This is a genomic window from Nonomuraea sp. NPDC049784, from assembly GCF_040659615.1.
Classification (GTDB): domain Bacteria; phylum Actinomycetota; class Actinomycetes; order Streptosporangiales; family Streptosporangiaceae; genus Nonomuraea.
In genome coordinates, this window is record NZ_JBFAMX010000018.1 from 1 (window position 1) to 54,943 (window position 54,943).

General features: G+C 69.2%; 48 protein-coding genes and 2 pseudogenes. 28 read left to right on the forward strand and 22 right to left on the reverse strand.

What is annotated here, in order from left to right:
- Positions 1 to 367, forward strand: a pseudogene (locus AB0J09_RS07310) (RNA polymerase subunit sigma-24); the annotation flags it as partial.
- 19 nt (positions 368 to 386) lie between these two features.
- Here the strand turns inward: AB0J09_RS07310 and AB0J09_RS07315 are convergent.
- Both AB0J09_RS07315 and AB0J09_RS07320 read right to left on the reverse strand, forming a co-directional pair.
- Positions 387 to 1,904 (reverse strand): protein kinase, encoded by a 1,518-nt coding sequence (locus tag AB0J09_RS07315; RefSeq protein WP_360686577.1) that lies wholly within the window; start codon positions 1,902 to 1,904, stop codon positions 387 to 389.
- Complete coding sequence (locus AB0J09_RS07320; protein ID WP_360686580.1) at positions 1,894 to 3,237, reverse strand: DUF4407 domain-containing protein; 1,344 nt, start codon at positions 3,235 to 3,237, stop codon at positions 1,894 to 1,896. The genes AB0J09_RS07315 and AB0J09_RS07320 overlap by 11 nt, the downstream gene beginning before the upstream one ends.
- A gap of 269 nt (positions 3,238 to 3,506) precedes the next feature.
- On the opposite strand from AB0J09_RS07320, the gene AB0J09_RS07325 reads away from it, so the two are divergent.
- The 3 genes from AB0J09_RS07325 to AB0J09_RS07335 are packed head-to-tail and all read left to right on the forward strand — an operon-like array spanning position 3,507 to position 7,847.
- Positions 3,507 to 4,937 carry a hypothetical protein gene (locus AB0J09_RS07325; RefSeq protein ID WP_360686583.1) on the forward strand — a complete coding sequence of 477 codons (1,431 nt, stop codon included), beginning with the start codon at positions 3,507 to 3,509 and terminating at the stop codon, positions 4,935 to 4,937.
- The gene (locus AB0J09_RS07330) at positions 4,924 to 5,925 is read left to right on the forward strand and encodes a hypothetical protein (protein WP_360686586.1); all 1,002 of its coding nucleotides are present in this window, start codon (positions 4,924 to 4,926) and stop codon (positions 5,923 to 5,925) included. The genes AB0J09_RS07325 and AB0J09_RS07330 overlap by 14 nt, the downstream gene beginning before the upstream one ends.
- A complete protein-coding gene (locus AB0J09_RS07335) occupies positions 5,913 to 7,847 on the forward strand; it encodes a hypothetical protein (protein ID WP_360686589.1) in 1,935 nt (644 codons plus the stop codon). Before AB0J09_RS07330 ends, AB0J09_RS07335 begins: the two co-directional genes overlap by 13 nt.
- A 35-nt stretch (positions 7,848 to 7,882) precedes the next feature.
- Here AB0J09_RS07335 and AB0J09_RS07340 read toward each other — a convergent pair whose 3' ends face one another.
- Genes AB0J09_RS07340 through AB0J09_RS07355 form a run of 4 tightly spaced genes read right to left on the reverse strand, consistent with a single transcriptional unit; the run spans position 7,883 to position 13,037 of the window.
- On the reverse strand, positions 7,883 to 9,913 hold the full coding sequence (locus tag AB0J09_RS07340) for a sugar-binding domain-containing protein (RefSeq protein ID WP_360686592.1): 2,031 nt from the start codon (positions 9,911 to 9,913) through the stop codon (positions 7,883 to 7,885).
- A gap of 27 nt (positions 9,914 to 9,940) precedes the next feature.
- Positions 9,941 to 10,783 carry a carbohydrate ABC transporter permease gene (locus AB0J09_RS07345; protein WP_360686595.1) on the reverse strand — a complete coding sequence of 281 codons (843 nt, stop codon included), beginning with the start codon at positions 10,781 to 10,783 and terminating at the stop codon, positions 9,941 to 9,943.
- Positions 10,780 to 11,685 carry a sugar ABC transporter permease gene (locus AB0J09_RS07350; RefSeq protein WP_360686598.1) on the reverse strand — a complete coding sequence of 302 codons (906 nt, stop codon included), beginning with the start codon at positions 11,683 to 11,685 and terminating at the stop codon, positions 10,780 to 10,782. Before AB0J09_RS07350 ends, AB0J09_RS07345 begins: the two co-directional genes overlap by 4 nt.
- Entirely contained in the window at positions 11,682 to 13,037 is a 1,356-nt protein-coding gene (locus AB0J09_RS07355; protein WP_360686601.1) for an extracellular solute-binding protein, read from the reverse strand. The genes AB0J09_RS07350 and AB0J09_RS07355 overlap by 4 nt, the downstream gene beginning before the upstream one ends.
- 131 nt (positions 13,038 to 13,168) lie before the next feature.
- Between AB0J09_RS07355 and AB0J09_RS07360 the strand changes: the two genes are divergently transcribed.
- Complete coding sequence (locus AB0J09_RS07360) at positions 13,169 to 14,185, forward strand: LacI family DNA-binding transcriptional regulator (protein WP_360686603.1); 1,017 nt, start codon at positions 13,169 to 13,171, stop codon at positions 14,183 to 14,185.
- Here AB0J09_RS07360 and AB0J09_RS07365 read toward each other — a convergent pair.
- Complete coding sequence (locus tag AB0J09_RS07365; RefSeq protein WP_360686606.1) at positions 14,182 to 15,348, reverse strand: cellulose-binding domain-containing protein; 1,167 nt, start codon at positions 15,346 to 15,348, stop codon at positions 14,182 to 14,184. The two genes, AB0J09_RS07360 and AB0J09_RS07365, sit on opposite strands and share 4 nt — an antisense overlap.
- A 420-nt stretch (positions 15,349 to 15,768) precedes the next feature.
- Between AB0J09_RS07365 and AB0J09_RS07370 the strand changes: the two genes are divergently transcribed.
- Together AB0J09_RS07370 and AB0J09_RS07375 are read left to right on the forward strand one after the other, a co-directional pair.
- On the forward strand, positions 15,769 to 16,758 hold the full coding sequence (locus AB0J09_RS07370) for a sigma-70 family RNA polymerase sigma factor (protein WP_360686609.1): 990 nt from the start codon (positions 15,769 to 15,771) through the stop codon (positions 16,756 to 16,758).
- 274 nt (positions 16,759 to 17,032) lie between these two features.
- Entirely contained in the window at positions 17,033 to 18,208 is a 1,176-nt protein-coding gene (locus AB0J09_RS07375; RefSeq protein ID WP_360686612.1) for an MFS transporter, read from the forward strand.
- Positions 18,209 to 18,312: 104 nt separating this feature from the next.
- Here AB0J09_RS07375 and AB0J09_RS07380 read toward each other — a convergent pair whose 3' ends face one another.
- From AB0J09_RS07380 to AB0J09_RS07390, 3 genes are all read right to left on the reverse strand, one after another.
- Positions 18,313 to 18,573: a hypothetical protein gene (locus tag AB0J09_RS07380; protein ID WP_360686615.1), complete on the reverse strand. Its 261-nt coding sequence runs from the start codon at positions 18,571 to 18,573 to the stop codon at positions 18,313 to 18,315.
- A 75-nt stretch (positions 18,574 to 18,648) separates the two neighbouring features.
- Positions 18,649 to 19,452 carry an SAM-dependent methyltransferase gene (locus AB0J09_RS07385; protein ID WP_360686618.1) on the reverse strand — a complete coding sequence of 268 codons (804 nt, stop codon included), beginning with the start codon at positions 19,450 to 19,452 and terminating at the stop codon, positions 18,649 to 18,651.
- Positions 19,453 to 19,537: 85 nt separating this feature from the next.
- Positions 19,538 to 19,765, reverse strand: a complete 228-nt coding sequence (locus AB0J09_RS07390; protein WP_360686621.1) for a hypothetical protein — start codon at positions 19,763 to 19,765, stop codon at positions 19,538 to 19,540.
- 347 nt (positions 19,766 to 20,112) lie between these two features.
- Here AB0J09_RS07390 and AB0J09_RS07395 point away from each other — a divergent pair, with 347 nt between their 5' ends.
- A complete protein-coding gene (locus AB0J09_RS07395; RefSeq protein WP_360686624.1) occupies positions 20,113 to 20,517 on the forward strand; it encodes an MmcQ/YjbR family DNA-binding protein in 405 nt (134 codons plus the stop codon).
- Between the two features lie 101 nt (positions 20,518 to 20,618).
- Here AB0J09_RS07395 and AB0J09_RS07400 read toward each other — a convergent pair whose 3' ends face one another.
- Together AB0J09_RS07400 and AB0J09_RS07405 are read right to left on the reverse strand one after the other, a co-directional pair.
- Complete coding sequence (locus AB0J09_RS07400) at positions 20,619 to 22,454, reverse strand: glycoside hydrolase family 97 catalytic domain-containing protein (RefSeq protein WP_360686627.1); 1,836 nt, start codon at positions 22,452 to 22,454, stop codon at positions 20,619 to 20,621.
- 69 nt (positions 22,455 to 22,523) lie between these two features.
- Positions 22,524 to 23,132, reverse strand: coding sequence for a dihydrofolate reductase family protein (locus AB0J09_RS07405; RefSeq protein WP_360686630.1), 609 nt, complete (start codon positions 23,130 to 23,132; stop codon positions 22,524 to 22,526).
- A gap of 490 nt (positions 23,133 to 23,622) precedes the next feature.
- Between AB0J09_RS07405 and AB0J09_RS07410 the strand changes: the two genes are divergently transcribed.
- Genes AB0J09_RS07410 through AB0J09_RS07425 form a run of 4 tightly spaced genes read left to right on the forward strand, consistent with a single transcriptional unit; the run spans position 23,623 to position 26,881 of the window.
- Positions 23,623 to 24,180 (forward strand): ATP-binding protein, encoded by a 558-nt coding sequence (locus tag AB0J09_RS07410; protein WP_360686633.1) that lies wholly within the window; start codon positions 23,623 to 23,625, stop codon positions 24,178 to 24,180.
- On the forward strand, positions 24,126 to 24,890 hold the full coding sequence (locus AB0J09_RS07415; protein ID WP_360686636.1) for an alpha/beta hydrolase: 765 nt from the start codon (positions 24,126 to 24,128) through the stop codon (positions 24,888 to 24,890). Before AB0J09_RS07410 ends, AB0J09_RS07415 begins: the two co-directional genes overlap by 55 nt.
- A gap of 30 nt (positions 24,891 to 24,920) precedes the next feature.
- Positions 24,921 to 26,186: a cytochrome P450 gene (locus tag AB0J09_RS07420; RefSeq protein WP_360686711.1), complete on the forward strand. Its 1,266-nt coding sequence runs from the start codon at positions 24,921 to 24,923 to the stop codon at positions 26,184 to 26,186.
- Entirely contained in the window at positions 26,183 to 26,881 is a 699-nt protein-coding gene (locus AB0J09_RS07425; RefSeq protein ID WP_360686639.1) for a helix-turn-helix domain-containing protein, read from the forward strand. The genes AB0J09_RS07420 and AB0J09_RS07425 overlap by 4 nt, the downstream gene beginning before the upstream one ends.
- Before the next feature lie 132 nt (positions 26,882 to 27,013).
- Here the strand turns inward: AB0J09_RS07425 and AB0J09_RS07430 are convergent, their stop codons facing one another.
- Positions 27,014 to 27,598 carry a DUF4232 domain-containing protein gene (locus tag AB0J09_RS07430; protein ID WP_360686642.1) on the reverse strand — a complete coding sequence of 195 codons (585 nt, stop codon included), beginning with the start codon at positions 27,596 to 27,598 and terminating at the stop codon, positions 27,014 to 27,016.
- A 269-nt stretch (positions 27,599 to 27,867) separates the two neighbouring features.
- Here AB0J09_RS07430 and AB0J09_RS07435 point away from each other — a divergent pair, with 269 nt between their 5' ends.
- From AB0J09_RS07435 to AB0J09_RS07445, 3 genes are all read left to right on the forward strand, one after another.
- Positions 27,868 to 28,554 carry a hypothetical protein gene (locus AB0J09_RS07435; protein WP_360686645.1) on the forward strand — a complete coding sequence of 229 codons (687 nt, stop codon included), beginning with the start codon at positions 27,868 to 27,870 and terminating at the stop codon, positions 28,552 to 28,554.
- Between the two features lie 179 nt (positions 28,555 to 28,733).
- On the forward strand, positions 28,734 to 29,738 hold the full coding sequence (locus AB0J09_RS07440; RefSeq protein WP_360686648.1) for an NADP-dependent oxidoreductase: 1,005 nt from the start codon (positions 28,734 to 28,736) through the stop codon (positions 29,736 to 29,738).
- Between the two features lie 22 nt (positions 29,739 to 29,760).
- On the forward strand, positions 29,761 to 30,186 hold the full coding sequence (locus AB0J09_RS07445; RefSeq protein ID WP_360686650.1) for a MerR family transcriptional regulator: 426 nt from the start codon (positions 29,761 to 29,763) through the stop codon (positions 30,184 to 30,186).
- Positions 30,187 to 30,388: 202 nt separating this feature from the next.
- Here AB0J09_RS07445 and AB0J09_RS07450 read toward each other — a convergent pair whose 3' ends face one another.
- Both AB0J09_RS07450 and AB0J09_RS07455 read right to left on the reverse strand, forming a co-directional pair.
- Positions 30,389 to 32,068 carry an ABC-F family ATP-binding cassette domain-containing protein gene (locus AB0J09_RS07450; protein WP_360686653.1) on the reverse strand — a complete coding sequence of 560 codons (1,680 nt, stop codon included), beginning with the start codon at positions 32,066 to 32,068 and terminating at the stop codon, positions 30,389 to 30,391.
- A complete protein-coding gene (locus tag AB0J09_RS07455; protein ID WP_360686655.1) occupies positions 32,061 to 33,686 on the reverse strand; it encodes an ABC-F family ATP-binding cassette domain-containing protein in 1,626 nt (541 codons plus the stop codon). The genes AB0J09_RS07450 and AB0J09_RS07455 overlap by 8 nt, the downstream gene beginning before the upstream one ends.
- A gap of 1,019 nt (positions 33,687 to 34,705) precedes the next feature.
- Between AB0J09_RS07455 and AB0J09_RS07460 the strand changes: the two genes are divergently transcribed.
- The 10 genes and pseudogenes from AB0J09_RS07460 (at position 34,706) to AB0J09_RS07505 (ending at position 43,433) form a co-directional block, all read left to right on the forward strand.
- Positions 34,706 to 35,119 carry an RNA-binding S4 domain-containing protein gene (locus AB0J09_RS07460; protein ID WP_360686658.1) on the forward strand — a complete coding sequence of 138 codons (414 nt, stop codon included), beginning with the start codon at positions 34,706 to 34,708 and terminating at the stop codon, positions 35,117 to 35,119.
- A 722-nt stretch (positions 35,120 to 35,841) separates the two neighbouring features.
- Positions 35,842 to 36,504 (forward strand): hypothetical protein, encoded by a 663-nt coding sequence (locus AB0J09_RS07465; RefSeq protein WP_360686661.1) that lies wholly within the window; start codon positions 35,842 to 35,844, stop codon positions 36,502 to 36,504.
- A gap of 445 nt (positions 36,505 to 36,949) precedes the next feature.
- Positions 36,950 to 37,627, forward strand: a complete 678-nt coding sequence (locus AB0J09_RS07470; protein ID WP_360686664.1) for a PASTA domain-containing protein — start codon at positions 36,950 to 36,952, stop codon at positions 37,625 to 37,627.
- A gap of 571 nt (positions 37,628 to 38,198) precedes the next feature.
- Positions 38,199 to 38,381 (forward strand): hypothetical protein, encoded by a 183-nt coding sequence (locus AB0J09_RS07475; protein ID WP_360686667.1) that lies wholly within the window; start codon positions 38,199 to 38,201, stop codon positions 38,379 to 38,381.
- A 90-nt stretch (positions 38,382 to 38,471) separates the two neighbouring features.
- A complete protein-coding gene (locus AB0J09_RS07480; protein WP_360686670.1) occupies positions 38,472 to 39,629 on the forward strand; it encodes an RNA ligase RtcB family protein in 1,158 nt (385 codons plus the stop codon).
- Positions 39,626 to 40,360, forward strand: coding sequence for a peptide chain release factor H (gene prfH, locus AB0J09_RS07485; RefSeq protein WP_360686673.1), 735 nt, complete (start codon positions 39,626 to 39,628; stop codon positions 40,358 to 40,360). Before AB0J09_RS07480 ends, prfH begins: the two co-directional genes overlap by 4 nt.
- Positions 40,353 to 40,676, forward strand: coding sequence for a hypothetical protein (locus AB0J09_RS07490; protein ID WP_360686676.1), 324 nt, complete (start codon positions 40,353 to 40,355; stop codon positions 40,674 to 40,676). The genes prfH and AB0J09_RS07490 overlap by 8 nt, the downstream gene beginning before the upstream one ends.
- An 814-nt stretch (positions 40,677 to 41,490) precedes the next feature.
- Positions 41,491 to 41,745: pseudogene (locus tag AB0J09_RS07495) on the forward strand (alpha/beta fold hydrolase); the annotation flags it as partial.
- Between the two features lie 18 nt (positions 41,746 to 41,763).
- Positions 41,764 to 42,363, forward strand: coding sequence for an alpha/beta hydrolase (locus AB0J09_RS07500; RefSeq protein WP_360686714.1), 600 nt, complete (start codon positions 41,764 to 41,766; stop codon positions 42,361 to 42,363).
- 254 nt (positions 42,364 to 42,617) lie between these two features.
- Positions 42,618 to 43,433 carry an endonuclease/exonuclease/phosphatase family protein gene (locus AB0J09_RS07505; protein ID WP_360686679.1) on the forward strand — a complete coding sequence of 272 codons (816 nt, stop codon included), beginning with the start codon at positions 42,618 to 42,620 and terminating at the stop codon, positions 43,431 to 43,433.
- Between the two features lie 172 nt (positions 43,434 to 43,605).
- Here AB0J09_RS07505 and AB0J09_RS07510 read toward each other — a convergent pair whose 3' ends face one another.
- From AB0J09_RS07510 to AB0J09_RS07540, 7 genes are all read right to left on the reverse strand, one after another.
- Positions 43,606 to 44,733: an enolase C-terminal domain-like protein gene (locus AB0J09_RS07510; RefSeq protein ID WP_360686682.1), complete on the reverse strand. Its 1,128-nt coding sequence runs from the start codon at positions 44,731 to 44,733 to the stop codon at positions 43,606 to 43,608.
- A 5-nt stretch (positions 44,734 to 44,738) separates the two neighbouring features.
- Entirely contained in the window at positions 44,739 to 45,710 is a 972-nt protein-coding gene (locus AB0J09_RS07515) for a D-2-hydroxyacid dehydrogenase (RefSeq protein WP_360686685.1), read from the reverse strand.
- Complete coding sequence (locus AB0J09_RS07520; protein WP_360686687.1) at positions 45,707 to 46,693, reverse strand: hydroxyacid dehydrogenase; 987 nt, start codon at positions 46,691 to 46,693, stop codon at positions 45,707 to 45,709. The genes AB0J09_RS07515 and AB0J09_RS07520 overlap by 4 nt, the downstream gene beginning before the upstream one ends.
- The gene (locus tag AB0J09_RS07525; RefSeq protein WP_360686690.1) at positions 46,693 to 47,847 is read right to left on the reverse strand and encodes a hypothetical protein; all 1,155 of its coding nucleotides are present in this window, start codon (positions 47,845 to 47,847) and stop codon (positions 46,693 to 46,695) included. The genes AB0J09_RS07520 and AB0J09_RS07525 overlap by 1 nt, the downstream gene beginning before the upstream one ends.
- A gap of 8 nt (positions 47,848 to 47,855) precedes the next feature.
- The gene (locus tag AB0J09_RS07530) at positions 47,856 to 48,710 is read right to left on the reverse strand and encodes a carbohydrate ABC transporter permease (protein ID WP_360686693.1); all 855 of its coding nucleotides are present in this window, start codon (positions 48,708 to 48,710) and stop codon (positions 47,856 to 47,858) included.
- Complete coding sequence (locus AB0J09_RS07535; protein ID WP_360686696.1) at positions 48,710 to 49,714, reverse strand: sugar ABC transporter permease; 1,005 nt, start codon at positions 49,712 to 49,714, stop codon at positions 48,710 to 48,712. Before AB0J09_RS07535 ends, AB0J09_RS07530 begins: the two co-directional genes overlap by 1 nt.
- A 61-nt stretch (positions 49,715 to 49,775) precedes the next feature.
- On the reverse strand, positions 49,776 to 51,230 hold the full coding sequence (locus AB0J09_RS07540) for an extracellular solute-binding protein (protein WP_360686699.1): 1,455 nt from the start codon (positions 51,228 to 51,230) through the stop codon (positions 49,776 to 49,778).
- A gap of 293 nt (positions 51,231 to 51,523) precedes the next feature.
- Here AB0J09_RS07540 and AB0J09_RS07545 point away from each other — a divergent pair, with 293 nt between their 5' ends.
- The 3 genes from AB0J09_RS07545 to AB0J09_RS07555 all read left to right on the forward strand — a co-directional run.
- Positions 51,524 to 52,300, forward strand: a complete 777-nt coding sequence (locus tag AB0J09_RS07545) for a sugar phosphate isomerase/epimerase (protein WP_360686702.1) — start codon at positions 51,524 to 51,526, stop codon at positions 52,298 to 52,300.
- Positions 52,301 to 52,330: 30 nt separating this feature from the next.
- The gene (locus tag AB0J09_RS07550; protein WP_360686705.1) at positions 52,331 to 53,359 is read left to right on the forward strand and encodes a LacI family DNA-binding transcriptional regulator; all 1,029 of its coding nucleotides are present in this window, start codon (positions 52,331 to 52,333) and stop codon (positions 53,357 to 53,359) included.
- 86 nt (positions 53,360 to 53,445) lie between these two features.
- Positions 53,446 to 54,943 (forward strand): DUF2264 domain-containing protein (locus AB0J09_RS07555; RefSeq protein ID WP_360686708.1); only part of this gene is annotated, 1,498 nt, incomplete at its 3' end.

A 54,943-nucleotide genomic window follows, 5' to 3' on the forward strand; every position in this document is an offset into this window, starting at 1 on the left:
CGGCCTGCAGGCCGCGATCGCCGCCGCCCACGCGTCGGCGCCCTCCGTCGAGGCGACCGACTGGGACCGGATCGTGGTGCTCTACGAGGCGCTCGGCCGGGTCGCGCCCTCGCCGGTGGTCGAGCTCAACCGGGCCGTCGCCGTGGCCATGGCCTCGGGCCCGGCGCAAGCCCTGGCCATCGTGGACGAGCTGATCGCCTCGAACCGGCTCCCCGGTTCGCATTTGGTTCCGACCGTACGCGGCGAGCTGCTGGCCCGGCTCGGACGGCGACCGGAGGCGCGCGCCGAGCTGGAGCTGGCGGCCCGGCTGTGCACCAACCAGCGCGAACGCTCAGTGCTGCTGCGCAAGGCGGCCACACTGGGCTGACTTATGTCGTCGTGCCCGCCTATCCTCCGGCGGCTGGTTTCCGTTCAACGGCCTCCCGAGTCGCGGACGGCAGCAGGGGCAGCAGCCGGTCGCGGTCGGAAGGCGGGCAATGCGCGAGCAGCCCGGCGATCGTGGCGGACGGAAGGCGGCTCAGCGCCTGACCGGCCGGGCCCTTCGGCATCGCGGCGACCGCAAGGCCGGCCTGCCGGAGGTCGACGGCGGCCATCGCTTCGATGGCCGCCGCGGAATGCCGATCGTGCATGTGACCGAGCACGTCTCCGCGGTGGCGGGAGTCCATCGCCAGTACGACCCCGGCCACGAGGTCCGGGTCTCGTACCTGGTCCAGCAGCCGGCCCACGCGGACAGGGAGCAACATGCCCAGGATCGTCGCACTCTTCGCCGCTTGGCGGCACATCTCCTCGACTGCGTCGGTCGTGAACAACTGCCAGTGCTGGGAGAGGAGTTTCGCCGCCTCGCCGGCGGGCAGCTCGAGGATCTTCGAGCCTCTTTCCGCGGCGGCGGCACCGGCGAGCGCCCGACGCACTCGTTGCGCCGCCACGCCACCATCCGGGCCCGCGCCGTTCCCGCCTCGGCCGCGGCTCCGGTTTCCTCCGGAGACGCCGCCGCCCATCCCTCCGGCCCTATTCGCCCCATTCGTCCGCGGAGGCGGAGGCGGGGGCGGGGGCGAAGGAGGTCCCGTGGTGGGGCCTCGCGATGTCCCACGGGGCCCCGCCCCGGGGTTGCCCCTGGCGACCCGTTCCAGTTCCCGCGCCAGTTCACCGGCCTTCATCCGGTTGTCCGGGCTCCTGACCAGCAGCCGGTTGATCGTCGATTGGAGACTGCTCGTGCGGGTCATGGGGTGCGCGGGTAAAGCGAGGATGGCGTTTCTGGTGGCTTGGTCGGAACTCCCGTGGAAGGGCGGACGTCCCTCCAGGGCCGTGTAGAGGGTGGCGCCGAGCGACCAGAGATCGGACGCCTCGCTTGCCGGGTCGCCTTGTAGCCGCTCAGGGGCTGTGAAGTCCGGGGTGCCGACCACCTGACCGAGCATGGTGATGCGCTCGTGGCCCTCGATGGCGGCGATGCCGAAGTCCACCAGGACGACCTGCCCGGCAGCGGTGATCAGGATGTTGTCCGGTTTCACATCGCGGTGGAACACCCCTACCGCATGGGCGGCGACGAGCGCGTCGAGCGCCTGGGCGCCGATCCGCGCCACGGCGGGCTCGGACAGGATTTCCCTCTTGATGAGCGCGCTGAGCGCGTCGCCCCGCACGTAGTCCATCACGATCCACGGGCCGTCCGGGACGTCGAGCACGTCGAGGACCCGGACGATGCCCGGGTGGTCGATCCGAGCCAGCGCCCGCGCCTCCACTTTCGCCCGTTTCTTCAGTTCTGCCAGGCGCCCGACGTCCGCGCGTACCTGCTTGAGCGCCACCACGCGGTCGAGCTTGCAGTCCCGGCCGCGCCAGACCCGTCCCATGCCGCCGGCGCCCAGTTGCGCCTCGATGACGAACCGGCCGGCGATGCGATCACCAATCATCGTTCAGTCCGGCGTGCTCAGCGCGCCGTCCGTCGCCGGTCCCGACCGGCCGGGAAGCACGGTTGTCGCGGAGATTACGAAGTGCATCGTCCTCGAAGCTCCTGCGCTCGAGGCGCTCCGTGCGCGGGGGCGAGGACGGCGTGCCGGATTGGTGGAAAACTTCGGTACGGGGTTCGTCCGCGATGTACGGCCGGGTCGTGCCGTCCCCCCAGTCGTTCCGCCGCGACCGTCTGTCCCCCTTGTAGATGTCGTCCATGGCCTTCTCGATCTCCACCCTGTCCAAAGCGGCCACGATCGTGTCGTAACTACCAGGCCGCTGCATCAGCTTGACGAGGACCGGCAGACACTCGATGAGCAGGATGAACAGGAACAGCAAGAGCCTGGCCATGTTGAGGGTCGCGTTGTCCTGCGACACCCTGCCGAGCGCCTCCAGCCGCAGCATCAGGCCGTCGGACCCCTGGATCTCCGAGGCGAAGCCGTCCCGGAGCCCCGCCTGCTGCTTGGTCAGCTTGTCCAGCTCCGCCTGTACGCCGCGCAGGTCCTGCTCCGCCTGGGCCAGCCTGCTCGCCTTTCCGGCCTCTTGGGTGACGCTGAGTTGTTTCTTGCGCTGCTCGATCTGCTGGTTGATCTCATTCACCCGCTCGCCGGCGGCCCTGTACGCCTCCTCCGCCGCCTTCGCAAGAGGCCCGGACCCCTTCTTCGCGCATTTGGGCGGCCCGACGTACAGCTGGCACTGCCATTCCTGGTAGAACTTGTCCCGCTGCTTCACCGCCTGATCGCGCGACTTGTTCAGTTCCTGGATCCGGGGGTCGGCCGCCGGATCGAGAGCGGTCTCCCCGCGAGAGGCGACCACAGCTTGCAGAGCCTCCGCGGACTTCTGCAGCGCGGCTATGCGCCGGCCGGTCTCGCCACCCTGCTGCGTGCGGGTGAACGCGTCGGCCTTCTCCTGCTGGATGTCGACGATCTCGGCATCGATCTCGGGCTTGAAGATCTGCAGGACCAGCGGCGTGGAGATGACGGCGCCCAGCAGCAACGCGAGGAGCACCCGAGGCAGGGCGAGCCAGAAGCGCCGTCCACCTTGCACCGGCAGGGACGTGACGAGCCACCGGTCCAGACTCAGGATCGCCACGCCCCAGACGAGGCCGATCAGGACGGCGACCGGCAGGAACACCTTGAGCGCCGAGGCGAGCGCGAATGTCATGGAGATGGCCGCGATGCAGGCCGTGGTCAGGAGGGCGCCACCCAGGCCGTGAAACCTGGCGCGCTCCCCCTTGTGCTTCTCGAGCACATCCGAACGGGCACCCGACAGGACGATCAACCATCTACCGACCACGCGCGGCTCCGGGGAGAAGGGACAAGGCGCTGTACGCCCTACCCCGTGAGTAATCCACTGACTACCATAAACAACCGGCAATCTTGATTTATCACAAACTATGTCAGGCACCCCGCCACTAACAGCTTTCACAAGGAGCAAAGAGCAATCACAAACCACCAGAAATCGGACAAAGTATTGATAATCATCCTTTATCGCCACATGTCCCGCCAATTAGTGTCAAACAGGGCATTGTAACGAATAAAAGTTCGAATCTGGCGGGAGATTTTTTGAACCATTTCGCAGAGGGCGGGTTGCGTGGCGATCTCACCGATCTGATCGCCTCGTTCAGGGAACGGCTGGCCGTCGTTGAGATCGACGCCGCCGGGATACGGATCTTCGAGGTCCGCGTCGACGAGGTCGGCACGCCGTACCACACGCGCAGAGCCGCCGCCAAGTGGTCCACCTTGACCGCCTCTGGCGATGAGGTCTTCGACGCGGTGCTCCGGGTCGCCGGCGATCTGATCTCCGCCGACGAGGAGGACCCGGTGATGGTGGTGCGCTCCGCCGACGGGCCCGAACAGGAGGCGGCCTTACGCGCGCTGCGACAATGGCGCCCATCGGCCCAGGTCGTCGAGGCGCCCGGGGTCAAGGTCGGGGAGCTGCTCGCCGAGTTGATCGCCGGCGCGCCCCTGCGTCAGGCGTACGACCTGATCGTGGCCCGCGAGCGCTCGGACGGCGGCTGGCTCGAACTCGTGGGACAGCGGCTCTTCGGCTCCGGGGCGAAGCCCGGGGACGAGGCCCAGGTGACCGTCACCTGCACCGCGCCGACAGGCATGTTGCTCGCGGTCTCCGCCTGGTCAGGCCTGCTCCAGCCATCGGAGCTGGTGTCGGTGGACCACGCGCCGCTGCCGCCCGGACGACATGTGCTGCGGGCGGTGCTGGAGCGGCCCGGCGTCGTGCGCTTCCCCGAGGTCCCCGGCCTCCAGCCGGACACGCGTCCGTGGGCCGAAGTGATGGCCGTACTGCCGGACCGGCTGGAACCCGCGCCCCGGCCCGCGCACCTGGTGTGCGCCATAGAGACGGCGGGGACCATGGAGGAGTTCGAGGCCCGCTGCCACTGGGCCGGCTACGTGATCGACCTTCTCGCCGAGCGCGGTCTCGGCCTCCAGCAGCTCGAGGTGTCCGTCGTGGGTTACGGCACCCACGTGTTCGGCGCCAGGCACGCGGACCGTACCCGGCCGACATTGGCCGTCTGGTCCGCCTCCACGGCGCAGGCACGGGCCGCCCTGGAGTCCCTGCAGCCAACCGCGCCGACCTACCCGAACGCCGCCCAGCTCGAGGACGTGCTCGGGGAGGTGCACGCCCGGCTGCTCTCCCGGCAGGGCAACCCACAGACGGCGCTGCTCACCATCGGGGCTCGGCCGCCGCATCCCCCGCGGTCCGGCCTCGACCGCGTGCCCCCCTGCCCCGCGCGGTACGACTGGCTGGCGCTGCTGCACGAGCTGGAAGAGCGCCTCGGCCTGAGGAGCGCGGCCATCTGCGACAGTACGCCCGCACTCTCGTCTCCCTGGCGTCGGCTCGGCTCGGCCGCGCTGTTCCAGGTGGATGCGGTGAACGCGGAAGAACTCGTCGTCCGGCTCGGCCTGGTGAAAGAGCCTGGCGCCGCGCTTTCCCTTCCCTTCGTCTCCCAGAATGAGGACATCGGTGGTCGACACTGACTCCGCCCCCGGCGGTCCTGAGCGCGGTCGCGACCCCGACATCGCGATGTGGGGGGCTTCGGGCAGCGGCAAGACCGCCTTCCTGGCGGCGCTGAGCATCGCACTGAACAAGGCCCCCGACGCGGGCTGGCGGCTCATCGGGGAGAACCCGGTGTCCCGGACAGAACTCGCGAAGTTGCGCAACACGCTGCTGCAGGCGCGCACGTTCCCGGCCCCGACCGAGGCGCTGACCCACTACAGCTGGATGGTCATCGGCCCGGCGGAGGCGCCGCGCAGACGATGGTGGTGGCCGTGGGCCACGCATGTGGCGAAGGCGCCGAAGGTCAAGCTCGACTTCCTGGACCTGCGCGGCGACCTGTACGCCGAGTCCGAGACGAACATCGACAAAAAGGCGCTGGTCGACAGCCTGGTCGAGAGCCGCGGGCTGATTTACATGTTCGACCCGGACCGGGAGGCCCGGGTGGGCGACGCCTTCAAACACCTGGACGCCGCGCTGCACGAGGTCGCCGGGCGGATGCTCGTCGGGGACGAGTACGAGGACGGCAAACTGCCCCACTACATCGCGGTCTGCATCACCAAGTACGACGACCCCAAGGTGCTGAGGATCGCGATGGAAGACGGGTACACGGAACGGGATCCCACCGATGAGCTGCGGATCCCCCGTGTGCCCGAGGATCGGGTCCGCGATTTCTTCCGGCTGCTGTGCCGGGAGGCCCAGGACCACAACGCGGAGATGATCCTCGACCTGATCGAGGCGTTCTTCCATGAGGACCGCATCAGGTACTTCGTAACGTCTTCGGTGGGCCTGTTTATCGATGAGGATTACGGCCGTTTCGACCCTGACGACTTCCTGAACGTCATCGACAACGCGAACGGCGGGCTGACGATCCGGGGGGCCATCCGCCCCCTGAACGTGATGGAGCCCGTGATCTGGCTCGGCCGCATGCTCCGGCCCGGCATGATGAGGAGCAGACGATGGGAGGACTGACCGCCCACTGGGCGATCCTCGGCAAGACCCCGGAGAGCCTGGACGACTACAGTGTGATCGGCTGCAGCACGGGCGCGATCAGCAACGCCGACTTCGGCATGTGGCTCAAGGCGTTCACCTCCGGCACCATGGAGCCCAAGGCCCTCCCCCGGGTGGCGACCAACTACTTCGCCACCGGCCCGGACGGCGAGCCCTGGCTGGGGCTGTCCCTGCAGACCGAGCCGGAATCCCAGGACGGCTTCCAACGCCCGTACGCGATGACGTACTACGTCTGCGCACGCTGGGCGGACCTCGTTTCCGAGCCGTCCAGGGTGTCGTACCGGGCTCTGTACGAGGCGCTGCAGGAGGGGGACTTCTCCGGCGACCGGCCCTTCCCGCTCTCCCTCGCGGCGTACGACGAGCGTCAGCTCGCCGGTGAGGTGAACGGCACGGCACGGCGGGCGGCGGCGCTCCTGCTCACCGGGCGGCCCGTCTGCGTGGTGCGGGCCGGTCATCTGTCCATGGACCGGCGGCTGGATTTCCTCGACGCCGTGGCGGGGCTGCTTCCGTACGGGTTCCGCCACACGCTCGCGGTCTCGACATGGACCAACAGCGCCTCCCGGCACCGGATCCGCCTGTCCTTCGCCGAGGTGTCGCCCACCCACGGGACGTGGGAGCTGCCCTGGGAGGCCGGTGAGCCGGCGGAGTCGTACCCGCCCCAGGCACAGTTCTATGAGAAGGAGCTGGAGCGCTATCAGGGTGAGGACCTTTGCGAGCTGATGAGGTGGCTCGCCACCTTGGCGGAGCCGCGCGACTTCGACAACCTGTCCCACCGCGCCGCGGCGTCCAGACTGCTCCGCGGCCGCACTTCCGCCCGGCTCCCGGCCGCGCCCGACCAGCACACCGCCGTCGTACGCCCGCCGAAACCCTCGGTGGAGCAGCTGCTGCACCAGTGCCGTGAGAGCATCGCGAACGCCGAGGAGCAGCGGCTCAGCGGCCTCAACACGCAGCTGGCGCAGCGGGCTCGCGAACGGGTCCCGGACCGGGACCGTAAGACCTACCGGGTGTTCATCAGGGCGAACCCCATCCGCCCGCCCGAAAGGCTGGCCGATTCGGCCGTAGTGCGGAACTTCTTCGAGATTCTGCTGCAGCTGCTGTACGCGTCGCCGATGCACGCGGCCGACGTAGAGGAGATGCTGGTCGATCTGGGCGGCTCGCGCCGATCGGAGCCCGACCTCCCGCCGGCGCTGCTCGCCGCGCTGAGCCGGCTCCTGCCGCGGAGCGCTCCCTCAGGCCGGTTGCTCATCGCGAACCTGCAGGGCCCCCAGCAGCTGCACAAGATCCTGGACGGCATGTCGGAGGACGAGTTGTTCCACGTCGCCGTCCGGTCCCGCAACCGCAAGGTGCTGGACATCGTCGTCTCCGAGGCGGACCGCCGCGCGGTCCCCACTGATCCACGGGCCATGGAGGCCGTCAAGTACGGGCTGACGCAACACCGCTACCTCATCGAGGCGATCAGCTCCATCTGCGCCGCCGAGGAGAGCCTCCTCTACTACCAGGATGTGCTCTGGGTGAGCCATCGCCGGCTGCTCACCTCGGCCGACATCGAAGAGATCCTCGCGGGCCTGGACCGCCCTCCCCAGACGTTCCTGCTCGCGATGGTGGCCGTGAGCGCAGCCGGAACGGCCCCGACCATGCTGCACACACTGGCGGACAGCGCGGTGCGCGGACTGGGCCTGACCGGAACGTCCGTCGCCAACAGCGTCAAGGCCGGCCTCGACCGCATGACCGCCCCCGAGGATGACGGCGAGGGCCGGAAGCCGTGGTACCGCCGGCGTCCCGGCCTGAGCAGGCTGAAGCCGGTTTCCACCCTCGGGAAGGTCCTCACCGTCATCTCGATCGTCATCCTCCTCGCGGCCCTCTCCTTGCGCCTGTGGCTCTGACCCCCCAGCACGGTCAGCGGTAGAGCGCGTCCGGGTCAGGCGGTCGGGTCGTCCCCGATGACCGGGGCGGTGTGGGTGTCCACGTCCACGGCCGAGCGGGCGACGACGGTGCCACCGCTGACCAGGGCGATGTGCAGCCGCCCGCTCGTCCAGCCGTCCGGCAGCGCGGCGCCGACCTCGGCGGGGCCGCTGAGCACGAACGGCTTGGCCTCGATCCACGGTCCCTCCGCGCCGAAAGCGCCGGGGGCGGTGGGAGCCGGGCCGAAGACCGGGGTCCACGCGGTGTGCAGATGGCCGTTGACCGGCTCGGCGCCGTGGTGCGAGACGTGGACGGGCACGGTGACCTCACGCGACTCGCTCAGCAGGTCGCGGCCGGGCGCGACGGGGACGACGTCCAGCACGAGCGTGGTCTCGGCGTTCACGTCGGCGGGGTCCACGCCGGCCAGGTCCTTGGCGCGGCGCTCGAAGTCGAGCAGGCCCGCGGACTCGTGCTCGATGTCGTACAGCTCGGTGTAGACGTAGCCGGCCAGGCGGTCGTGCCAGCGCAGCTCCTGGGTCTGCCAGCGCAGGTGCCAGGCCCGCTCGACGCTGGTGAAGCCGCCGCCGTACTCGCTGTTGAGGTTGGGCAGCCCGCGCAGCGGCTGGGACGGGACCCCGGCCAGCTTCTTGCGCACCACGTAGTCCGGGCCGAGCCGCACCGGGAAGTCGTCCTGCTCGCCGTCCAGCAGCGCTGCCACCGTCCTGCCCCAGGAGGCGGCGGACTCGTCGTAGTAGTGCCAGTCGAGCAGGTCGGTCCTGACGTGGGTCCAGCCGGAGTTGTCCACGGCCGGCCTGGTCGGGTCGAGGGCCTTGAGCAGCTCGTACGCCTGCGCCGCCGCCTGCTGCTTGGCCGGGTCGCCCGGAATGTCCCAGTCCAGGCCCCATTCCTCGTTGTACAGGCCCCAGATGACGATCGCGGGCGAGTTGCCGTCACGCTCCACCATCGGTGCGATCTGCTCCTCGAACGCGGTCACCGACTCCGCCGAGAAGCGCCCGGTCGCGGCGGGCTCGGCCCACACCAGCATGCCGAGCACGTCGGCGTGGTGGACGAAGCGGGGGTCCTCCAGCTTGAGGTGCTTGCGTACCAGGTTGTAGCCCGCGGCGGCGGCCAGCTCGATGTCGCGGCGGAGCGCCGCATCGTCGGGGGCGGTGATGCCGGTACAGGGCCAGTAACCCTGGTCGAGCACGCCCCGCACGAACAGGCGGCGGCCGTTGAGATACAGGTCCTCGCCGATCACCTCGACGCGGCGCAGCCCGGTGTAGGCGGCGACCTCGTCGGTGCCGTCGGCCGAGGTCAGGCGGGCGTCCACGTGGTAGAGGTGCGGGTCGTCCGGGGACCAGAGCCGCGGCCCGGCGACGGGGATCACCGCTCGTGCGACGCCCTCCGCGACCGGGACCTCTACCGTCGTGTCCGTCCCGCGCAGGGCCAGGTGGAGCACGGACTCCGACGGCCCCGCCACCCGGGCCTCCACCTCGATGGCGTCCAGCCCTTCAGAGGGGCGCAGCTTCAGCGCGGACACGTACGTGGCGGGCCGGGCCTCCAGCCAGACGCTCTGCCAGATCCCGGATGACGGGGTGAAGCAGACGCCGTCGTAGTCGTCGCGCGGGATGCTGCGCTGCTTGCCGTGCGCGAGCTCCCGCTTGTCCAGCGGCGCGGAGACCCGTACCACGACCTCCTGCGGGCCGTCGCCGCGCAGGGCGTCGGTGATGTCGGCCTCGAACGGCGTGTAGCCGCCCCGGTGCGTGACCACCTCGACGTCGTTGACCCAGACGGTGGCCCCGTGGTGCACGGCCCCGAAGTGCAGCACGGCTCTCTGACCCGCCCACTCGGCGGGGATCGTGATCCGGCGGCGGTACCAGGCCACGGGCAGCCAGTGGGCCTCGATGCCCGACGCGGGGGTCTCCCAGGCGAAGGGCACGGTGATGGTCCTGTTCCAGTCCGGCTCGGTGTCGGCCCGGAAGTCCCACTCGCCGTTCAGGCTCGACCAGGAGTGCGACCGGTCGAAGTGGGGACGGGGGTATTCCATGGTGCTCTCTTCCGTGGGGACGGCGGGTCAGCCCTTGACGCTGCCCGCGAGGATGCCGTTGATGAAGTGGCGCTGCAGCAGTACGAAGATCACCAGCAGCGGCAGCATGGCGATGCTGCCCGCGGCGAGCAGCTCGCCCCACACGGTGGCGAAGTCGGCGCCGATCCGGTTGCCGGTGACGTTCTGCGCGAGGGTGGACAGGACCACCTGCAGGGTCTGGTGCGAGGTGTCGTTGACGGCGACGACCGGCCAGACGAAGTCGTTGTAGATGTTCATGGTGGTCAGCACGGCCAGCGCGGCCAGTCCGGGCCGGATCACTGGGAGCACGACCTTGGCGAAGATGCCGAACTCGCCCGCCCCGTCCACCCGGCCCGCGTCGATGAGCTCGTCCGGGATGGCGGCGATGGTCTGCCGCATCCAGAAGATGCTGAACGCGTCGATGCTGCCCGGCAGGATGAGCGCCTGGTACGTGTTCACCCAGCCGAGCGCGCTCATCTCCAGCAGCAGCGGGATGATCAGCACCAGCGTCGGCAGCATCAGCGTCAGCAGCACCACGCCGAACAGCACGTTCTTGCCGGCGAAGTCGTACTTGGCGAAGGCGTATCCGGCCAGCGGGCAGAAGAACATCGTCATGGCGCCCCTGACCACCAGCACCAGCGCCGTGTTCGCGAACCCGGTGCCGATCGGCACGTCGGCGAACATGGCCCGGTAGTTGTCGAGCGTCAGCGCGCCGATCGACAGGGGGTCGGCGATGATGTCGGCCGCCGGCTTGAGCGAGGAGCTGACCGCCCACCAGATCGGGTACAGGAACACGATCGCGAGCAGCGCCAGGACCGCGTACTGCAGGGGTCCGGGGCGGGTCTGGTTCATGACACCTCGTCTTTCGGCCGGAGCAGCCTGACCGACACCAGCGACAGGCCGAAGACCAGCAGGACCAGCAGGAACGAGTTCGCGGCGCCGGTGCCCAGGTCGGAGGCGGTGATGTGGTCGTACAGGTAGAGGCCCGCGGTGGTGGTGGAGCCGTATGGGCCGCCCTCGGTGACCACGAACGGCTCGGCGAACATCTGGAAGACGGCCAGGGTCTGCACGACCACCAGGAACGCCATGCTCCGCCGCACCAGCGGGACGGTGATCGACCAGAACTGGCGCCACCGGGAGGCGCCGTCGAGCGCGGCGGCCTCGTACACACCTCCTGGGACGGCCTGGAGGCCGGCGAGCAGGATGATGATCGCGAACCCGGTGGTCTTCCACAGGAACAGCAGCGCCAGCGTCGGCTTGGACCACGCCGTGGACGTCAGCCAGCCCACGTCGGGCAGGCCCACCAGGTTGAGCAGGTAGTTGACCAGGCCGTAGTCCTGGTCGAACAGCACGATCCAGACCTGCGCCATGGCGACCAGCGGGGTCACGAACGGCGCGATGAACGCCACCCGGAACAGCCCGCGCAGCCGCAGCTTGGCGTTGGCCAGCAGCACCGCGCCGCCCAGCCCGGCCACGACCTGGATCGGCACGATCAGCAGCCACATGACGGCGCTGTTGCCGAGCGAGGCCCAGAAGTCCGGGCTGGTCAGCAGGTAGAGGTAGTTGTCCGCGCCGACCCAGTGGGCAGCGCCCGCGCCCCGCCAGCGCATGAAGCTGAGCTGGAGCGCGTAGATCAGCGGGTAGATCCCGAACGCGGCGAAGACCAGGAAGAACGGGGCGATGAACAGGTACGGCGACAGCCGCGTGGACCTCACGCGCGGCCGACCGGCCCGGGTGATGCTCGCGAGACTCATGAGCGGTCGATCAGGTTGCGCTGGATCTTCTCGGCCGACTCCGTGATCACCTGGTCGGGGGACATCTTGCCTTCGATCAGGCGCTGCATGTTGTTGCCGAGGTAGTCCACCGACTGGGCCCACCACCAGGGGATGGGCGCGGCGGCCGGGATGGTGCCCGCGGCCTCGACGGCGACCTTCCACAGGTCCTGGCCGCCGAGCGCCTCGATGGGCTGGAAGAGCGGCTTGGCCGGGTCGAGTGCGGGGGTGAAGCTGGGGATCGAGGTGGACAGGCCGCCGGGGTAGACGGCGTTGGGGCCGTACACGGCGGTGTAGCCGGGCTCCTTGAAGCACAGGAACTCGTACAGCAGCCAGGCCAGCTCGGGGTTCTTGGCCTTGGCGGGGATGACGAAGCTGCTGCCGCCCATGGCGCCGCTGCGCGCGCCGCCCGGTGTCCAGGCCGGCAGCGGCGCGGCCCGCCACTTGCTCTTGGTGGCCTTGAGCAGCTGCTGCGGCGCGAACGACCACCAGATCGCCCACGGCACGAACACCTGCTGGCCGCTGTCCAGCGTGTTGACGTCGGCGGGCTCGAGGTAGGGGGCGTGGGTGACCAGGTCGTCCTTGACCGCGCTCTGGATCCAGCCGAAGATCCGCCGGTATTCGGCGGAGTCCAGCCGCAGCTTGCCCTGGGCGTCGGTGAGGCTGGTGCCCTGCTGGTTGGCCAGCATCTCCAGCCAGAGCTGGCTGAGGAACGGGGTCTTCTCCAGGTGGATCGGCTTGGTCTTGGGGTCCTTCTCCTTGACCGTCCTGGCGGCGGCCAGCAGGTCGTCGTAAGTGGCCAGGCTCGCGGGATCCACTCCGGCGCTCTCCAGCACGTCCTCGCGGTACCAGAGCAGCCCAGGGTCCAGGTCCCAGGGAACACCGTAGATCTTGCCGTCCACGGTGTTCACGGAGAGCTTGTATGGCGAGGTCTGGTCCCGGTACGGCGTGATGAGGTCGGTCAGGTCGTACAGGTGCTCGGCCTGCCCGCCGATCTTGGCGTCGTCCCAGAAGCTGCCGTCGGGCACGTCGGTGCCGCTGATCAGCGTGTTGGCCAGCTTCGCGTCGATGTCCACGGCCTGGTGGTTCACCTTGACGCCCGGGTACGCCTCGCGGAACTTGCCGATGGCCGCGTCGAACACCTTGAACAGGTCACCCGACCGGTTCCAGATGGTGATCTCGCCCTTGGCCGACGACGCCGACGCGGCGGGCGCGGCCAGCTTGCTCGGCTGCGTGCTCGGGCCGCCCGGTGCGCACGCCGCCAGCGAACCGGCCGCGGCGATGCCCAGGGCTCCCTTGAGAAAACCGCGCCGGTCTATGTGGGGTGTGGACATCTCTGTCTCCTCGGCCTGGGCTCAAGTGAGGGCTCTGCAACGATGCAGACATAATGCATACTTGTCTGCAACGATGCAAGAGCGGTTTGGGGATCTTCCCAGGCACAGCCTTCGGAGGGTATAGGAGACGCATGGCCGGTCCAACGCTGCGCGACGTCGCCAAGCGGGCGAACGTATCGATTCGCACCGTGTCCAACGTGGTCAACGGTTACGCGCCGGTGTCAGACGAGCTGCGTGCCCGGGTGCAGGCCGTGCTGGACGAGCTCGACTACCGTCCCAACCTCATCGCGCGCAATCTCAAGCAGGGGCGTACCGGGATGATCGCCCTGGTGGTGCCCGAGCTGGACGTACCGTACTTCGCCGAGCTGGCCCGCGAGGTGATCACGGCGGCCCGCGCCCACGGCTACGTGGTGATGGTCGACCAGACCGACGGCGACGGTGACCGGGAGCGCGAGCTGCTCGGGCGGGACTCGCGGGCCACGATGTTCGACGGGCTGCTGCTCAGCCCGCTGACGATCTCCGCCGAGGAGCTGCGCGGGCGCGGCAACCGGATCCCGATCGTGCTGCTTGGCGAGCACATCTTCAACGGCAGTTTCCACCACGTGGCCATCGACAACGTCGCCGCCGCCCGCGAGGCCACCACCCACCTGCTGAACCTGGGCCGCCGCCGGGTGGCCGCCATCGGCGACCAGCCGTACGCGACCGGCGAGACCGCCCAGCTGCGCACCGCCGGCTACCGCCAGGCGCACGCCCGCGCCGGCCTGGAGGTGGACGAGGAGCTCGTCGTCTCCACCTCGCACTTCCACCGGCGTCTGGGCGCCGAGGCCATGGAGCACCTGCTCGCCCTGCCCGAGCCGCCCGACGCGGTGTTCTGCTACAACGACCTGCTCGCCCTGGGCGCGATCAGGGCACTGACCAGGGCGGGCCGCCGCGTCCCCGACGACGTGGCCGTGGTCGGGGTGGACGACATCGAAGAGGGCGAGTACAGCACACCCAGCCTGACCACGATCGCCCCGGACAAGGGGGAGATCGCGCGCAGGGCGGTGAACACGCTGATGGACTCGATCAACGGCTCGCCCGCCGCGCCTTCCGAGATCATCGTGCCGCACCGGCTGATGGTCAGGGAGAGCACCGCGGGCTCGACTTAGCAGGACAGCGGTGACGAGCTGAGTGCCACGTCGTCGTACCAGAGGGTGTCCTGGTCGTTGCCGTAGCTCTCCCAGCCCAGCCGCAGTGTGGCCGGGCGCGGCGCGGTGGTGCGGCGCAGCCACTGGGAGTCGATGTCCTGCGTCGGGGTGCCGTCCACGCGGAGGCCGGCGACCTCCTGGTCGTCCAGATATGTACGCATCGACTGCTTGGAGGTGTCGACCTCGTAGCGGAGGCAGACCCAGCGGTTGACAGGCAGCGCGGCGCTGAGCGCGACCCCAGCCGGGCTCTGCTCGGGCAGGGTGGCGTCGTCGGATTCGCGGTTCCACTGCAGGGCGCCGTTCTGGCCGCCGATGCGCAGGTCGCGGTTGCCGTCGTTGGCGTCAGCCATGGTGATCATGCTGACGTGGGTCGCGGGCAGAGCGGTCGTGTGCCGGACCCACATCCTGGCGTAGACCACCGGGCCGACGTGGGAGACGTCGCGGGTGGTGCCGACGAAGAGGTGATTGCAGTAGTCGCCGCCCCCGTTGACCCGCAGGGACTTGCCGCCGCTGTGCGAGATCGCGGTGTCGATCGCGGCCGTGCCGGTGCCTGCGCAGTTGGGGGTGACGACCTGCCACTCGCCGGACGGGCTGCCTGTCTGGTCCTCGAATCCCGAGCAGACCGTCGCCCCTGAGCAGCCGGGCGGCACGGTCGGGGTGACCGCCGGGGTGACGGTGGGCGTGACGGTGGGGGTCTGGCTCGGGGTTGTGGTGCCGTTGCAGGCCACGTCGTTGAGCGTGAAGTCGGTGGGTGTGGGGTTGGCCGCCGACCAGGTGGCCTGCAGGCCGAACTCGGCGCTGCCACCCGTGGCCAACGCGCCGTTCCACGCCACGTTGGCCGCCGTCACCACCCTGTCGTTCTGCTCCACCTGTGCGTTCCACGCACTCGTCACCCGCTGGTCCCCCGCGTACGTCCACCGCAGCCGCCACCCGCTGAGCGCCGTCCCCAAGTTCGTCACCTTCACCTGCGCGGTGAAGCCTCCCTGCCACGAGTTGACGGTGTAGTCCACCCTGCATCCGGTGTCCGCCGAAGCGGGCACGGTCACGGCGATGCCGCCGATCGCCATGGCGAGACAGGCGACGACGGCCCAGAGCCGGGAACGCAGCGCGAGGGGACGGGACATGACATCGCTCGCCTTCGGGACTCGAGGGCCACGGCATGGGAGCGCTCCCAAGCCGTCTCTTGACGACGATGTTTCGCGGGACCTTACCGAGGTGTCAACGCAGGCCCCTCCCCCGCGCCCATGACCGCGCCTGCCCCACACACCTGACCAGGCAAGCTCACCGCGCGACCCGCCCTGCCCGCGGCTGAATCTTTCATCGCCGCCGGAAGCCCGCCGCGAGCACCGCGACCGTCTTCCGCGAGCAGTTCATCCTGCGCTGCGGCGTCGCACCCCGACTACCGCCGGGCCTTCCGGCCCGGGCGAGATGCCGCACTCACGACGGAACGCCGTGACATGTGACTCACATCACCTATCTGTCTTCGGCGACGGCGACGGATTTTCCAGCGGCGGCCGGTCTTTATATGGACCGAACCCATCACCATGACACCTCCGGGAGAAGCCGCGATGCTGCCGGACGCCGAGTTCTCCGCCCTGACTGAGCCGTTCCGGCCGGAACTGCTCGCGCACTGCTACCGGATCCTCGGCTCGATCCATGACGCCGAGGACCTCGTGCAGGAGACCTACCTGCGCGCGTGGCGCGCGTTCGACCGGTTCGAGGGCCGCTCCTCGGTACGGCAGTGGCTGTACAAGATTGCCACCATGGCCTGCCTGACGGCCCTGGAGACGCGCTCGAGGCGGCCGCTCCCCTCGGGCCTGGGCGCCCCTTCGGACGATCACCGGGTGCCCGTCGCCGCCGGCGAGCCGTCAGTGCAGTGGCTCCAGCCGGCGCCCGACGCGCTGTTCGGCGCCACCGGCGACCCGGCGGCGATCGTGGCCGGGAGGAGCGGGGTGCGGCTGGCCTTCGTTGCCGCGCTCCAGTTCCTGCCCGCCCGGCAGCGGGCCGTGCTGACGTTGCGTGACGTGCTGGCGTTCCGGACGGCCGAGGTCGCCGAGATGCTCGACACGACGGTCACGGCCGTCGACAGCGCGCTCCGCCGCGCCCGCACCCACCTGGCCCAGGTCGGGCCGGTCGAGGACGACCTGGCCGAGCCGGACGAGGAAGCCCTGCGCGCCCTTCTGGACGGCTATGTCGACGCGTTCACCCGTGCCGACGCGGCGGCCCTGGTGAACCTGCTACGGGCCGATGTCGAGCTGGAGATGCCGCCGATTCCGACCTGGTTCACGGGCCAGGGTGCCGTCCTCGAGTTCCTGTCCCACCAGGTCCTACGGCGGGACAGATGGCGGATGACGCCGACCCGGGCCAACGGCCAGCCTGCCGTCGTCATCTACGAACGCCAAGCCGACGGCCGGTACGAGGCGTACGGCGTTCAGGTCCTGACCCTCATCGGGAACCGGATCAGCCGCATCACGGCGTTCATCGATCCGAGCCTGGTGCCGACGTTCGGCCTCGCGCCCGCGCTCGCGAGCTGAACCACTGCGGTCGCCCGTTCGTCTGGCCGGGACGCGTGTCGGACTCGCGCAGCAGTCGTGCCGCGTTCGTCATGCGTTATGGCGGTGAACAGCGGCGGCCTCCGCCCACCGCCACGCCGGGACCAGACGAGCGGCGCCCAGCCACACGTTGGGATTTGCATCCGCCAGGCGCCTGTCTCGGGGACGGTGTGGTCCGATACCTGCCAGTGTCTGCTCCTCCATCACTGCTTGGCTGGTTTCCCGCAGTCCACGCGCTCCTGCCTGAACGGGAACCATGTCAACGACCACGCTCACCCGGCCGCGCTCGCCCCTCATCAACTGGCTCGCGGTCGCGTCGCTCATGCTGGGCATCTTCGCCATCGTCACCAGCGAGATCCTGCCCATCGGCCTGCTGACCGCCATCGGCGCCGACTTCGGCATCTCCGACGGCACCACAGGGCTGACCATGGCACTGCCTGGCATCGTCGCCGCGATCGCCGCCCCCGCCGTCACGGTGGCCACCGCCCGCCTGGACCGCCGCGTGATGCTGTGCGTCCTCATGGCGGTGCTCGCCGCCGCCGATGTGCTGGCGGCCGTCGGGAACTCCTACTGGATCATGCTGATCTCCAGAGTGCTCGTCGGCCTCACCATCGGCGGCTTCTGGTCGATCGGGGCCGGGCTCGCCGGCCGCCTGGTGCCACCGGCGGCCGTCGGCACCGCCACCGCTGTGATCTTCTCCGCCGTGCCGCTGGGCTCCGTGCTCGGTGTACCGGCCGGAACCTTCATCGGGCACATTGCCGGCTGGCGGATCGCCTTCCTCGTCCTGGCCGCGCTGGCCATCCTGGTCCTGGCCGCGTTGCTGGTGCTGCTGCCACCATTGCCCGCCCACCAGGTGACCAGCGCTCGCGTCCTGCTCGACCTGCTTCGCAACCGAGGCGCCAAGATCGCCCTGCTGACCACCTTCCTCATCGTCCTGGCCCACTTCGGCACCTACACCTACGTCACCCCCTTCCTCGAGCACGTCACCGGCCTGCATTCCGCGGCCGTCAGCGTCGTCCTGCTGGCTTATGGCATCGCCGGAATCGCCGGTAACTTCCTCGCCGGCAAGGCCGCCGCCGCAAGCCTGCGGCACACCTTCGCGGCCTGCGGCTGCCTGATCGCGGCCAGTACCCTGCTACTGCCCTTGATCGGCACCACGCCCGTCGGCGCCGTGGTGTTGCTCGTGCTCTGGGGCCTGGCCTATGGCGGCGTGCCCGTCTGCTCGCAAGCCTCCTTCATCAACTCCGCCCCCGACACGCCCGAAGGCGCCACGGTCGTCTTCACCTCCTCGTTCCAGGCGACCTTCGCCCTCGGCGCGTTCCTCGGCGGCCGCGTCGTCGACGCCTTCTCGGTCTCCACCGTGATGATCTGCGGTGGGCTGAGCGCCTTCCTCATGGCGGCGTCCCTATGGTCGCTCACCAGATCCGGCTGATCCCGAGCCCTGTGCTCACCACTGGCCCGGCCTGACTCATAACACCCCGCCCGGCCCGGGCTTCGCGGTCTCCCTGCCGAGAGGCAGCCGGCGATCGGAGGGACTCAGCGAACGATCCGGCCGCGATGGATGACGCGCGCCGACGTGTGCAGGACGGCCGGCTCGGAGCGCGGGTCCGCATCGTAGGCGCGCAGCCAGCCGCCGTCCACAACCGTGGTGGCGCCAGGCAGCGGCTCGCACGCCAGCCTGCCGTCAGCGATCCAGAACTCGGCCCACTCCTCCGAGGGCAGCGCGACACCTCGCACGTGCAGCCGCTCCCGGTGGCGGCCCTTGCCCGCGCGGCTCGTCTCGCTCGCCATGGTCATGCTCTCGTACGGAAAGTTCCCCGGCGGTGACGGAGGAACCCGACCATGTGCAAATGCGCCACCGGCGAGCGAATGCTAGCCCTTGCGGGCGATGCCGCCGTACATGAGCCGGTGACCCACGGTAAGGTCCCTCGGCACCGGCCCGTCCGGCCGCCACAGCGGTAGCGGAACCACGCCCGGCTCCAGCAGCTCGAAGCCGTCGAAGAACCCGGTGATCTCCTCCGGAGTCCGGAACCGCCCAGTGCCGAGCAGCGCCAGGTACTTCTTCTCCGCGTCCCGGGCCTCCTGGCTGGAGTCGCAGAAGTGCGTGATGAACAGATGGCTGCCCGGCGGCACCGCCGCCATGTACGCCTCGACGATCCCCTTGGGGTCTTCGTCGTCGTGCAGGTGGTGCAGGATGCCGACCAGCATCACACCCACCGGCTGGTCGAAGTCGATGAGCTTGCGAACCTCCGGGTCGGCGAGGATCGCCGCCGGGTCACGCAGGTCGGAGGTCACGACCGCGGTGTTCTCGTTCTCCGCCAGCAGCGCCCGCCCGTGGGCCAGCACCATCGGGTCGTTGTCGACGTACACCACCCTCGCCTGCGGGTTCGCCTGCTGCGCCACGTGGTGAGTGTTCTCAACCGTCGGCAGACCCGAGCCGAGGTCGATGAACTGGGTGACACCCTCGGCGCACATGAACCGGACACCTCGGCCGAGGATCTGCCGGTTGTAGGTCGCCACGTCGTAGATCTCGGGGACGACCTTCACGATCTCGGCGACGAAGGCGCGGTCGACCTCGAAGTTGTCCTTCCCCTTCAGGACAACGTCATAAGCCCTGGCGATGCTGGGCCTGGTCGTGTCGATGCTGGCCTTCCATGCGTCAAAGTCATTCCCCACCGGACGGTCCTTTCTCGCGGCTCCGGCCTTCCAGGTACCGATGATCATAGGGCTCAAGAGAGGGCGAAATGCGGCTTTCCACCGCTCAACAGTCTTGACGGTCCCGACAGGGGACGAACCTGGGGCGCTTCACTGGATCAAGGTTGTGGCCGAGCGCTTCCGCTGGCTGGCCACGGGCTTGCAGGCTGCCGAACACGAACACCCGGCGCGAGTGGTGGAAGAGGAGCGGGGTCGTCGTCTCCCGCACGAGCGAGGTCGCCTCGGCGGCGATGGGGCTGTCAGGGATGACGACCCCGGCGATCGTCTCGGACATGGGCGTCTCCCATCGAAATGCTCGTGATCCCTCAAGATCATGGAGGCAGCAGACAATCCGAGGATGGATTACCCTGCACACCGCAGAGCAGAGTCAAGGGCAGATAATTTCGCCACGTTCCAGCTGGATCCACTCCGGTTGGGCGGACTCACATCTGGTCTCAGGGCGGCCTTGTCCCGGGGGTGTGCGCCGTTTCGGTTGAGTTGGCGCTCGGCTCGTTGTATCTCAGGTTTCGGTGTTCCTGATTTCGCGCCGATGCTCTCCGAGCCGTCCCCAGTGGGGCCGGCCATCTCGGAGAGACCACGGCCGAACATGCTCGATGGTGGGGACCGCGAAAGGAGTCCGCTGTGATCACGCTCGACGACATCCGCCGTTTCGCGACCGCGTTGCCCGAGGTGGAGGAGGTCACCCACTTCCGGCTGCCAAGCTTCAAGGTCAGCGGCAAGCCCTTCGCCGGCATGGAGAAGGGGGACGCGACCGCGGTGTTCTCCGTCAGTCAACAGGAGGCGGCGACGGCCGTCGCCGAGGACGCCGGCGCCTACGCGGAGGTCTGGCGCACCGCCTCCACGAAGATCTGGGTCGGTCTGCGGGTCGATCTCGCCAAGGTCTCACACGAGCGCATTCAGGAACTTGTCGAGCACGCCTGGCGGAACAAGGCTCCCAAACGAGTGGTGGCCGCCTACGACGCACTGGCCGGGCCCGACCGATCGGCCCGCCGCGTGCAGAACGAGGAGCCACCTCGCGATCAGTAAGACGACAGACACCGCCGGCTCCGTCTCGATGGCGGCCTACGCCTTCGCCCGGCTGATCAGGGCTCTGGTGCGGCGGGCGGCCCGCCGCACCGGAGGCATCCTCAGCGGGCGCAGGTCGTCAGGCCGGGCCGCCAGCGGCACGCGATGGCGGCGAAACCGCCGTCGGCCCGCGCCTCCACCGCCAGCGTGCCGCCCTGCACCACGTGCGCCTCGCGAACGAGGCCGTCAACGCCGTCCCGCGTCACCTCGACCAGCCACCGCCCCGGCAGGAAGCTCGTCGGCACCTGGAACGTGCGGGCCGCCCCGGAGACACCGGCGCCGATGAACCAGCGATCGCCGCTGCGTCTGGCCATCACCGTGTGGTCGGCGGGCCTCCCGGACAGCAGCCGCGTCTCGTCCCACACGGTGGGCACCTGGTCGAGGAATCGCTCGGCCTCGGGCCGCGCGCGGTAGGCGTCCAGCGACCCGGCCAGGTTCTCCAGCCCCGACTCGAACACCACCGAAAGCGCCAGCTCGTGCGCGTCGGACGTGGGCCTGCCGGACCGCTGGAAGGCCATCGGCGTGTAGTCCATCGAGCCGATCTCGTTCCTGGTGTACGGGAGGGCCGCCAGGTGGCTGGTGGTCAGGTTGGACGACTTCTCCGCGCCGTGCACCCCTTCCATGGTCATCACGTGAGGCCACGTCCGGTTGATCCCCTTGGGCACGGTCGAGCCGTGGAAGTTGACCATGAGGTGGTTGTCGGCCAGGTCCCGCAGCGTCTCGTCGTACCACTGCAGCCGCTCCTGCGCCTCGGAGTCGATGAAGTCGAGCTTGACGCCCTTGACACCCCACTGGCGCAGCAGTCCGAAGCGCTCGACCCGCTTGTCGTGGGTGTCGAAGTCGGAGAAGCGCAGCCACGCCATGATGCCGACCCCGCGAGCCCGGCCGTACTCGACGAGCTGCGGCATCCAGGTGAATTCGGCGGTACGGTCCGTCCAGGCCCGCTCACCGGTGACCGGATCGTCGTACCAGCCGGCGTCGACCAGCACGTACGGCCAGCGGTGCTGCGAGGCGTAGTCGACGAACTCCTTCTGACGCTCCAGGCTCTGCTGCACGCTCCGGCCGCCCGCCAGCCAGCTCCACAGCACCTTGCCCGGCTTGATCCACGAAGTGTCCGCGAGTCGCGAGCTGGGCGCGAGGTCGTCGACGAGGGTGGATTCGGTGACGGTCGCGAGGTCGCCTGTGACCATGACCCGCCAGGGCGTGGTGAGGCCGTCGGCGTAGGGGACCCGTGCGTCCCAGAGGGCGATCCGGTACGTGTCCTGGTCGCGTACCAGGCGGGGGCCGGTGTAGGAGCCGTTCAACGCCGACTCGGCCAGCAGGAGGTAGTTCTGGCCGACCCCGAACAGGGCGGGCATCTGGTACTCGCCCGACGGGACGTCGGCGTACTGGATGAACGGGTTCTCGTAGTCGCGGCGGTGCGCGGCGAGCCAGGCGGTGGGCCCGCCCGGGACGTCGAACCCCGAGGCCTCACCGAGGACGGCGCCGGCGCCGGGCAGCTCGTAGCGGTAGGCGACGCCGTCGCGGGCGGCCCTGACGACCAGATCGAGCTCGGCGTCACCGCGGGCGAAGCGGAAGCGGGTCTCGTTCATCACGGACATGCGCTGGAGGCGCTTGCCCGCCGTGGTGGTGTACCTCTCGACGACGGCGCGGCTGGATCGACCGCTCAGGCGCAGGCCGGTGGTGAGGTCAGCCTGTTCCGTGGTGACGCCGAGCGGGCTGGGGTCGAGCACCGTCGCTCCCGCCCGCGACACAGCCACGGACGGGCGGCCCCGCTCGTCGAGGTGCACGGTGGCGACGGGCCCGCCCGCGGGCGCGGTGATGGTCCAGGTGTCGGCAGAGGTGGTGGGAGTTGTGAGCAGTCCGGCGAGCAACACGCCACTCAGTAGCCAGTTCAACGGGTGCCTCCCAAAGGCTCGGGATGCACCCTAATTAACTTCGTCAAGAATTGAATGGCAACCCCTGGTCTACTGCTCTCCCTGGGACAGGTGGGTCTTGGCGTCGTCGTAGGAGGCGTCACCCGTCGCCTCGGCGGGCCGGTAGACCAGGTACAGCACACCCGTCGTGAACGTCTCGGACTTGATCAGCTCCAGAGGGATGGTGTTCTCCCCCTCGTCGAACAGGCGCTCGCCCTTGCGAACGGCGATCGGGTGCACCAGCAGGTGCAGCTCGTCCAGCAGTCCCGCGGCAAGCAACTGGCGGATCACCGAGACCGAGCCGCTCACGGCGATGCGGCCGCCCTGCTCCTTCTTCAACGCGGTCACGGCCTCGACCAGGTCACCCTGGAGCAGCTCCGAGTTCCGCCAGGTGAACTCCAGGGGCTGGCGCGACACGACGATCTTCCGTGCGTCGCCGAGCGTCTTTGCGAAGCCGACGTCCTCACCGCCCTCGGCCTCCCGCTCCGGCCACGCTCCGGCGAAGCTGTCATAGGTCTTGCGCCCCAGGAGCAGGGTGTCGGCCATCTGGCCACCCACGGCCGCGCCCATCTCGTCGTTGAAGTACGGGAAATGCCACTCCGCCGGCTCCTCAACGACCCCGTCGAGTGAGATGAACAGGCTTGCGGCGATCGTCCTCATGATGGTCCTCCAGGAAGGGGCGGGGCCGGCCGGCCCAGCTGTTCTGATGTGCCTGTAGCCTCGCGGAACATCCTTACGGAACGCTTAAGGTCTCCTTTGGGACGGGCGGCGACGATTGCAGAGGCGGCAGGTGTGCCGCCGGGCGGGCCGCGCCGGCGGAAGCGCTCCTCGATGCCGAGCGATACCGCCATCAACCACAAATGATCCACATTTTCTGCCATTCGCGTTGACAACAGCCTTACTCCGGCCGATGCTTTCCTCGCTGCACGCCCATTTTTTGACCATCACGCCCAATATTTGGGCATCTGGGAGAAGTCCACGCCGTGTTCGCGATTCATCGCCTGAAACCTGAGTTCGGACGCGCCGCAGCCGTTTCAAGGCGCCCCATGGAGGTCGGCGCGGGACCGGGAGCCTCCGACGACAGGGACATTACGCAATGCCCTAGTGGCACGTTGACCTGCCATTTACCGCCAATCGCAGCGAGCGTGCCATGAATGTCGCCACCGACCTCACGAGCCGGCTGCTCTCCCGCTGGTGCGATCTGCCCCGCTCGCCGATCGCGTCATCCATCGCCCGCCGCTGGGTGTCGGCGATGCTCGCCTCCTGGGACGCACCTCTCTCCCCCGCTGATGAGGCGACGATCGCCGAGCTGACCAGCGAGTTGGTCACGAACGCAGTCCAGCACGCGGTCCCGCCCGCTCACGGATCCTCCGACATCAGGATCAACGTGCGAGTGGGGGGCTCCACGATCTGGCTGGCGGTCTGCGACCATGATCCAACCCTCCCCACGCGGCGGGCCCCCGACTTCCTGGCCGAAAGCGGACGCGGGCTGTTCCTGGTGGAGGCGCAGGCCGACCAGTGGGGCGCTGTCCAGCACGAAAACGGCAAGTACGTCTGGTTCAGCCTGGAATGCCTCGACGGCACCCAATGTGCGGGTGAACAGACGCCGACCGCCACGGCATCCGGCCCCACGAACGCTAAGGAGAATCCGTCATGTCCCCCGTCGTCCTTCCCCACAACGTCCTCGGTTCCGGGCCGCACCGCGTAATCGCGTTGCACGGCTGGTTCGGAGACCGCGGCTCCTTCAAGAAGATCCAGCCCTACCTGAACGGCGAGGCCTTTACCTACGCCTTCCCCGACTACCGGGGATACGGCCAGGCTCGCGATCTCACCGGTGAGTACACCCTCACTGAGATCGCCGCCGATGTGACAGCGCTCGCCGACAAGCTGGGGTGGGAGACCTTCTCCCTGGTCGGTCACTCGATGGGCGGGACGGCGATGCAGCGGGTGATGCTGGACGCGCCCGGCCGGGTCCGCAAGCTCGTCGGCATCTCTCCGGTGCCGGCCTCCGGCGTGCCGTTCGACGACGAGGGCTGGGCGCTGTTCTCCGGCTCCGCCGAGGAGCCCGCCAACCGCCGCGCGATCATCGATCTCACCACCGGCAACCGGCTTCCGGGCGCCTGGCTCGATGAGATGGTGGACAACTCGCTGCGGAACTCCACGGTGACCGCTTTCCGGGCCTACTTGGACGCCTGGGCCCGTACCGACTTCCACACCGAGGTGGCCGGCACCAGCACGCCAGTGCTCGTCATCGCCGGCGAACACGACCCCGCGCTCTCCGCCGATGTCATGCGGGGCACGTGGCTGCAGTGGTACCCGAACGCCGAACTGCTGACATTCGCAGACGCCGGCCACTACGCGACGGACGAGACACCGTTGGCCCTGGTTTCCGCCATCGAACGTTTCCTGGCCGTCTGACGATCTGCTGGAGGGTTGCCCGTGATCGACATGAGTACGACGGCCAACGTGTTCGACCCGCGTATCTACGCGCAGGGCATCCCGCACGAGACGTACCGCTGGCTGCGTGATCACGACCCCGTGCGCTGGCAGGAGGAGCACGAGGTCGGTGACTGGCCTGCAGGGCCCGGGTTCTGGGCGGTGACCCGCCACGCGGATGTCGTACGCGTACTGCGCACGCCGACCGAGTTCAGCTCCTGGCTCGGCGCCACCCAGATCCGCGACCCGGACCCCGCCGACCTGTCGTTCATCCGGCGGATGATGCTCAATCTCGATCCGCCGGACCACGGCCGGCTCCGGCGGATCGTCTCCGGCGTGTTCACCGCCAGGCGCCTCGAGCGCTTCACCGCCGGCGTCGCGGCACGGGCACGACTGCTCATCGACGAGGTCGCCGAGCGAGGCGAGTGCGACCTGCCGGCGGACGTGACCGACGACTACCCGATCCACAACCTCGCAGATCTCCTCGGCATCCCACCCGCGGATCGCGGCCAGATCCTGGAGTGGACCAACCGCGTGATCGGCTACCAGGATCCCGACCACGCGACCGCCGTCCGCGGCCCGGACGGCAAGCCGGTCAACCCACGATCCCCGGCCATGCTCACCGACATGTTCGAGTACGCCCACTCACTCGCCGCCTACAAGCGCCGGAATCCGGCAGGCGACGTCATGACCGCGCTCGCCACGGCCGAGGTGGACGGGCAGCGTCTTACCGATCCCGAACTGTCGATGTTCTTCTTTCTCCTGATCATCGCGGGCAACGACACTGTGCGTTCAGCACTACCGGGCGGGCTGCTCGCCCTGCTCGACCATCCCGACCAGCATCGTCGCCTGCTCGACCACCCCGAACTCCTCGACTCGGCCATCGAGGAGATGCTGCGCTGGCATCCCCCCGTCCTCAGCTTCCGCCGCACCGCCGTACACGACACAATCTTGGCCGAGCGGCGCATCGCCGCAGGCGACAAGGTCGTCGTCTTTCACGGAGCCGCCAACTTCGACGAGCGGCGCTTCCCTGACCCGACGCGTTTCGACATCGCACGCCGGCCCAATGACCACGTCTCGTTCGGGGACGGCCCGCACGTGTGCCTCGGCTCCCGTTTCGCCCGGCTGCAGCTCCGCTCGTTCTACCGGGAACTGCTCTGGCGGCTGCCGGACGTCCAACTCGCCGGACCGCCTGTCCGGCTGGTGTCGAACTTCATCGGTGGCATCAAGCACCTGCCCCTGCACTACACCCCCGCACCCAGCCCAGGCATCGAATGACCCCTGATCAGCAAAGCCCGGCCGCCTCCACGGCGGGCTCCAAGACAATCGACACCGGCCTGCGGCTCCTGGAGATCCTCAAGGACCATCCGGACGGGTTGACGATCACCGAGCTCGCCCAGCTGGCCGGGATCCATCGCAACGCCGTGTCCCGCCATCTGGTCGCACTCGGCAACCACCGGCTGGCCGCCCGGATCGGCACCCGCTTCACCCTCGGCCTCGGCATCGTCGAGCTGAACGCCGCCGTCCAGCACAGGCTCCGCAGCGCGGCCTCCTCCGCGCTCCAGATGCTGGCCGACGCCTGCAACGCCACCGCTTTCATCACGGTGCTCGACATCGACGAGAGCCAGGCGGTCGTGCTCACCGTGACCGAGCCGCGCGTCTCACAGATCCACGTCAGCTATCGCCCCGGCACCCGGCATCCCGCGAACCGCGGCGCCTCAGGGATCGCCATCCTGGCCGGCCGCCCGCCCCTCCCCGGGGAGCGCCCAGCGATAACCCAGGCCCGCACCACCGGATACTCGGTCACCGCAGGTGAGCTGCAGCCCGGGGCATGGGGTATCGCCGCCCCGATCATCACGGCAGGGCGCCCCGCCGACGCCAGCGTGGGCGTGGTGACCATCGGAGTGCGGGATGAGAACGAGATCGCCCCACTCGTGCTCAGCGCCGCAACCGAGATCGCGCGACTCCTCTAGCTTCGCATGGTTCACCGTCAGGTCAGTTTCGCGTTCAGGCGTCGGACAGCGCGTGACCGACGACGAGGTGGTACGCGCTGGAGACAGGCAGCCACCGACTCGTCGCCCGACCCAACCAGCAGGCAAGGGTGGTCAAGGGCGCGCTCGCGAGGCGAACGGCCTGACATCGATACGGCCGGTGTCACAGACTGTCGCCCTGAACGGGATCTCCAGGTGGGCTGTCTCGTCCGGTGGAATGATCATCAGTCGTGCCGACACCGGGCATCGTCCCTCGGCTCCGGTCTCCACCATCCCCCAGTGCAGCCGGGCATAAGCGGAGGCTTTCGGCTTCAGCACCACCCGGCCAGGCCGGACGCTTTCCCTGCGCACCCGGGTACGCAGCGCGTCGCCATTGCCATCGATCATGACCAGTCCAGGGAAGCCGTACACCCAGCAGGTCTGGGCGGAGGTGTTGGTCAGCACCAGCGATGCGTACACGTTCCCCGCCCCCGGATCCTCCCGCCCGAGGTGCGCCGTGAGGGCGTCGGTACGGCACCGCTTGGTCGCCGCCCCTTCTCCGCGTGTGGAGAGGCCGGCGTTCGTGGCCATCGCCCCCTGTGCCCCGACCGCGGCGACCGCCCGCGCGGAGGCGTCGCCGGACGCGAAGAGGCTGGACGCGGCCGATGTCAGCAGTACGCCCGCGATCATCGCCGATCCGGCACGCTTGAATCGCTTCATGCTCCGTTGGATGCGCCCTGTGCCCGTTTTGTTGAGTCCTCATTTCGGATTTCCGTTTGATCGCGGAGAGTGATCTTCGTTTGGCTACTCTCCGTGATAGGCACCCACTGCGTACACGTCGCACCGCCGCAACATCCCGCCACACGTCACTTGAAGCGCGCCGGTGGCTGGGCGTCTGGGGTGCCGCGTCCCCTCTCTACGATCATCACCCCCGCCGAGCAGGCAGAACAAGACTGTTTCTTCGCCTGTGCCGTCGCCAAGCTGTAACCGTGAACGCCATAAGTAGCGAGGTCTGGGATCCGTTCGGCACTTTGCACAGCGCCCTATGGATCGGAGGTGGCCAATGGGCCGGAAAATCCACCGTCGCCAGGCTGCTGGCGACCCGGTATGGGCTGACCGCCTACCACTACGACTACCACGACGCGCGTGCGCACAATGACCGTCGAATCGCCCGCCGAGTGCGGCTTGGCGAGCCCATCTCAGACCCTGACCCGGACACCGTCTGGGTGAACACCAGCCCTCAGGAGATGGCCGACGAGATCCTGGCCGGCTTTCCCACGCGGTTCGAGTGGACTTTGGACGACCTGCGCGGCCTGGTATCGGGGCGACCCATCATCGCCGAAGGCTGGGGACTGCGTCCCGAACTGGTAGCTCCCATCATCGACTCACCCCGTCGAATGATCGTCATGGTGCCGAGCGAAGAATTTCGTCGGCGCCAGCTCCGCGAACTGCCCCGTGCCGCCACCATCGATCACCCGGTCAGCGACCCCGATCGAGCACAACGCAACCGACTCGCCCGAGACCGCCTCGTCGCCGACGAGGCCGCCCGCTCCGCTCGCCGCCTGGGCATCCGAGTCCTAGAGGTCGATGGGTCCGACGATGCGGAGGCCGTGGCAGACATCGTGGCCGACCACTTCGGCTCCTATCTGCCGCTTACGAACGTCCACAGACCTTGACCACACGGCCACGGCGTACGCCGCTTCCGCAACGAGGCAGCCTCCGCCGCCCTAGCCGGCGTCAGCCCATCGAGGCCAGCAGCGGCAAGCGCACCCGTCACCGGCCCCGCGTGCTTGCACTTGACGTAAACGTCAAGTTCTACGGTCGTCAGGTCCGCGTCCGATCTCGAGGAGCCGTCATGACCCTCCCCGCCACCCACAGAGAAGTGCATTTGGTCGCCCGTCCGGAAGGACCACTCGGCACTGCGAATTTCCGGATCATCGAGGCACCCATGCCCAAGCCCGGCCCCGGGCAGGTACTCGTGCGCAACCGCCTCATGAGCGTCGTCGCCGTGATGCGCACCCTGATGGAAGGTGATGCCCGCCTGCCGATGCCACCGTACGGGCTGGGTGAGGTCATGTGGGGACCGGCTGTCGGCGAGGTGGTGGCCGCTCCGATGGCGGACCTCCGACCTGGCGACCTCGTCACCCATCGTCACGGCTGGCGCGAATACGCGGCGGTCGACGAGGCCGGGGCGCAGCGGATCGACCCCGAGGTGCTGCCCGACGTGGCCGCGCACCTCTCACAGGGCCCGACGGCCTGGCTTGGCGTGCGAGCGGCCGAGGTGGGACCGGGCGACACGGTGTTCGTCACCGGCGCCGCGGGCGGCGTCGGCTCCCTAGCCGGGCAGTTCGCCCGGCTGCGCGGGGCGACGCGGCTGATCGGCAGTACCGGCTCCGTGCGCAAGGGTCGGTACCTGGTCGAAGAGCTGGGCTACGACGCCGCGGTCATCCGGGGCGCGGGCCCGATCGAGGAGCAGTTGCGGAAAGCGGCCCCCGACGGTGTAGACGCGATCTTCGACAACGTCGGGGGCGAACAGCTGACGGCCGGGCTCGCGGTGGCCCGCCGTAGCGCCCGCGTCGCCCTCGTCGGCACCCTGTCCAGCCAAGTGTCCGGCGGCTTCACAGCACCGGTCGAGATCGACACCGGTCACCTGATCCTTCAGGCGATCACGCTGCGCGGCATATCGGGTCGCGACCAGTCAGACGCGATCCCGCAGGCGATGCGCGAGTTCGGCCGCGGGCTACGCGACGGCACCATCACCTTCCCGCACACCCTGCTGGCGGGCATCGAACAGGCGCCTCGCGCGTTGTGTGAGTTGCTTGAAGGGCGCCATATCGGCGCGGTGCTGGTCGAACTGTGACCCCGACCCGGGAGGACTCGAAATGCGCATCGGCGACGCGGCGGCGGCCGCGGGTCTCACGCCACGTGCCCTACGCTTCTACGAGCAGCAAGGGCTGCTCGCCGCGCGGCGGATGGCTTCGGGGCATCGCGAGTACGGCCCGGACGACGTCGACCGGTTGCGGGCCGTACGCGAACTAACGGACGCAGGGCTGACGATCCGCGACATCCAGGCCTTGGTCCCTGTCCTCGACGTGGCGTTCCCGCCGGAGGGTGAGACGTCCCCGGCAGTACGGCACACGCACGTGGGCGGCTGCCCGGTCGCCGAGGTTGCCGCCAGGCGCCTGGCGAATCTCGACGAGCGTATCGCGCGACTGACCGAGGTACGCGACCGGCTCGACCAGGCGCTCACCCACGAGTTCGGCGGCCTGTTCCGCGGCGGCGGCGTCAGGCCGCACCGGGCGGCCTGACGGCACGGCCTCGACCCATGCCGAGCTCTCCGGAGGAGATCGCCGTACTGCCGTAGCCGCATCGGATCCCTTGTTGCTGCGGCTGCCTTGACGGCTTGACGATTGGCCAACGCCGTTGATCCAGATCTTGCCCGGGTAGGGTAAGTAGGCGCCGATCTTGATGAAGGCCGGGCCGAAGCCGGCGGGTAGAGCACTACGACCTTCACGACAGGAGGATGTGGCGGCTCTGCCAGCGGGCGCGCAACCATCGGTCGTGGCTGGCGATCACGATGGCGCCGGGTCCATCGGTGCTCAGGGCCTCTTCCAGCTCGTCGGAGAGGCGGGGTGAGAGGTGGTTGGTGGGCTCGTCGAGCAGGAGCACCTCGGGTGGATCGGCCACCAGCAGCGCCAGCGCGAGCCGGCGGCGCTGACCGACCGACAGCTCCCCCACCCGCAGGTCCACGTCGCGCGGGCCGATCAGGCCGAGCGAGCGCAGCGGCACGGACTCGGCGCGCTCCGGACCGAGCGCCCGCTCGTAGGTCTCCCGCACCGTGCGGTCCGGCCGCTCGAATACGGAGTCCTGGGCCAGCAGCCCGACGGTCAGCCCACGCCGTCGCCGTACCTCTCCCTCCGCATCCAGCCGTCCTGCCAGCACCGCCAGGAGCGTGGACTTGCCCACGCCGTTCGGCCCGGTGACCAGCAGCCGCTCCCTCGGCGCCACGTCGAGCCGGTCGATCGAGAGCCGTCCCGGCACCCGCACGTCCCGCAGTGACAGCAAGGTTTCGTCGTGGGGATCGCGGGAGCCGGCGGCAACACCCTCCGCGACACCGGCAGCGTCGGTGGTGGTGGCGTGGGTGGCTTCCGCGACATCGGCGGCGCCGGTGACCAGGGGGCGAGCGCGGAACCGGAGCGGTGGCGGTGGGGCGGGGACCTGCTCGCGTTCCAGCTCGGCGAGCCGGCGGGCGGCATTGCGCACCCGTCGCGAGATCTGGTGCTGGACGCGTCCTCCGCGGTGCCCGTACCCCATCTTCTCGTTGTCGCGTCGCAACCCGTCCAACGCCACCTGCCGCGCCGTCACCGCGACGGAGCGGCGCAGCTCGCCGAGTTCCTCCTGCTCCTCCGCGTGGCGCCGCTCCCAGCGCTCGCGCTCGGCGCGCTTCTCGGCCAGGTACGCGCCGTACCCGCCCCCATAACGGACGGGCCCGTCCACCGCCGGGTCGAGATCGACCAGGTCGGTGCAGACCGCGTCCAGGAACGCCCGGTCGTGGCTCGCCACGACCACCACCCCCGTCATACCGCGGAGCTGCTCCTCCACGAACACCGCGGCGTCGTCCAGGTGGTTGGTGGGCTCATCCAGCAGCAGCACCGCAGGCCGTCTGATCAGCAGCCCCGCCAGGGCGAGCCGCCCCCGCTGCCCGCCCGACAACGACGCAAGCGCGCGCCCGTGCGGCACGCCGCCCAGACCGAGCCGGTCGAGGACGATCTCCGCGCGCCGGTCGGCGTCCCAGGACTCGCGCTGTTGCGCCTGGTCGAGCCTGGCCCCGTACGCTCCGAGCAGAGCGGCGTCGTCCGGGGCGTCGGCGAGCGCCCCGGTGAGCCGGTCGAGCTCGGCCAGGTCCGTACGGGCCTCGCGCAGGGCGTCGTCGAGCACGTCGGCGACCGTGGCGTCGCCGACGAACGGCAACTCCTGGTGCAGGAAGCCGAGGTCGACGGGCCGCACGACGGTGCCGGAGTCGGGCTCATCCACTCCAGCCAGCAGCCGCAGCAGGGTGGACTTACCCGCGCCGTTCTCGCCGATCAGCCCGATCCGGTGGCCGGGCGCAGCGGTGAGCGAGACACCGTCGAGCACGCGCCGCGTGCCCAGCGTCCGTACGAGATCGCGGGCGACCAGCGCGTCACTCACTGGCGGGCCTCCCGGTCTCGAGCAGCCGCCCGCCGGACAGTTCCAGCCAGCGCTCCACCCCGATCTCCGCGAGGAACCGTTCGTCGTGGCTGACCACCACGAACGCGCCCTCGTACGCGCCGAGGGCGCTCTCCAGTTGCCCGACGCTGAGCAGGTCGAGGTTGTTGGTGGGTTCGTCGAGCAGCAGGAGCTGGGGTGCCGGTTCGGCGCACAGCACGCAGGCGAGGGTGGCGCGTAGCCGTTCGCCGCCCGACAGCACGTTCACCGGCAGGTGGGCGCGTGCGCCGCGGAACAGGAAGCGGGCCAGCAGGTTCATCCGCTCTGCTTCTGGCATGCGGGGGGCGAAGGCGGCCAGGTTTTCGGCCACGGTGCGTTCGAGGTCGAGCAGGTCGAGTCGCTGTGACAGGTAGGCGACGCGGCCGTCGGCCCTTCTGGTCGTGCCACCGTCTGGTTCCAGCTCGCCGCTGATCAGGCGCAGCAGGGTGGATTTGCCCGCGCCGTTGGGGCCGGTCAGCGCGATGCGTTCGGGTCCGCGGATGGTCAGGTCGATGCCGGGCTCGGTGAACAGGCCACGGGCCTGCAGGTGTTCGCCGTGGAAGACCGTGCGTCCGGCGGGCACGTTGGTGCCCGGCAGCTCGAGTGTGATCTTCTGGTCGTCGCGCAGGGCGCGTCCGGCTTCGTCGAGCCTGGCTTTGGCGTCGCTGACGCGGGCGGCGTGGGTCTGGCCCGCGCGTCCGGCCGATTCCTGGGCGCCGCGTTTCATGTTCCCGGCGAAGATGCGGGGCAGGCCGGCGTTCTTGAGGTTGCGGGCGGCGTTGCTCGCTCGGCGTTCGGCCCGCTCGCGGGCCTGCTGCATCTCGCGCTTCTCGCGTTTGAGCTCCTGCTCGGCGCTGCGCACGGTGCGTTCGGCGGCCTCCTGCTCGCCGCGTACGGCGGCCTCGTAGGCGGTGAAGTCGCCGCCGTAGAAGCGGATCTCGCCGCGCTCCAGTTCGGCGATGCGGTCCATGCGGTCGAGCAGGGCCCGGTCGTGGCTGACCAGGAGCAGGCAGCCGTTCCAGTCGCCGAGCACGTCGTAGAGCCTGCGGCGCGCGCCGAGGTCGAGGTTGTTGGTCGGCTCGTCGAGCAGCAGGACGTCGGGCCGCTTGAGGAGCTGCGCGGCCAGGCCGAGCGAGACGACCTGGCCGCCGCTCAGCGTGCGCAGTGCGCGGTCGAACTGCAGGTCGCCGAGTCCGAGCCGGTCGAGCTGGGCGCGGGTGCGTTCCTCGATGTCCCAGTCGTTGCCGATCGTGGTGAAGTGCTCCTCGCTGGCGTCGCCCGACTCGATGGCGTCCAGCGCGGCGATCACGGGGGCGATGCCGAGGACCTCGGCCACGGTCAGGTCGCCGGTCAGGGGCAGGCTCTGCGGCAGGTAGCCCAGCACGCCGCTGACGGACACGCTGCCGTCGCCGGGCCGGTACTCGCCGGCGATCAGTTTGAGCAGCGTGCTCTTGCCCGCGCCGTTCGGGGCGACGAGGCCGGTGCGGCCGCCGCCCACGGTGAAGGACAGGTCGCTGAAGACGGGCGTGTCGTCAGGCCAGGAGAAGGACAGGCTGGAGCAGATGATGAACGCATCGGACATGCGAGAGACCTCGTAGGTGACCCGGGCGCGCGAGGGCGGCCCGGCAAGCGGGACAGGAATGGGGGAACGACGACGAGGGCCACATCGGCGGCGGTCATGTGCGCCTGCCGGGGCCGGTCAACCTCCGGTATCACCCGGAGATGTCGTCGTCACCTGCCACGTCTGGTCTCCTAGCTTCCGATCTCAAGCGTCTTTCACCATAGCAGCCGCCGGGATCAGCGCGTGCCGGCCGCCTGGGCCTCCTTCTTGCGCGCCCGGCACGCTCCAGAGATGCGGGACGGCTCCGCCGTTTCGCAACCGCTCATCCTCATACCCATAGCGGCGAATCGACGTAAGAGCACCCGCATCTGAAGAGCGGGAACGCCTTGCTTCTCTCGCCGTGGACGTTGCTCTTGACCAGGCCGAACAGCAGTCACGTGATGGGTGGCGGGAGGTCGCTATTGAGGAACTGACACACAACGAGCGGCAGCTACATATCGCTCATTACAAGACATGCTCGACTCCACACGGCTCCCGCTCTCCTCAAGCGGGTGCCGCAGGTTCGAAACCTGCCGGGGGCACTCACCTAGATCGGCATTTTCACCCCCTGACCTGCGGTTTCTGTGCCGCAGGTCTTTTGCTTTGTGGACCTTGATAGGCAGCTGGCGGTGTCCGCATGCAGCCGTAAGACCATGATCAGGGGACATATGCGGGATGATCTTGAGGGCGTTTTCCCAGGTCATACCCTAATTCTGAGCCATTCGGGCCTCCGGCAACCCGCTACGACCACTCCGGGCATGGGACGAACACAGCCGTTGATCGTGCCAAATACGTGCGTAAACTCCGAGCGTACTTGCCGATGAGTTCATCGCGAGCCACCACAGCCGTAGACGGTGGCGAGGTAGTTCAGGCTCTTACGGGCAGATCCGTCAACGATCAGGTCAGCCCAGCCGCCGCCGTTGAGGTCGTCGACGCGCCGCTTGCCCCTTGCCAGGCGGGCGTGGATGCTGGCGGCGCGGCGATCTCAGTACAGTGTCGGAGTGGCAGGTGAGCAACTGAGTGCTCGGGTGGACAGCTGGATCTGGTCGGTGCGACTGACCAGGACTCGTTCGATCGCGTCCGACGCCTGCCGGGGCGGTCACGTCCGGGTCAACGGGGTACGAGTCAAGCCCGCACACATCGTCCGGGTCGGTGACGAGATCCGGCTGCGGCACGAGGGGCGCGCACGCATCGTGGTCGTCTCCCAGGTCATCACCAAGCGCGTCGGCGCCACCGTGGCCGCCGAGTGCTACATCGACAAGAGCCCTCCGCCTCCTCCACGCGAGGAGACCGTGACGGTGGCCGTCCGGGCTCGTGGCGCGGGTCGTCCCACCAAACGCGAACGCCGCAGCATCGACAGGCTGCTCGGGCGCCCGGTAGTGGAGGGGCGGGGCGCCGGGCTCGCCCCGGAGTGAACGGGCATGCTCGCATCGAACTTGATGCGCGACTCTCCCGCAGCCACCTCACTGGCGCTGTTCTCCGCCGGTTTCCCGCCGCCAGGAACAACGCCGCCGAGCTGGTGCTGACAGTTTCGCTGGAGAAGGACTGGGCCCAGCTTCGTCACGCCGTGAGCATGCACCAGGAACGCGCCGGACACATCTGCACGAAGTGGAGCCGGGACCCGAATGCGGGCCATTGACGCAGGAAGGTTTCCAGAGCGTCCGCGGCACAGTCACCTACCTCGGCGAGTTCGCGGTCGCCCGTGAGAGCGTGAACGCTTCCGCACAAGGCGGGATTTGCGTCACCATGATCGCATCGTTTCGATGAAGGAGGCTGCTTGGTCGTTTTCGCCTGTGCGGAGTGCGGCGCTGTGATGACCGCGAGGGTGACGCGGGTGGCGCTTCCCGATCACTCTGGCCAGAAGTACGGCCATGGCCTGCTCCCCGGTCTTCTGGAGCCAGGAACATACGCGGTGGACCCCGGAGACGGCCGGCCTTGGCAACCATTGAAGCCCGAGCCGGAAGAGCATGGCGTCCGACTACTGACGTACTGCATCACGGGACCCCCGAACAGGATCGGGATCGCGCCGGGCGACGTCCGCGCAACCGTCTTCATCCCGGAGCGATTGGGCGGCTGCTGTTGTGGCTGGGACGGCCAGTACGGTCCCAACCTCGCGTGCGCGGGGTGCGGCTGTCCGGTGGCGACCCGCGTCGACGACTGCGGGTTCTGGCAGGTGGTGTGGCTGGAGCCGGACGCCGTGCGCCCCGTCGCCGTCGATGGCCCCGTCCAGCGGGTGATGGACTGGGCGGAGCTGCCGAGCACGCTGCCCGTTGATCCGCGTGGTTTCTGGAGCCCAGTGTGGGAGGCCGCGGTCGCGGTGGCACTGGCGCACCTGCTGGCGGTCTCGGGTGGTAGGCGGGTGTCCGTCCCTGAGGGGCCTGTCGCAGAGGCGTTTCGCCGGGCGATCGACAGCCTGCTCCCTCCGGGGCCACCGGAACGACACCTCGTTCTGGCCGGGCCGGGCCTGTCCGCCGCCATCACGGACATCGCCCTGGTACCGCGGCATCCGCAGACCGGTGAGGTATGGCCGTGCGACGCAGGAGTGGTGGTGCCGCTGGCCGCGGACGTGTGGACGTACATGGCCTTCAACGGCGATCGGCGGCTCCTGCCGGCGGCGTACGGGATGCCTGCCGACGTTCGCCGTGATGATCCACCCCCGCTGCTGCCACACACTCTTTTCCATCCTGATGGGCGGGTATTTCTCAGCACGCTGGAGCGGCTGGCGGCGGTTCAGCAGCCATGGTTGCGCCTCATCTATGACCGGGTGAAAGACCATCCGTACACGGACCCGTTCTCGTAGACGTCAGGCCTCGAACCCGGGTGCATGCGCCGCGAGAAGGACAGGCGGCAACCAACCAAGTCGTATTCTTCGCACAAGGGCTCTGTCGACTGGACGCGTTGGGAATCAACTATCCAGCGCTTTGATGAGCCGTGAGATCGCTTCTACCAGGCCGCGCGCTTCAGCCTACTCATGGCTGGCGGCGATGTCGCACGGGGCCGCGTGGCCGAGAAAGAAGCTTTTCACTTCCCAGGCGCCAGAACATCTTGGTCATGGTAATGACGCCCCCTAATCAAGCCGTCGGCCATTGACCTGTGAACGATGGGCAGCGGCGTAAACCCAAGCGGGCACCAGAGCGTCAGATGAGGCGACAAGGGATTGCTGTCGTTGATCATCACTGAAGTGACGCAAGTGTCACGATGGCAGGCCAGAGGACCGTTCCACATCAGCACCGGAGCGCAACCATATGGCAGGTAACTCGAAGGCCGCCGGATGCCTTACACTCTTTGCGATCCTGGCCGTCGTGGGCGGTTGCATGCGACTGTTCGGCTACGAAACCGAATCCGAAAAGGTTGCAGCCATAGCCGAGACCGCGCGAGCAGCCGGCCTGCCGGATCTGGTCGGCAAGTCCCTCACCGAGGCCCAGAACACCGCCCGGACGATGGACATCCGCTTGGACGATGAGGGCATCGGCATGATCAGCTCCTGCCACGACAAGACCGACTGCATCATATTCCGAATGTCCCCCAAATCGGGCGCAGTGGTGGAAAAGTTCGGGGAAGTGTCGGTCACGTGGGCGACCGGCGAGGAGCGAACTTGGTACAACAAGCATCGAAAGATGCCGAAAGTGGTGGGCTGGTCAGAGGAGAAGGCGGAGCGCTTCTTCGAGCCCGTTGAAGCAGCAGTCGACGATACGTCCACACGGGAGAGCCGAAAGGTGCCCGCCGGGAAGCACTTGGTGCTAGCGCAGTCTCCGAAAGCCGGAAAGCCGTTGAAGCTGGGTCAGAAGATCAAGCTCGTAATCGGCTACAACTACGAGTCGTCTAACAGCACTGGGGACACCAGCTACGGCAACACGGATATCGACGTACACGTCGGCGACGGGGGCGAGTCGCGATTCTGCAGCCGACGCTGGTGGTGCTAGCAGGCAACTCTCCGTCGTCGGGCAGCGACCACGCCTGCCTGCCATGTCGGCCATGTCACTTACGCGACGACATCACTTTGCAGCCCGAGCAAGGCGGGCCACCTGTGGAAGGCCATCGCTGTCCTTCAGAATCACCGAGCTGGACAGGCAGCGTGAGGATGAAAAGCATTCAAGGTGGGCTCCCTCCCACGTGCTCCTCACTCATCGCATCGACGTCGAACAATAACGGAACGCGGTGAGCCCCTCGATGGGGATGAGGACGTCAACCTTTCGCGAAGATCAGGCATTGGCCGGTATGGGAACACAGTCCCGATAGCCTCACGTCCCAATGATCATTCTGCCGAACGCCTGCCCGCCGTGGGTCGAGTTCGCCATCAGCACTGCTTCACCGGTTTCGTTCGTAAGTGCTGCGGAGAACTGGTCAGGGCTGGTCCTGCACCGCGCGGGGCGGCCGCTAGTGGCGTTCGAGAGCCGCGAGCGCCAACGGCTCATGCTCGCCATCTGCACCGGCAGCCGCTGCGAGAGCATCCCCGTGTCCAAGAACGGGAGCGGCTTCGGAGAGAGATTGGCCATGACCATCAACGCCGAGGGAGACCCGACGATCGCCTGGATCGCCGCCCTGATCGGGGCATCGCAGCACATTGCAGGCATGGATCCTGCCACCTTGGCCGCTGCCATCGGCTCGCCGGTACGGCCGAAAATCGTTTGCCTCGCGTGGCGGGGCTCGGAGATCGTTGTGTCCATGAGGCTCTGACGACGACACCCCGCTACTTCGAGAAGGCACGGCGCCGATTCGTGCCGTAATGCCGCCTGTCCATACCCCCGTTCAGCGAAGAGAGCCTCTTTGTCTCAGCAACTCCCGGCCACCGTCACGGTGTTCGCCTCGCCCACGAGCTGGATCGAGTCCGATGCCGTCGCGCAATGCCATCAGGTGGCCGCCCTCGACGGCATGACGCACGTCGCCGCCATGCCGGACCTGCACCCTGGCAAGGGTGCCCCCATCGGCGCCGCCATGACTTCGACCGTTCTGTACCCATTCCTGGTGGGCTCCGACATCGGTTGCGGCATCGCCGTGTTCCCCGTCAAGCTCAAGCGCGCCGTGCCCGAGAAGCTCGCCGCCCGGTTCCCCGATCTCGATCGCGCGCTGGACCCTGAAGGGGATGCCGACGATCCCGCCTGGGACGTGGTGAAGGGCGACATTCCCGCCGATCACGTCGAGGGGCTCGGGACGGTCGGCCGGGGCAACCACTTCGTTGAGCTGGCCCGGATCGGGACCGTCTTCGAGCCGGGCCACGCCAGCCGTCTCGGGCTCAACTCCGGGGACCTGGTTCTCATCGTGCACAGCGGCTCCCGAGGGCTGGGCGAACGAATCCTGCGGGCGCACACCGAGGTCCACGGCGCGGACCCCGCCCCTGATCCCGGCGCCTACCTGGCGATGCATGACGACGCCGTACGGTGGGGATCTCTCAACCGGCGGCTGCTGGCCGCCCGGGTCGCCCACGCCCTGGGGTTCGAGCCCGCCGAGCCGATCGTCGACCAGTGCCACAACCTGGTCGAGCTCCGCGACGGGATCTACCTGCACCGCAAGGGGGCGGCGCCGGGTGACGGCCGCGACGTGCTCATCGCCGGTACGCGAGGCACTCCTTCCTATCTCGTGGCCGCCCACGCCGGGCCGGACGCCGGCCACTCCGTGGCGCACGGCGCGGGCCGCAAGATGTCGCGCGCCGACGCCCTGCGCCGCGGGCGGGCCAAGCACACGGTCGAGGAATTGCGCCGTACACCGGTGGGGTCGCTGGTCGTGTGCGGCGACCGCCAGTTGTTGTTCGAGGAGGCGCCAACGGCGTACAAGCGCATCGAGCAGGTGATCGCCGACCTGGTCGAGCACGACCTGGCCACGCCCGTGGCCAGCACGATCCCTCTGGTCACCTACAAGACACCCGACCTCGGGACGTCGCCTCAGAGGGATCACCGGGACCAGCGCCGCAAGCGAGGCCGGCCATGAGCGTCCACCTGCTCCTGTCGGCCGGGCGTGGGCCGCAGGAGTGTGCCTGGGCGCTGGCTCAACTACTGCACCGCCTGGAAGGCGACGCCACCCGGCAGGACCTCGAGACCCATCGGGCCCACACAGTCCCCGGTGACCGGCCCGGCACCTACCGATCGGTCATCATCCGAATCGCAGGAGACGCCGCCGAGGCGTTCGCCGCCTCGTGGACCGGAACCCTGTGCTGGCAGGCTCCCAGCCCCTACCGGTCCAACACCAGCCGAAAGAACTGGTACGTCATCGCCCAACCGTGCCAGCTCGACACCCCGCGCACGACGTTCGCGGAAGCAGACGTCGACATCGTCGCCTGCCGCACCGGCGGCCCCGGCGGTCAACATCGCAACAAAGCCAGCACGGCCGTACGCGCGACCCACCGGCCCACCGGGATCGTCGTCGTGGTCGACACCGAGCGGCAGTTCAGCCTCAACCGCCGCATCGCCATGCGGCTGCTGCAACAGCGCATCGAACACGGCGACGAGGCGACAGAGCGCGCCGTCACCACCGCCCGCTGGCGCATCCACGACGAGCTCGTACGCGGCAACCCCACCCGCATCGAACGTCCGGAAACGTCGAATCAGAACCTGGCCCCGCAGAAGCACGTCGTACCGGATGGCTGGACCAAGCCGCCCGGCTGGGACGCCCCACCGTCCATGGATGCCGACCTCGGGTGGAAAGGACCCTTCGATGACTGACACCCCAAATCCCCGTTTCCTCGATGCCACCGCCAGGTTCGCATCGGAGAACGACTCCTACGATTACAAGGCCACTGGCCCGGTACGGCAGGCCGCAGTGTACGACCGGCATGGACGGTTGCTCGGAGATGTGTGGACCGACGATCGTCACGCCGCGGGCTTCACCCTTATCGACGACCCTGAGCCGGATATGGGGTATGTGGGGGGACGTATGGATCGGATCCTCGCCGAGGCTTACAAGGCGGGAATTCCCGCCAGTGAGCTTCTAGACCCCGCCTTGTACGCACCGGACTTCGAGCTGCGCCGTGATGCGTAATCCACGCCGGCACCTTCGGAACCGCCAGGTCGCTGATGAGCATCGTCATCACAGCCACCGCACCCACAGATAAATGGTTCGGGCGCCGCGTCCTGCCCTGAACCATCCCTGAATCAACCCTGAACGGCCCCTGAGAACGGTTCTGCTCGGGCTTTCCCGCACCTAACGTGACGGACGCCCCAAGATCCATTCCAGGAGGACAGCTCATGCACAGCGTGGCCGCGTTCGTCATCGCGGGACTCGTGGCCGGTCGAGCCTCGGTGCCACTCCCCTCGTGAACGCCGCGCCGACGGCGGTGGTGACGAGCATCCAATGGACACCCTGCAAACCGGACAGCCCGGAGTGGGCGAGGTGGAGGGGGCGGAGTGTGCGACCCTCCGGCTGCCCGTCGACTGGGCTCGTCCCGACGGGCCCACGTTCGATCTCAAGATCGCGCGCCGGACGGCGACCGGTCCGGGAACGCGCGTCGGCACTCTGGTCTTCGGCCCGGGCGGACCCGGTGACTCGGGCGTCGAACGTATGGGCACCGGGATCACGCGCTTCAGCCCCGAGGTCCGCCGCAGGTTCGACATCGTCAGCTTCGATCCCCGCGGAGTCGGCGGCAGCAGCCCTGTGACCTGCCCACCCGAGAAGCTCGCGGCCCGCCCGTCGCCACAGATGACGAGCCAGGCCGACTTCGAGGCCACCGTGAAGTACAACCGGGAACTGCGCGACGAGTGCCGTCAGCAAACCCCGAACGGTATCTTCGACCACCTCGACTCAGCCCAGGCGATCCAGGACCTGGAGGCCCTCCGCGTGGCGCTCGGGGGGGGAGAAGCTCACCTTCCACGGCAGCTCGTACGGCACGATGCTCGGCGCCCGGTACGCCGAGGCCTACCCTCGTCACGTCCGGGCGATGGTGCTGGAGAGCGTGATGGACCACAGCGTCCCCCGCACGCGGACCTTCCTGCAGACCGGGGCGGCGGCCGCGCAGGATCTCTTCGACGAGTTCGCGAAGTGGTGCGGCTCCAACACCGAGTGTGCGCTCCACGACCGCGACGTACGAGCCGTCTGGAAGGGACTGCTGGCCCGCGCCGAGAGCGGCAGGCTGGCCACCCCGCCGGACCTGGTGCGCAGGCTAGGCCCCACCGTGTCGTCGATCGACCTGGTCAACGCGATCGCCTTCCGGCGGTTCTACGAGGGTGACTTCGCGGGCCTGGCCAAGGAGATCGATGCGATGGACAAGAGCGCACCGGTGAACGGGCCGGCGCCGAAGTTGTCCCCGTTGCCGCCCGCCACTCCGATGTTCTGCTCGGACTGGCACCTCCCCGTACGGGACTACCGGGAGTACGCGGCGCTGGTGCGGCAGATGAACGCCACCGCGCCTGACATGCCGTACCTGCTGCCCCTCCGGATGGTGGCCGCCTGCCTCGGCGCGCCGACCGCCAACCCCCAGCACCGCCTCGAGCCGACGACACACCAGGCCCCGCCCGTACTGCTGTCGAACGCGCTGCACGACCCGGCGACGCCGCACCGATGGGCCGCGTCCGTCGCCCGCCAGTTCGGACTGAAGGGCGTGCTGCTGACCTACGACGGCTGGGGCCACGGCAGCGCCACCAGCGGGCCCTGCATGGAGAACACCATTGACCGTTACCTCACCGACCTCGCGGTCCCGCCGCGCGGCACCCACTGCCCCGCCGTGCGGTAGCAACTTCAGAAGGAAGCCCCCGGCCCCATGAACCGGCACCGGGCACGTTTGTCGGTTAATGCCAGGCAACCGGGAACCGAGTTCATGACGCATCCGTGCTTTGCGACAGAGCCGAAACCCGTACGGTCCCGCAGGCGAGGCACTCCTTGGGGCCGTACCGGGCACCAGAGCGGAGTGACGACCGCGTGAGAGAGCGGTGAACTCTTTCCGCGCATCCTGTCGGGTCCGACGATCGCGCCTGCACAATGACGGCCGTGATCTCATTTTCCCTGACGCGTCTGCGTGCCCTGTTGATCGGCTGCCTGATGACCGCCGGGCTGCTGTTGTCCCCCAGCGTCGCCATGGCCTCCGCCATGACGCAGCCCGGGGATGCACCGTCGCAGGACGCGCGCCCGCCGTACTCGCTGCTCCAGATGAACGTGTGTGCCAGCGGTTACGCCGGCTGCTACGCCCGGACCCAATACCCGAAGATAGTTGACGAGGTTGTGGAGCGCATCCAGGCCAACGACGTCAACGCGGTCACCCTCAACGAAGCCTGCAGCGGCGACGTGGCCGAGATCGCCGAGCGCACCGGCTACCACTTCCGGTTCGCCACGGTCATCTACAACGGCGCCCCGCTGGCCTGCAAGACGCCTGGCGGACGCGGCGAGTTCGGCAACGCCGTGCTGACCAAGGAGGCTATCCGCGCCTCCGAGGACGCGCCGTACTCCGTGTTCAGCGGGGTGGAGCAGCGCCGCTGGCTCTGCGTGACGACGGCACGCGGTGTGGACGTTTGCACCAGCCACCTGTCCACCGACGGCGAGGCTCCCGGCAGCACCAACTCGATCCAGTGCGCCGAACTCGCCCAGGTGCTCGCCTCCCGCGGCCGCCCGACCCTTTTCGCCGGTGACGTCAACCGCCGCTCCTCGTGCGCCCCCGAGGGCCAGTGGACGCTGACCGACGCGGCCGCCACCCAGGCTCCCGGCATCCAGCACGCCTACGGGAACCTCGCGGCGCCGACGCTGGAACTCGAGCGGACCACGTACACCGACCACGACGCACTCGTGATCCGCGCCGGACTGCCGAAGTGACCTGGCGTCCATGGGCGCGAGCCGCCTGCGTGATGGCCGCGGCGTCGCTGGTCAGGGACCGTCATCGGTGCCGCGCCGACCTCGATCGACCAGGTACGCCGGCACCCGACCGCCTGGCTCTGCCGCTATCCGGGCCGCCGATGACCATTCACGGGCGGTCCGGCGGATGCCGTCAAAGAGCGAGCGCGCGGACCACCTCCTCGTCCACGCCGATCCCCAGGCCAGGGCCGGTGGGCACGTGGGCGACGCCGTCGGAGACGGTGATGACCGGATCCGTGGCGTAGGGGCTGGTGATGAACTGCCGGCCGTTGAGGTCGACCGGCGTGTCCACGCCGAACGCGGCGAACAGGTGGAGCGAGGCGGCCAGCCCGACGTCTGACTCGGTGAGGCCGGAGCCCATGATCGCGAGGCCGCAGTCCTCGGCGAGCTGGCACTGGCGCAGAGCCAGGGTCAGCCCGCCGCAGCGCTGCACCTTGGCGACGGCGACGTCGATGGCGTCGAGCCGGACGAACGTCGCCAGGTCGCTCGGGTGGCGCAGGCTCTCGTCCACGGCCACCGGGACGGGGCTGGCGTCACGCAGGCGGCGCAGGCCGGCGATGTCGTTGGACGGCAGCGGCTGCTCGAAGACGGCGATGTCCAGGTCGGCCAGGCGCCTGGCCACCCGGAGCGCGGCGGCGGCCGTGTAGCCCTGGTTGGCGTCCACCCAGAGCACCGCGTCGGGGGCGGCGGCGCGCACGGCCTCCACGATCGCCACGTCCTCGTCCTCGGTGTGCAGGCCGAGCTTGACCTTGACATGGCGGTAGCCGTGCGCGCGGCCCTCGGCCACCGAGTCCGCGGCCACCTCCGCCGACTCGGTGGCCACGATCCAGGCCAGCTCGATGGTGTCGCGCCTGCGCCGGCCCCACAGCTCGCCGAGCGACAGGCCGAGGCTGCGGGCGAAGGCGTCGTGGCAGGCCACGTCGACCGCCGCGCGCGCCAGCGGCATGCCGATCGAGAAGCCCTTGCTGATGGTGCGGTCGAAGGCGCGGCAGAGCCCGTCCAGGTCCCACAGCGGACGGCCGACGGCCGCCGGGGCCAGGTAGCCCTCGATGGTGGAGACGATGGACTCGGTGGTCTCGTACGTCCAGGAGGGGATCGGGGTGGCCTCGCCCCACCCGGTGGCGCCGTCGTCGGCCGTGACCTTCACCAGGACTCGGATGGCAGGACGGCCGCCCTTGACGACGGACCCGCCCGCGACGGCGAAGTCGCGCAGCGAGGGAAGGGCCACGGTGAAGGTCTCGACGCGTGCTATCCGGTTCACGTGATTCAGTACCATTCGGACTTGTCGACCAGATTGATCAGTTCCCGCCCGTCCACGAAGCGCCGGGCGTTCTCCAGCAGTACGGCGAAGCGCCGCTCCCCGGCATGTGGCCCCACGCCCGCCACGTGCGGGGTGATGAGCACGTCGGGTCGCCGCCAGAGCGGGTGGTCGGCGGGAAGCGGTTCGGTTTCGAAGACGTCCAGGGCCGCCCCGGCCAGGCGCCCCGCGGACAGGGCGGCGGCCAGGTCGTCGAGCCGTACGGTGGGCCCGCGGCCGATGTTGACGACGTACGCCCCGGGTTTGGCCAGCACCAGCCGCCGCGCGTCCAGCAGGCCCTCGGTGGCGGGGGTATGCGGAACGGTCAGGATGACCAGGTCTGCCCCGGGAAGCAGCCGGTCGAGGGCGTCGGCGGGCAGCACCTCGGCGAAGCCCGGCACGGGGCCGCCGCGCCGGGCGTCCACGCCCACGACCCTGGTGCCGAACACCGCCAGCAGCCTGCCGATCTCGGCCCCGACCGCGCCCACCCCCACCACCAGGGCGGTGGCCTCAGCCAGGGAGAGCACGGCGCCGGGGTCCCAGTCGGGCGCCCAGTGCGCGCGGGCCTGTTCGCGGGCGTATCGGGGCAGGCCCCTGGCCAGCGCGAGCACGAGCGCCAGCGCGTGCGCGGCCACGTGGTCGGTGTAGGTGTCACGCATGTTGGTGACCTGCACGGGGTGCGCGACCAAGGCCGGATGGTAGAACCCCGGAGGAGGCCCGGCCTGCGGGGCCTGCAGCCAGCGCAGCCGCCCGGCGTGCGCCAGCAGGTCCGCGGGCAGCGTGCCGTAGGCGGCGTCGGCCTCCGCCAGCGCCTGTGCCGCTTCCGAAAGGGTCCCGGGCTCAAGCACGACGAGCTCCGGCACCGCCTGCTCCAGCCGGGCCCGCCAGCCCGCGGTGTCCGGATCGTGCGGCGGCAGCAGCACCAGGGTGGTGGTGCTCATGCCCTCTTCGCCAGGCCGGACTCGGTGATCTCGTACAGCAGCGGCTCCCCCGCGACGTAACGGGCGAGCTCCTCGGCCATCGCCTGCCCGTGGCGGCGGCGCTCGTGGCCCAGGCTGCCCGCCACGTGCGGGGTGACGACGATGTTGGGCATCGTGAACAGCGGCGACCCCGCGACGGGCGGTTCCGGGTCGGTGACGTCGAGGACGGCGAACAGGTCGGTCCGCCGGCCCAGTACGTCCACGAGCGCGGCCTCGTCGACGAGGCCGCCGCGCGCCGTGTTGATCAGGGTGGCGTCGGGCTTCATCGACTCCAGCAGCCCGGTGCCGACAATGCGCTGTGTCTCAGGGGTGAGCGGCGAGTGCAGGCTGACCACGTCGGAGGTGGCGAACAGCTCCTCCAGGCCGACGAGGCGCACGCCAAGCTCCTTGGCCTGCTCCGGGTCGGCGTACGGGTCGTAGGCCTGCACGTCGAGGTGGTGATGGGCGAGCAGCCGCGCCGTTGCCCGGCCCGTGGCGCCGAGTGAGACCAGCCCGACCGTCGCGCCGTAAGCCCCGAGCTCGGGCCCGCGCGGGGCGGTGGCGGCGGCGGCGCGCGCGGCCAGCACGTAGCGCCAGCCGTGCTTGAGCGCGTACAGGATCTGCGAGAGCGCGAACTCGGCGACCGGCTCGGCGTTGGCCGTGGCCGCCGAGGTGACCCGCACTCCCCTGGCCCACATCTCCGGGGTGACCATCGGGCGGATGGAGCCCGCACCGTACAGCACCAGCGAGAGCTTGGGCGCGGCGGCGAGCAGTTCGGCGTCCAGCTTGGGCGCCCCCCACCCGGTCACCAGCACCTCGAGGCCGCCGAGCAAATCAGGGGTGAGCCGGCCGGCGGTGAGCGGGGGCGACGCGATGGTCAGGTGCCGCTCGATCGCCTCTCGGGCCTCGGGGCCGTAGACGTCGTCGAAGCGGTTCGGGTCCATCACGTACAGGCCGTTCAGCATTAACTCTCCTTCAAACGAGCCGCGGCTCGCACGCTGGCCAGGCGGGCGGGTGAGCCGAGCCCGGCGTGGTAGTAACGTAGCTGCCGCGCGCCCTCGGCGACGAGGTCGGCGGCCAGTGCCGGGATCCGGGCGTGGCCGTCCTCCAGCACGTTGAGGTTGGCGACGAGGGGGATACTGGTACGGCTCGCCGCGGCCTTCACCTGGGCCACCGCCGCCGCCTCCTGGCCCCAGCACTTGAGCACGTACGCGTCGACCGGCGCGTCGAAGGAGGCCAGGTCGATCCCCACGTCGGGACCGGTGACCTGCGGGTCGTCGGTGGCCATGAGCAGCAGCTCGCGGCCGCCCGCCAGCGCCGCCACATCGCGGACCAGGTCCGCGATCACCTGGCCGCGGTGACCGTACAGGGCCTGGGCGCGCTCGTGGCCGAGCGTGTCGCCCAGGCTCGTCCCGGCCGGGACGCCCTGCTGGAGCTCTCCGTCCACGGCGGCGCGCACGTCGCGCGCCAGCTCCTCGACGTCGAGGCCGCGCGCGGCCAGCCCGGCCCGGCAGGCCGGGCAGAGGCAGAGGGACAGCAGCGCCCTGCCGCAGGCGGACAGGTGGGCGCCGGAGGTCTTCTCGTGGTGGCCGGCGTGCTCCGCGCCCAGCCAGCCGCACGCCTCCAGCATCAGCGCGGGCACGTCGTACTGCTCGCAGACCTCGCGCACGAGGGTGAGCGCGTAGTCGCGGACGCCGGGCTGGGCGGGGCAGAGCGCGTAGGGGTAGGACTCGCCGTAGGCGTTCCTGACCGTCAGGTCGGGCGCCTCGCGGCCCAGCACCGAGGAGTGCGTGAGCACCAGCCAGGCCTCCGCCCGCAGCCCGGCCTCCGCCAGCGCAGCCAGCGCCGCGCCGAACCTGTCCTCGTCGGGCACTCCCCAGCTCGGCGGGTACGGCCGGAGCCGCCCGCGCCAGCGCTCCGGGCGCAGCCGGAAGTAGGCCGCCGCGTGGTCGGCCTGCACGATGCGGTGGCGGGGATGCCACGGGGTGATGGCCCGGACCGAGTGGTAGGCGGCCTGCAGGGTCACCGTGCTCACGCCGAGGCCGGCGATGCGCTCGGCCGCCGCGGGGTCGCCCACGATGTCCCAGGTGTAGGCGAACGCGCCGTGGCTCATCTTCAAGCGGACTGTCACCCCTTCGTGGCGCCGGCCAGGCCGCGCGTGAAGTAGTTCTGGAAGAAAAGGAAGATCATCAGCATCGGCAGGAACGAGATCGTCATCCCGGCGGCGAACCCGGTCCAGTCGGTGGCGTGCTCTCCCTGGAAGGACAGCATGCCGACGGCGAGGTTCTGCAGGTCGGGCTGGCCGAGCGTGAACACCAGCGGGATGTTGAACTCGTTCCAGCTGCTGATGAACTGGAAGATGACCACCACCGCGATGACCGGTTTGGCCAGCGGGAGGATGAGGCGGAACGTCTTGAGGAAGCCGGCCCCGTCGAGCTTGGCCGCCTCGAACAGGTCGCTCGGGACGCTGGAGAAGAACCCGACGAACAGCAGGACGTAGAGCGCGCCGGCGCCGCCGGACATGGCCAGGATGACCCCGGCCCGCGTGTTCAGCAGGCCGAGGTTCTCGATCAGCACGAACTGCGGGACGATGATCGAGGCGACCGGGATGAACAGAGTCCCCACGATCATCCGGTAGAGCAGGGTACGGCCGGGGAACTCGTACCTGGCCAGCACATAGCCGCACAGGGCCGCCTTGACCAGCTCGACGAGGGTCGAGGCGACCGAGTAGAGCACCGTGTTGAAGAAGTATCCGGAGAACCCGGCGTTGACCCAGGCCCGTACGAAGTTGTCGAAGTTCAGCTGGTCGGGCACGAGGCTCGCGCCGCTGGTGAACATCCCGGCCTGGGTCTTGAACGCGGCCGAGATCGTCCACAGGAAGGGATAGACCCACACGAGCCCGACGACCAGCAGGATCGGCAGGGCGATGAGGTTGGCCCGCGCGGCGTGGCTGCGCCTGGTGGGCTGAGTGATCGTCGTCATCAGACGCCGTACTCCTTCCTGAGCCGCTGGGCCCGGCGGACCGCGAGGCCCTGGGCGGAGACCAGGACGAAGGCGATGACGGAGAACAGCAGCGCCGCGGCCGAGGCGTAGCCGTAGGCGAACGGCACCGAGCCGAAGGCGTTCTGGTAGATGAAGTAGGACACCACGTAGGTACTGGTGCCGGGCCCGCCCGCGGTGAGCGTGACGACCAGCCCGAAGACGTGCATGGCGTTCACGATGCCGAGCAGGGTGATGATCACGGCGACCGGCCTGATCATCGGCAGCGTGATGCGGGTGAGCTTCTTCCACTCCCCCGCGCCGTCGATGGCGGCCGCCTCGTAGACCTCCTCCGGCACGTTCTGCAGCGCCGCGATCCAGTAGATCATGTACTGGCCGAAGATCTGCCAGATGGAGACGAGCACGAGCACGAGCAGCGCGCTCCACCGGTTGGCGAACACGTCGAACCCCTGGTCGACCAGGCCGAGGTCGCGCAGGATCGCACTCAGCGCGCCGTTGGACGGGTTGAGCAGGTAGGTGAATACCAGGCCTGCCATGGCGACGGGGATGATGAGCGGCGCGAAGAACATGGTCCGGAAGAACCGTTTGCCCCGCAGCCACTTGCGGGTGAGCACGATCGCCGCCAGCAGCGAGATCGGGAGCTTGATGGCGGTCGTCAGCAGGGCGAAGATCAGCGTGTTGACGACCGAGAGCCAGAACAGCGGGTCGGCCAGGATCGAGCCGTAGTTGCCGGCCCCGACGAAGTGGTCGATCGGGCCGATGCCCGACCAGTCGAAGAAGGAGTAGTAGATCGTCGCGACCAGCGGCCAGATGGTGAAGCCGAGGTAGAGCAGGAGGAAGGGGGCCAGGAAGACGACCAGCCAGACCCTCTCGAGGCCGCGGACGCGCTCGCGGGAGTGATCGACGCGTTCGGGCACACGCTCAGCGGGCGACCGGTCCCTGTCCGTCACCCTCTCCCTGCCGGGGGCGGTGCCGGTGATTGTCATGGATGTCCTCACGAGGGAGAAGGGGGCGCCGCCGGCGCGCGCGGCCGGCGGCGCCGTCCGGTCAGTTGCGGTACTTGTCGGAGGTGTAGTCCTTCATGTAGTCCCAGTCGGCGAAGGTGTAGCAGTCCATCGACACCTTCAGGCCGCTGGCCGCCTCCTGTTTGAGCCCTTCCTCCAGGGCGGCCTGCCGCTGCTGGACGATGGCGGCGCCCACGGTCGCCAGCGACTGGCCGGTGTTCAGCGCCTCTCCCATGGCCGCCCACTCCCCGTCCGGGTTCTTGCCCAGCGCGTTCACGTACGCCTTGGACTTGGCGAGGTCGGGGCACTTGAGCAGCGGCACGGGAAGCTGGACCCGGTAGCCCGGCTGCGCGGCGATCTGCATGATCTGCTTGAGCGCCGGGTCGGTGACCATCTTCTCGTTGTCGACGTAGGCCAGCGTGCCGAAGGCGCTCTTGTAGTACTGCTTGACGAAGTAGCCGTTGGGGTCGGTCATCCACTGGATGAACGTCCACATTTCATCGGGATGCTTGGTCTGCGAGCTGACCCAGTACTTGTTGCCGTCGTACTCGCGGCCGGCCGCGCCGGTCTGCCCCCCGTCCGGGTTGACGCGCGGCGCCACCACGTACTTGTCGCTGCTGAAGCCCAGGCCGGCCCACACGCTCGGCACCCAGGTGCCGTCGAAGAAGATGCCGGCCTGCCCGGCGGCGAACTGCTGGCGGGAGAAGTTCTTGTCATTGGTGCCCGGCGCCAGGTACCCGGCCTTCTTGAGTTCCTGGAGGAAGGCGAAGGTCTTGACCTGCGCCGGCTCGGTCAGATCGAACTTGCCCGTCTTGTAGTCGAAGAACTTGTCCGTCGAGACGCCGGCGCTCAGCGCGAACCAGGGCCGCTGCATGTCCACGCCCTTGGTGGGGGCGGCGATGCACTGCGCCTTGGTCTTGGCCTTGATCTGCGCGCAGGTGTTCTTGAGGTCGGTCCAGGTCTTGGGCGGGTTGTTGATGTCCAGCCCGGCCTCCTGGAAGACCTGCTTGTTGAGGAACATGTAGCCGGGGCCCCAGTACAGGTTCTCCGAGAACGGGAAGCCGTACGTCTTCCCGTCCTGCATGTTGATGCCTTCCAGGAAGGACCCGTCCGGCCAGCGCTTGGTGAAGTCGGCGGGGACGGTCCCGCCCGGGCTGAGCGGGCTGACCCACTTCTGGTCCAGCAGCTGGGACAGCCCGGTCGCGTTCCAGTAGAACATGTCCGGCGCCTGGTTGCTCTGGAAGGCCAGGGGCAGGGTCTTCATGTAGTCGGCCTGGGTGATCGAGCGCCACTCGATCTTGATGCCGGGATGTTCCTTGGTGAACTGCGCGCCGACGTCCTTGTGGAAGTTCACCTGTTCGGCGGAGAAGTCCCAGATCTGCAGCGTGGTCTGCGAGCCACCTCCACTGCTGTTGCTCGAAGTGCCGCACGCCGCCACGAGCAGTGACGCCACAGCTGCCGTGATCATCGCGGCGGTGCCAGGCCGATGAGGTTTCATGGAGCCCTCCAAGAGAGGCGGAGGCCAGAGGGGCGCTCGGACAGCCGGTAAGCGCTTGCCCGAGGGTGGGTCGAGACTAACCCGGCTCATAACCCGATTCAAGGCTTGTGAGAAAGCGTTTTCAGATCCATGCTCGATCGTGAAGAGTGGCCCGTCGACGCCCTCCACGGCCCGTCGGTGCCCGACATATGCGCATTATCCTGGTACTTCTCGGCAGCATCGCGCCGAGAAGACCATGAGAGAGTTGCGACGATCGGCGCTTTGGACAAGCGCTTTCTGACTTAGGAGTACGTGTGCGCCTGCTCGCCTTCACCAAGCCCTTCGGCCCCATCGACGCAGCCCGGCTGGCCGAGGCCGTGGCCTCGGTGGGCGCCGAGGGGGCGGATCTCGTCGTGCGCGAGGGGCAGACGGTCAGCCCCGCCGACCCCGGCGGCATCGCCGTCGTCGCTGCGGAGCTCGAGCGCCGCGGGCTCACCCTCGACGTGGTCACCACCGACCTGCTCGACACCGGCGCGGACGCCGAACGGATCATCGCGGCCTGCGGCGAGAGCGGCGTCCCCCTCGTGCGGGTGGGCTTCTACCGCTACGACCCCGCCGCCGGTTACCACCGCCAGCTGGACGACTCCAGGGCCGCGCTGTCCCGCCTGGCCGGCCTCGCCGCCCGGCACGGCGTGCAGCTGGCGCTCCAGCTGCATCACGGTACGATCCATCCGTCCGCCTCGCTCGCCCTCGCACTCGCAGGCGACCTGAGCGACGTGCGCTTCTACGCCGACCCCGGCAACCAGGCCAAGGAGGGCAGCGAGGCATGGGCGCTCAACGTCGACCTGCTGGGCGATCGGATGGCCTGCATGGGAGTGAAGAACGCCGTCTGGCGATCCGCCGCGGACGGCTGGGTGTGCGAGTGGCAACCGTTTGCGGACGGTGGCGTGGTCCGCTGGCCGGAGATCATCTCCGGGCTGCGCGCACGCGGCTACACCGGGCTGCTGTCGCTGCACGTCCACTACCCGGCGGCCGACCCGGCGGCGGCCGTACGGAGAGATCTGGATCATCTGCGCGGGCTGCTCGGCTGACGGGCACTCCACGGGGGGTAGGAGGAGCAGGTGCGGAATCTGCGGCAGGGCCGCCCGACACGGGTGACGATCAGCGACGTCGGGGCGGCGGCGGGGGTGTCGGCCTCGACGGTCTCCCGCGTGCTCAACGGCACGGCCAAGGTCGACCCTTCGCTGGCGGCGCGCGTCCACGACGCGGTCAGGCAGCTGGGCTACCGGCCCAACGCCGCGGCGCAGGGACTCGCCCGCGGGGAGTGGGGCACCATCGGCGTGCTGGTCCCCGACCTGGCCAATCCCTACTTTCCCGAGGTGCTCAAGGCCGTCTCGGCCGTCGCCCGCTCCCACGGGCGCCGCGTCATGGTCATGGAGTCGGACGAGGACCCCTCGATCGAGCACGACCTGGTCGAGGACCTGATGCGCAGCTGCGACGGGGTGCTGCTCTGCTCCCCCCGCATGGAGCGCTCCGACCTGGTCGTCCTGACCGCCCGGGACCACCCGCTCGTCCTGCTCGACCGGATAGTCCCCGGCATCGCCGCGCCCGCCGTCTCCGCCGACTTCTTCGGCGGGATGATGCTGATCTGCGGCCACCTGGCGCAGCTGGGCCACCGCCGGGTCGCCTACCTGAGCGGGCCCGAGGTGTCCTGGGCCAACTCCGAACGCATCAGGGCGTTGGAGGCGGCCAAGGCGTTCGGCATCTCCGTCACGATCCTGCCGTGCGGGCCCACCAGCCGCTGCGGGTACGAGGCCGCCGCCGAGGTGCCCGGCACCGGCGCCACCGCGCTCACCACCTACAACGACCTGGTGGCCCTGGGGGCGGTGACCCGGATGCGCGAGCTCGGGGTCCGGGTTCCCGAGGAGCTTTCGGTGGTCGGGTTCGACGACATCGAGCTGGACCACGTGGCGCACACGAGCCTGACCACGGTGTCGGTGCCCCGGGGGCAGCTCGGCAAGCAGGCGGCCGAGATGTTGGAGGCCCTCATGACCGAGGGGCACGACGGGGAGCCGGTGTATCTGCCGATGGAGCTGCACGTCCGTGACAGCACCGCACCGCCCCGGGTGACCAGCGAACTGGCCGGGTGACCGTACGGCAGGCTGTTGACAAGTGGGGGAGGCGGCGGGAAACCTGTCTTCCTGAAAGCGCTTTCCCAACGGATGAGAGTGAGCCTGTGGACACCGACGACCGCGCAGGACGGCCTGGCAGCGACCGAGACGACCTGGGACGTCAGGTCCTGGACCTGGTCGCACCGCTGATCTCCCGGTTCAGCCCGGGCGGGGGGCGGCTGCGGCTGGGGTTCAACACGGCGCACTACGACCAGGCGGCCGCCGAGCTGGAAGCGTTTGCGCGCCCGCTGTGGGGGCTGGCGCCGCTGGCGGCCGGCGGCGGGGCGTTCGATCACTGGGAGCTCTGGCGCGCCGGGCTCGCCGCCGGGACCGACCCCGAGCACCCCGACTACTGGGGCGCGGCCTTCGACCGGAACCAGCGGCTGGTCGAGACCGCCGCCATCGGCCTGGCGCTCGCCCTGGCCCCCGAGCAGATCTGGGATCCGCTGACCGGCCGGCAGCGCGACACGGTGGCCGCCTGGCTGCGGCACGCGGTCACCGTGGAGCCGAACGACAACAACTGGCTGTTCTTCCCGGTCATGGTGGGGCTCGGGCTCGATCGCGTCGGGGTCTCACACGACCACGACGCCAACACGGCCAGGCTCGACCGGCTGGAGCAGTTCGACCTCGGACGCGGGTGGTACTCCGACGGGCCCAAGTGGCAGCGCGACTACTACATCCCGTTCGCCATGCACTACTACGGCCTCATCTACGCGGCGCTCGGCGACGACCCGGCCAGGGCCGAGCGCTTCCGCGAGCGGGCCGCGCTGTTCGCCCAGGACTTCCAGCACTGGTTCACCAGCGAGGGGGTCGCCGTCCCGTTCGGCAGGAGCCTGACCTACCGCTTCGCGCAGTCGGCGTTCTGGGGGGCGTTGGCCTTCGCCGGGGTCGAGGCGCTGCCCTGGGAGGTGACCAAGGGGCACCTGCTGCGGAACCTGTCCTGGTGGGCCCAGCAGCCCATCCGCGACACCGCCGGGCTGCTCACCATCGGCTACGGCTACCCCCAGCCGCACATGGCCGAGCAGTACAACGCGCCCGGCTCGCCGTACTGGGCCATGAAGGCGTTCCTGCCGCTCGCCCTGCCCGCGGAGCACCCGTTCTGGGCCGCCAAGGAGGCCGACGCGCCCCCGCTGCCCGAGGTCAGCACCCAGCCGGAGGCAGGCGTGGCGCTGATGCGCTGCGAGGAGGGACGGCACGTGGTGATGCTGAGCGCGGGACAGCACGCCCCGTGGGCGCGTCATGGCGCGGCCAAGTACGCCAAGTTCGCCTACTCCACGCGTTTCGGCTTCAGCGTGCCCGCCGGGACACTGGGGCTCGAGCAGGGCGCCTTCGACAGCACGCTGGCGCTCAGCGAGGACGGCGAGCACTGGCGGCCGTGCGAGTTGCCGCACGACGCCTCCGCCTCCGACGGTGTGCTGCACGCGCGCTGGACGCCCTGGGACGACGTGGAGATCGAGACCTGGCTGGTGGCGCTGCCCCCGTGGCACGTGCGGGTGCACCGGATCAGGACCGGGCGGGCGCTGCACACGGCCGAGGGCGCCTTCGCGGTCGACCGGGACCGGC

What these genes read in the sequence shown, in the direction of transcription:
- AB0J09_RS07315 (WP_360686577.1), bottom strand. Translation starts at nt 1,904, where the DNA reads ATGATTGGTGATCGCATCGCCGGCCGGTTCGTCATCGAGGCGCAACTG.
- AB0J09_RS07335 (WP_360686589.1), top strand. Translation starts at nt 5,913, where the DNA reads ATGGGAGGACTGACCGCCCACTGGGCGATCCTCGGCAAGACCCCGGAG.
- AB0J09_RS07340 (WP_360686592.1), bottom strand. Translation starts at nt 9,913, where the DNA reads ATGGAATACCCCCGTCCCCACTTCGACCGGTCGCACTCCTGGTCGAGC.
- AB0J09_RS07345 (WP_360686595.1), bottom strand. Translation starts at nt 10,783, where the DNA reads ATGAACCAGACCCGCCCCGGACCCCTGCAGTACGCGGTCCTGGCGCTG.
- AB0J09_RS07350 (WP_360686598.1), bottom strand. Translation starts at nt 11,685, where the DNA reads ATGAGTCTCGCGAGCATCACCCGGGCCGGTCGGCCGCGCGTGAGGTCC.
- AB0J09_RS07355 (WP_360686601.1), bottom strand. Translation starts at nt 13,037, where the DNA reads ATGTCCACACCCCACATAGACCGGCGCGGTTTTCTCAAGGGAGCCCTG.
- AB0J09_RS07360 (WP_360686603.1), top strand. Translation starts at nt 13,169, where the DNA reads ATGGCCGGTCCAACGCTGCGCGACGTCGCCAAGCGGGCGAACGTATCG.
- AB0J09_RS07365 (WP_360686606.1), bottom strand. Translation starts at nt 15,348, where the DNA reads ATGTCCCGTCCCCTCGCGCTGCGTTCCCGGCTCTGGGCCGTCGTCGCC.
- AB0J09_RS07370 (WP_360686609.1), top strand. Translation starts at nt 15,769, where the DNA reads ATGACACCTCCGGGAGAAGCCGCGATGCTGCCGGACGCCGAGTTCTCC.
- AB0J09_RS07375 (WP_360686612.1), top strand. Translation starts at nt 17,033, where the DNA reads ATGTCAACGACCACGCTCACCCGGCCGCGCTCGCCCCTCATCAACTGG.
- AB0J09_RS07380 (WP_360686615.1), bottom strand. Translation starts at nt 18,573, where the DNA reads ATGACCATGGCGAGCGAGACGAGCCGCGCGGGCAAGGGCCGCCACCGG.
- AB0J09_RS07390 (WP_360686621.1), bottom strand. Translation starts at nt 19,765, where the DNA reads ATGTCCGAGACGATCGCCGGGGTCGTCATCCCTGACAGCCCCATCGCC.
- AB0J09_RS07405 (WP_360686630.1), bottom strand. Translation starts at nt 23,132, where the DNA reads ATGAGGACGATCGCCGCAAGCCTGTTCATCTCACTCGACGGGGTCGTT.
- AB0J09_RS07410 (WP_360686633.1), top strand. Translation starts at nt 23,623, where the DNA reads ATGAATGTCGCCACCGACCTCACGAGCCGGCTGCTCTCCCGCTGGTGC.
- AB0J09_RS07415 (WP_360686636.1), top strand. Translation starts at nt 24,126, where the DNA reads ATGTCCCCCGTCGTCCTTCCCCACAACGTCCTCGGTTCCGGGCCGCAC.
- AB0J09_RS07420 (WP_360686711.1), top strand. Translation starts at nt 24,921, where the DNA reads ATGAGTACGACGGCCAACGTGTTCGACCCGCGTATCTACGCGCAGGGC.
- AB0J09_RS07425 (WP_360686639.1), top strand. Translation starts at nt 26,183, where the DNA reads ATGACCCCTGATCAGCAAAGCCCGGCCGCCTCCACGGCGGGCTCCAAG.
- AB0J09_RS07430 (WP_360686642.1), bottom strand. Translation starts at nt 27,598, where the DNA reads ATGAAGCGATTCAAGCGTGCCGGATCGGCGATGATCGCGGGCGTACTG.
- AB0J09_RS07440 (WP_360686648.1), top strand. Translation starts at nt 28,734, where the DNA reads ATGACCCTCCCCGCCACCCACAGAGAAGTGCATTTGGTCGCCCGTCCG.
- AB0J09_RS07445 (WP_360686650.1), top strand. Translation starts at nt 29,761, where the DNA reads ATGCGCATCGGCGACGCGGCGGCGGCCGCGGGTCTCACGCCACGTGCC.
- AB0J09_RS07455 (WP_360686655.1), bottom strand. Translation starts at nt 33,686, where the DNA reads ATGTCCGATGCGTTCATCATCTGCTCCAGCCTGTCCTTCTCCTGGCCT.
- AB0J09_RS07470 (WP_360686664.1), top strand. Translation starts at nt 36,950, where the DNA reads ATGGCAGGTAACTCGAAGGCCGCCGGATGCCTTACACTCTTTGCGATC.
- AB0J09_RS07475 (WP_360686667.1), top strand. Translation starts at nt 38,199, where the DNA reads ATGACCATCAACGCCGAGGGAGACCCGACGATCGCCTGGATCGCCGCC.
- prfH (WP_360686673.1), top strand. Translation starts at nt 39,626, where the DNA reads ATGAGCGTCCACCTGCTCCTGTCGGCCGGGCGTGGGCCGCAGGAGTGT.
- AB0J09_RS07490 (WP_360686676.1), top strand. Translation starts at nt 40,353, where the DNA reads ATGACTGACACCCCAAATCCCCGTTTCCTCGATGCCACCGCCAGGTTC.
- AB0J09_RS07515 (WP_360686685.1), bottom strand. Translation starts at nt 45,710, where the DNA reads ATGAGCACCACCACCCTGGTGCTGCTGCCGCCGCACGATCCGGACACC.
- AB0J09_RS07520 (WP_360686687.1), bottom strand. Translation starts at nt 46,693, where the DNA reads ATGCTGAACGGCCTGTACGTGATGGACCCGAACCGCTTCGACGACGTC.
- AB0J09_RS07530 (WP_360686693.1), bottom strand. Translation starts at nt 48,710, where the DNA reads ATGACGACGATCACTCAGCCCACCAGGCGCAGCCACGCCGCGCGGGCC.
- AB0J09_RS07535 (WP_360686696.1), bottom strand. Translation starts at nt 49,714, where the DNA reads ATGACAATCACCGGCACCGCCCCCGGCAGGGAGAGGGTGACGGACAGG.
- AB0J09_RS07540 (WP_360686699.1), bottom strand. Translation starts at nt 51,230, where the DNA reads ATGAAACCTCATCGGCCTGGCACCGCCGCGATGATCACGGCAGCTGTG.